Annotated in this window: 49 protein-coding genes (1 of these 49 running past the window's edge); 32 read left to right on the top strand and 17 right to left on the bottom strand. The window is 72.4% G+C overall.

Annotated elements, in window-relative coordinates:
* The first annotated feature begins 71 nt into the window (after positions 1-71).
* From ACFZBB_RS30165 to ACFZBB_RS30180, 4 genes are all read left to right on the top strand, one after another.
* Positions 72-701, top strand: coding sequence for an HAD-IA family hydrolase (locus ACFZBB_RS30165; protein WP_391129226.1), 630 nt, complete (start codon positions 72-74; stop codon positions 699-701).
* A 43-nt stretch (positions 702-744) separates the two neighbouring features.
* Positions 745-1,707, top strand: coding sequence for a TIGR03557 family F420-dependent LLM class oxidoreductase (locus ACFZBB_RS30170; RefSeq protein WP_391128935.1), 963 nt, complete (start codon positions 745-747; stop codon positions 1,705-1,707).
* A 354-nt stretch (positions 1,708-2,061) separates the two neighbouring features.
* On the top strand, positions 2,062-2,661 hold the full coding sequence (locus ACFZBB_RS30175) for an NAD(P)H-dependent oxidoreductase (protein WP_391129229.1): 600 nt from the start codon (positions 2,062-2,064) through the stop codon (positions 2,659-2,661).
* 49 nt (positions 2,662-2,710) lie between these two features.
* Positions 2,711-2,998, top strand: a complete 288-nt coding sequence (locus ACFZBB_RS30180) for an alcohol dehydrogenase catalytic domain-containing protein (protein ID WP_391128938.1) — start codon at positions 2,711-2,713, stop codon at positions 2,996-2,998.
* A gap of 567 nt (positions 2,999-3,565) precedes the next feature.
* Here ACFZBB_RS30180 and ACFZBB_RS30185 read toward each other — a convergent pair.
* Entirely contained in the window at positions 3,566-4,156 is a 591-nt protein-coding gene (locus ACFZBB_RS30185) for an anti-sigma factor antagonist (protein WP_391128941.1), read from the bottom strand.
* Between the two features lie 124 nt (positions 4,157-4,280).
* On the opposite strand from ACFZBB_RS30185, the gene ACFZBB_RS30190 reads away from it, so the two are divergent.
* Positions 4,281-4,631 (top strand): MarR family transcriptional regulator, encoded by a 351-nt coding sequence (locus ACFZBB_RS30190; RefSeq protein ID WP_391128944.1) that lies wholly within the window; start codon positions 4,281-4,283, stop codon positions 4,629-4,631.
* A gap of 152 nt (positions 4,632-4,783) precedes the next feature.
* Here the strand turns inward: ACFZBB_RS30190 and ACFZBB_RS30195 are convergent, their stop codons facing one another.
* The 8 genes from ACFZBB_RS30195 to ACFZBB_RS30230 all read right to left on the bottom strand — a co-directional run bounded on the left by ACFZBB_RS30195 (position 4,784) and on the right by ACFZBB_RS30230 (position 16,865).
* Complete coding sequence (locus ACFZBB_RS30195; RefSeq protein ID WP_391128947.1) at positions 4,784-5,107, bottom strand: DUF6221 family protein; 324 nt, start codon at positions 5,105-5,107, stop codon at positions 4,784-4,786.
* 439 nt (positions 5,108-5,546) lie between these two features.
* Entirely contained in the window at positions 5,547-7,013 is a 1,467-nt protein-coding gene (locus ACFZBB_RS30200) for an aminotransferase class I/II-fold pyridoxal phosphate-dependent enzyme (RefSeq protein ID WP_391128950.1), read from the bottom strand.
* Positions 7,014-7,327: 314 nt separating this feature from the next.
* On the bottom strand, positions 7,328-8,344 hold the full coding sequence (locus ACFZBB_RS30205; RefSeq protein WP_391128953.1) for an SDR family oxidoreductase: 1,017 nt from the start codon (positions 8,342-8,344) through the stop codon (positions 7,328-7,330).
* 53 nt (positions 8,345-8,397) lie between these two features.
* Positions 8,398-9,561 (bottom strand): enolase C-terminal domain-like protein, encoded by a 1,164-nt coding sequence (locus ACFZBB_RS30210; RefSeq protein WP_391128956.1) that lies wholly within the window; start codon positions 9,559-9,561, stop codon positions 8,398-8,400.
* Complete coding sequence (locus tag ACFZBB_RS30215) at positions 9,561-11,378, bottom strand: thiamine pyrophosphate-requiring protein (protein ID WP_391128959.1); 1,818 nt, start codon at positions 11,376-11,378, stop codon at positions 9,561-9,563. Before ACFZBB_RS30215 ends, ACFZBB_RS30210 begins: the two co-directional genes overlap by 1 nt.
* 45 nt (positions 11,379-11,423) lie before the next feature.
* The gene (locus tag ACFZBB_RS30220; protein WP_391128962.1) at positions 11,424-14,516 is read right to left on the bottom strand and encodes an FAD-linked oxidase C-terminal domain-containing protein; all 3,093 of its coding nucleotides are present in this window, start codon (positions 14,514-14,516) and stop codon (positions 11,424-11,426) included.
* Between the two features lie 108 nt (positions 14,517-14,624).
* A complete protein-coding gene (locus ACFZBB_RS30225; RefSeq protein WP_391128965.1) occupies positions 14,625-15,503 on the bottom strand; it encodes a SigB/SigF/SigG family RNA polymerase sigma factor in 879 nt (292 codons plus the stop codon).
* Between the two features lie 423 nt (positions 15,504-15,926).
* Positions 15,927-16,865 (bottom strand): SIP domain-containing protein, encoded by a 939-nt coding sequence (locus ACFZBB_RS30230; RefSeq protein ID WP_391128968.1) that lies wholly within the window; start codon positions 16,863-16,865, stop codon positions 15,927-15,929.
* A gap of 388 nt (positions 16,866-17,253) precedes the next feature.
* Between ACFZBB_RS30230 and ACFZBB_RS30235 the strand changes: the two genes are divergently transcribed.
* From ACFZBB_RS30235 to ACFZBB_RS30250, 4 genes are all read left to right on the top strand, one after another.
* A complete protein-coding gene (locus tag ACFZBB_RS30235; protein ID WP_391128971.1) occupies positions 17,254-18,915 on the top strand; it encodes a cellulase family glycosylhydrolase in 1,662 nt (553 codons plus the stop codon).
* Positions 18,916-19,193: 278 nt separating this feature from the next.
* Positions 19,194-20,900: an MFS transporter gene (locus ACFZBB_RS30240; protein WP_391128974.1), complete on the top strand. Its 1,707-nt coding sequence runs from the start codon at positions 19,194-19,196 to the stop codon at positions 20,898-20,900.
* Between the two features lie 196 nt (positions 20,901-21,096).
* Positions 21,097-22,143 (top strand): LuxR C-terminal-related transcriptional regulator, encoded by a 1,047-nt coding sequence (locus tag ACFZBB_RS30245; protein WP_391128977.1) that lies wholly within the window; start codon positions 21,097-21,099, stop codon positions 22,141-22,143.
* Between the two features lie 168 nt (positions 22,144-22,311).
* Positions 22,312-26,493 (top strand): carboxypeptidase regulatory-like domain-containing protein, encoded by a 4,182-nt coding sequence (locus tag ACFZBB_RS30250; RefSeq protein ID WP_391128979.1) that lies wholly within the window; start codon positions 22,312-22,314, stop codon positions 26,491-26,493.
* Between the two features lie 75 nt (positions 26,494-26,568).
* Here the strand turns inward: ACFZBB_RS30250 and ACFZBB_RS30255 are convergent, their stop codons facing one another.
* From ACFZBB_RS30255 to ACFZBB_RS30265, 3 genes are all read right to left on the bottom strand, one after another.
* Complete coding sequence (locus ACFZBB_RS30255) at positions 26,569-27,228, bottom strand: alpha-ketoglutarate-dependent dioxygenase AlkB (protein WP_391128983.1); 660 nt, start codon at positions 27,226-27,228, stop codon at positions 26,569-26,571.
* The gene (locus ACFZBB_RS30260) at positions 27,225-27,926 is read right to left on the bottom strand and encodes a GntR family transcriptional regulator (RefSeq protein WP_391128986.1); all 702 of its coding nucleotides are present in this window, start codon (positions 27,924-27,926) and stop codon (positions 27,225-27,227) included. Before ACFZBB_RS30260 ends, ACFZBB_RS30255 begins: the two co-directional genes overlap by 4 nt.
* Positions 27,927-28,119: 193 nt before the next feature.
* Positions 28,120-28,905 (bottom strand): polysaccharide deacetylase family protein, encoded by a 786-nt coding sequence (locus ACFZBB_RS30265; RefSeq protein ID WP_391128989.1) that lies wholly within the window; start codon positions 28,903-28,905, stop codon positions 28,120-28,122.
* A gap of 429 nt (positions 28,906-29,334) precedes the next feature.
* Between ACFZBB_RS30265 and ACFZBB_RS30270 the strand changes: the two genes are divergently transcribed.
* Genes ACFZBB_RS30270 through ACFZBB_RS30295 form a run of 6 tightly spaced genes read left to right on the top strand, consistent with a single transcriptional unit; the run spans position 29,335 to position 34,866 of the window.
* Positions 29,335-30,951, top strand: a complete 1,617-nt coding sequence (locus tag ACFZBB_RS30270) for an ATP-binding protein (RefSeq protein WP_391128992.1) — start codon at positions 29,335-29,337, stop codon at positions 30,949-30,951.
* Positions 30,948-31,370, top strand: coding sequence for a roadblock/LC7 domain-containing protein (locus ACFZBB_RS30275; RefSeq protein WP_355332904.1), 423 nt, complete (start codon positions 30,948-30,950; stop codon positions 31,368-31,370). The genes ACFZBB_RS30270 and ACFZBB_RS30275 overlap by 4 nt, the downstream gene beginning before the upstream one ends.
* Positions 31,367-31,732 (top strand): DUF742 domain-containing protein, encoded by a 366-nt coding sequence (locus ACFZBB_RS30280; protein WP_391128995.1) that lies wholly within the window; start codon positions 31,367-31,369, stop codon positions 31,730-31,732. Before ACFZBB_RS30275 ends, ACFZBB_RS30280 begins: the two co-directional genes overlap by 4 nt.
* Positions 31,707-32,333 (top strand): ATP/GTP-binding protein, encoded by a 627-nt coding sequence (locus tag ACFZBB_RS30285; protein ID WP_391128998.1) that lies wholly within the window; start codon positions 31,707-31,709, stop codon positions 32,331-32,333. The genes ACFZBB_RS30280 and ACFZBB_RS30285 overlap by 26 nt, the downstream gene beginning before the upstream one ends.
* Positions 32,333-33,634: a cytochrome P450 gene (locus ACFZBB_RS30290; protein WP_391129001.1), complete on the top strand. Its 1,302-nt coding sequence runs from the start codon at positions 32,333-32,335 to the stop codon at positions 33,632-33,634. Before ACFZBB_RS30285 ends, ACFZBB_RS30290 begins: the two co-directional genes overlap by 1 nt.
* On the top strand, positions 33,631-34,866 hold the full coding sequence (locus tag ACFZBB_RS30295) for a cytochrome P450 (RefSeq protein WP_391129004.1): 1,236 nt from the start codon (positions 33,631-33,633) through the stop codon (positions 34,864-34,866). The genes ACFZBB_RS30290 and ACFZBB_RS30295 overlap by 4 nt, the downstream gene beginning before the upstream one ends.
* Before the next feature lie 102 nt (positions 34,867-34,968).
* Here the strand turns inward: ACFZBB_RS30295 and ACFZBB_RS30300 are convergent, their stop codons facing one another.
* Positions 34,969-35,907, bottom strand: coding sequence for a 5'-3' exonuclease H3TH domain-containing protein (locus ACFZBB_RS30300; RefSeq protein WP_391129007.1), 939 nt, complete (start codon positions 35,905-35,907; stop codon positions 34,969-34,971).
* A 48-nt stretch (positions 35,908-35,955) separates the two neighbouring features.
* Here ACFZBB_RS30300 and ACFZBB_RS30305 point away from each other — a divergent pair, with 48 nt between their 5' ends.
* Positions 35,956-36,705 (top strand): helical backbone metal receptor, encoded by a 750-nt coding sequence (locus ACFZBB_RS30305; RefSeq protein WP_391129010.1) that lies wholly within the window; start codon positions 35,956-35,958, stop codon positions 36,703-36,705.
* A gap of 15 nt (positions 36,706-36,720) precedes the next feature.
* Here ACFZBB_RS30305 and ACFZBB_RS30310 read toward each other — a convergent pair whose 3' ends face one another.
* Positions 36,721-37,842 carry a TDT family transporter gene (locus tag ACFZBB_RS30310; protein WP_391129012.1) on the bottom strand — a complete coding sequence of 374 codons (1,122 nt, stop codon included), beginning with the start codon at positions 37,840-37,842 and terminating at the stop codon, positions 36,721-36,723.
* A 70-nt stretch (positions 37,843-37,912) separates the two neighbouring features.
* Between ACFZBB_RS30310 and ACFZBB_RS30315 the strand changes: the two genes are divergently transcribed.
* Both ACFZBB_RS30315 and ACFZBB_RS30320 read left to right on the top strand, forming a co-directional pair.
* Positions 37,913-38,863, top strand: a complete 951-nt coding sequence (locus tag ACFZBB_RS30315; RefSeq protein WP_391129015.1) for a LysR substrate-binding domain-containing protein — start codon at positions 37,913-37,915, stop codon at positions 38,861-38,863.
* 143 nt (positions 38,864-39,006) lie between these two features.
* The gene (locus tag ACFZBB_RS30320; protein WP_391129018.1) at positions 39,007-39,996 is read left to right on the top strand and encodes a DUF2510 domain-containing protein; all 990 of its coding nucleotides are present in this window, start codon (positions 39,007-39,009) and stop codon (positions 39,994-39,996) included.
* 78 nt (positions 39,997-40,074) lie between these two features.
* Here ACFZBB_RS30320 and ACFZBB_RS30325 read toward each other — a convergent pair whose 3' ends face one another.
* Entirely contained in the window at positions 40,075-41,277 is a 1,203-nt protein-coding gene (locus ACFZBB_RS30325; protein WP_391129021.1) for an alanine racemase, read from the bottom strand.
* A 498-nt stretch (positions 41,278-41,775) separates the two neighbouring features.
* On the opposite strand from ACFZBB_RS30325, the gene ACFZBB_RS30330 reads away from it, so the two are divergent.
* From ACFZBB_RS30330 to ACFZBB_RS30345, 4 genes are all read left to right on the top strand, one after another.
* Entirely contained in the window at positions 41,776-42,543 is a 768-nt protein-coding gene (locus tag ACFZBB_RS30330) for a hypothetical protein (protein WP_391129024.1), read from the top strand.
* Complete coding sequence (gene mycP / locus ACFZBB_RS30335; protein WP_391129027.1) at positions 42,540-43,775, top strand: type VII secretion-associated serine protease mycosin; 1,236 nt, start codon at positions 42,540-42,542, stop codon at positions 43,773-43,775. Before ACFZBB_RS30330 ends, mycP begins: the two co-directional genes overlap by 4 nt.
* 9 nt (positions 43,776-43,784) lie before the next feature.
* On the top strand, positions 43,785-44,519 hold the full coding sequence (locus ACFZBB_RS30340) for an SseB family protein (protein ID WP_391129030.1): 735 nt from the start codon (positions 43,785-43,787) through the stop codon (positions 44,517-44,519).
* A 194-nt stretch (positions 44,520-44,713) separates the two neighbouring features.
* Positions 44,714-45,472 (top strand): MIP family channel protein, encoded by a 759-nt coding sequence (locus ACFZBB_RS30345; protein ID WP_355332870.1) that lies wholly within the window; start codon positions 44,714-44,716, stop codon positions 45,470-45,472.
* A 64-nt stretch (positions 45,473-45,536) separates the two neighbouring features.
* Here ACFZBB_RS30345 and ACFZBB_RS30350 read toward each other — a convergent pair whose 3' ends face one another.
* Positions 45,537-45,890, bottom strand: a complete 354-nt coding sequence (locus ACFZBB_RS30350; RefSeq protein WP_188281368.1) for a DUF1844 domain-containing protein — start codon at positions 45,888-45,890, stop codon at positions 45,537-45,539.
* Between the two features lie 360 nt (positions 45,891-46,250).
* Here ACFZBB_RS30350 and infC point away from each other — a divergent pair, with 360 nt between their 5' ends.
* The 9 genes from infC to ACFZBB_RS30395 all read left to right on the top strand — a co-directional run bounded on the left by infC (position 46,251) and on the right by ACFZBB_RS30395 (position 55,860).
* Positions 46,251-46,928 carry a translation initiation factor IF-3 gene (infC, locus tag ACFZBB_RS30355; protein ID WP_391129232.1) on the top strand — a complete coding sequence of 226 codons (678 nt, stop codon included), beginning with the start codon at positions 46,251-46,253 and terminating at the stop codon, positions 46,926-46,928.
* A gap of 110 nt (positions 46,929-47,038) precedes the next feature.
* Positions 47,039-47,233: a 50S ribosomal protein L35 gene (gene rpmI, locus ACFZBB_RS30360; protein ID WP_327291998.1), complete on the top strand. Its 195-nt coding sequence runs from the start codon at positions 47,039-47,041 to the stop codon at positions 47,231-47,233.
* 98 nt (positions 47,234-47,331) lie between these two features.
* A complete protein-coding gene (gene rplT / locus ACFZBB_RS30365) occupies positions 47,332-47,715 on the top strand; it encodes a 50S ribosomal protein L20 (protein WP_018564305.1) in 384 nt (127 codons plus the stop codon).
* A 106-nt stretch (positions 47,716-47,821) separates the two neighbouring features.
* Entirely contained in the window at positions 47,822-48,679 is an 858-nt protein-coding gene (locus ACFZBB_RS30370; RefSeq protein ID WP_391129033.1) for a TrmH family RNA methyltransferase, read from the top strand.
* Between the two features lie 53 nt (positions 48,680-48,732).
* Positions 48,733-49,944, top strand: coding sequence for an ATP-binding protein (locus ACFZBB_RS30375; RefSeq protein ID WP_391129036.1), 1,212 nt, complete (start codon positions 48,733-48,735; stop codon positions 49,942-49,944).
* Positions 49,945-50,130: 186 nt separating this feature from the next.
* Positions 50,131-51,261, top strand: coding sequence for a phenylalanine--tRNA ligase subunit alpha (pheS, locus tag ACFZBB_RS30380; protein ID WP_391129039.1), 1,131 nt, complete (start codon positions 50,131-50,133; stop codon positions 51,259-51,261).
* Positions 51,261-53,786 carry a phenylalanine--tRNA ligase subunit beta gene (pheT, locus tag ACFZBB_RS30385; protein WP_391129042.1) on the top strand — a complete coding sequence of 842 codons (2,526 nt, stop codon included), beginning with the start codon at positions 51,261-51,263 and terminating at the stop codon, positions 53,784-53,786. Before pheS ends, pheT begins: the two co-directional genes overlap by 1 nt.
* 301 nt (positions 53,787-54,087) lie before the next feature.
* Positions 54,088-55,203 carry a SpoIIE family protein phosphatase gene (locus ACFZBB_RS30390; protein ID WP_391129044.1) on the top strand — a complete coding sequence of 372 codons (1,116 nt, stop codon included), beginning with the start codon at positions 54,088-54,090 and terminating at the stop codon, positions 55,201-55,203.
* A gap of 60 nt (positions 55,204-55,263) precedes the next feature.
* Positions 55,264-55,860, top strand: coding sequence for a hypothetical protein (locus ACFZBB_RS30395; RefSeq protein ID WP_391129048.1), 597 nt, complete (start codon positions 55,264-55,266; stop codon positions 55,858-55,860).
* Positions 55,861-56,534: 674 nt separating this feature from the next.
* Here the strand turns inward: ACFZBB_RS30395 and ACFZBB_RS30400 are convergent.
* Entirely contained in the window at positions 56,535-57,173 is a 639-nt protein-coding gene (locus tag ACFZBB_RS30400; protein ID WP_391129051.1) for a TetR/AcrR family transcriptional regulator C-terminal ligand-binding domain-containing protein, read from the bottom strand.
* A gap of 116 nt (positions 57,174-57,289) precedes the next feature.
* On the opposite strand from ACFZBB_RS30400, the gene ACFZBB_RS30405 reads away from it, so the two are divergent.
* Positions 57,290-57,671, top strand: the 5' portion of a protein-coding gene (locus ACFZBB_RS30405; protein ID WP_391129054.1) for an ABC transporter permease. 581 nt of this gene lie beyond the right edge of the window; 382 of the gene's 963 nt are visible here — the first part of the coding sequence; it begins with the start codon at positions 57,290-57,292; the stop codon falls past the right edge of the window.

Genomic DNA, 57,671 nt, shown 5'->3' on the forward strand with positions numbered 1-57,671 from the left:
ATTCAAAGGCCGCCGGCAGCGCGGGGCGGCACGCCGGCGGAGCGGTGCTGTTCGACGTCGACGGCACCCTGATGGACACCGTCTATCTGCACACCGTCGCCTGGTGGGAGGCCCTGAGCCAGCAGGGCCACCGGGTCGGCACGGCCCGGATCCACCGGCTGATCGGGATGGGCAGTGACCATCTGCTGGACGCGCTGCTCGGCGAGGACCGCGACCGCGGCCAGGACGACACGATCAGCGCCGCTCACGACACCCTCTACGCCCAGTACTGGTCCCGCCTGGTGCCGCTTCCCGGGGCTTCTGACCTGCTCAGGGCCTGCGCGGCGCGCGGCTGGCAGGTCGTGCTCGCCTCGTCCGCGAAGGGCGAGGAGGCCGACGTGATGCTCCGCGCCCTCGACGCCGAGGAAGCGATCACCGCCGTGACCACCTCCGACGACGTCTCCTCCAGCAAACCCGCCCCCGACCTCGTACGGCAGGCGCTGGAGAAGGCGGGCGTCCCGGCCCGGCGCGCGGTCTTCGTCGGCGACGCCGCCTGGGACGCGCAAGCCGCCCGCACCGCGGGCGTACGCTGCCTCGGCGTGCTCACCGGCGGCTGGACGCGCCAGGAACTGAGCGAAGTCGGAGCCGAAAGCGTCTACGAATCCGTCGCGGACCTGCTCACCCACCTGGACGACAGCGCCCTCGCCACACCACCCCGATGACGGGCGACCGGGACACGGTTTCAGAATCAGAGAGGAACAGCTCATGACCCGCTACGGCTACTTTCTGTCCTCCGAGGAATTCAGCCCGCCCGAACTGCTGGATCAGGCCCGAATGGCCGAAGAGGCCGGCTTTGAGGCGCTCGCCGTCTCGGACCACTTCCACCCGTGGAACGACGAGCAGGGCGAAAGTTCCTTCGTGTGGTCGGTGATCGGCGCCCTCTCACAGGTCACGGCGCTGCCGGTCACCACGCTGGTGACCTGCCCGACGATCCGGATGCATCCGGCGATCAACGCTCAGGCCGCGGCTACCGCGGCCGTACTGACCCGCGGTGGATTCCGCCTGGGGCTGGGCAGCGGAGAAGCGTTGAACGAGCACGTCCTCGGCGACGCGTGGCCCGCCGCGGACGAACGCCTCGACATGCTGGAAGAGGCGGTGGAGGTGATCAGGAAGCTGTTCACCGGCAAGCGGATCACTCACCGTGGCCCGCATTACACGGTGGAGAACGCCCGCCTGTACACGCTCCCCGCCGAGCCCGCGCCACTGTACATCTCCGGTTTCGGGCCTAAGGCCGCCCAGCGGGCGGGGCGCATCGGCGATGGCTTCGTGACGATGCAGCCCGACGCCGAACTGGTGGATGCGTTCCGCCGGGCCGGCGGCGGTGACAAGCCGGTCATCGGCGGCTTCAAAGTGTGCTGGGACACCGACCGACAGCGTGCTGTCAAGACGGTCCACCGGCTCTGGCCGAACGAGCAGCTCCCCGGCGAACTGGCCCAGATCCTGCCGACCCCCGAGCACTTCGAACAGGCGAGCAGCCTGGTCACCGAGGACATGGTGGCGCAGGCGACCGTCTGCGGCGACGACGCCGACGAGCACGTGAAGGCCGTCGCCGCCTACGCACAGGCCGGTTTCGACGAGGTGTACGTGAACCAGATCGGCCCCGACCAGGCGCAGTTCTTCGACTTCTACCGCACCGAGGTCCTGCCCCGGCTCACCGGCGATGAATAGGGTCCCGCCCGGCAGCAGCGCCGAGCGGGGGCGCACCGGCGGACACGATCCGTCCGATGAGAGCAGCCGAAACGGGTACTCGGTTCCTATGACCGCTCATACTCCCCCGCGCCTGACACCTGACCTTCCTCCCGTCGTGGAGGTCCCCGACCTGCCCGGTGCGCATGCGACACCAGGCGAGACATCGCGTCCGGACGGCGACGGTCCCGGGCGGACGCGGCCCCGGCCGGACGCGCCGGCCCGTGCGGGAGCTCGTGACGAGCCGACCGAGCCCACCGACTGAGCCCTACGCGGTGCCACGAGGATGTGTCAATTCCGTCACGCGGGTACACGTATAGCATGGAATCATCGCATATGCGGGCTGTTGCCCTTGTTTGTACGCTCAATCCCTCGCCGGCCGCGTCCAGCTCCCAGCTCCTCGCCGAGCAGACGCTGGAAGCGTTCGGGGAGCACGGTGTCACCGGTGAGGTGATCCGGGTCGCGGACCACGATGTGCGGCCGGGCGTCGCGGTCGACGCGGGGGAGGGCGACGCGTGGCCGTCCATCCGGGAGAAGATCCTGGCGGCGGACATTCTGGTGCTGTCGACGCCGATCTGGCTGGGCCACCCGTCGAGCGTCGCGCAGCGGGTCATGGAACGGCTGGACGGCGAGCTGTCGGAGAGCGACGACGAGGGCAGGCTGCTGACCTACGGCAAGGTCGCGGCGGTGTGCGTGGTCGGGAACGAGGACGGCGCCCACAAGGTGAGCGCCGACCTCTTCCAAGGGCTCAACGACGTTGGTTTCTCCCTCGCGGCGGGTGCTGTCACCTACTGGGTGGGGGAGGCCATGCAGGGCACCGACTACCAGGATCTCGACACGACGCCCGACTCGGTTGCTTCCACGACCAAGACCTTGGCCGCCAATACCGCCCACCTGGCGCGCCAACTGCGCGCCGCCCCCTACCCGGCGAGCTGACCCGTACGGGTCAGCCCCTCCCGAAACCGCTCCCGAGAGGAACGGCGAGATGAAGGCGCTGGTCTACAACGGCCCTTACGAGGGCCGCACGACCGTCGAGCGGGGCAAGATCCTCGGTCACGAGAACATGGGCATCGTCGAGGACAGCGGGCCCGCAGTGACCCGGATCAAGCCCGGCGACCGGGTGTCGGTGCCGTTCAACATCGCCTGCGGAAGCTGTCGCAACGACCCCTCCGGCCAGGAGCACCCCGAACCCGTCCTGGACCACCTGGTCAAGGCCGTCCGCACCACTGGCGGCATCGGCGTGGTCGGCGTCTACATCTCGGGCATCGTCTGAACGTCACACAAGGCGTCATGCAGGGCGAACAAGGCGGCGACATCAGCCTCCACTGAGAACAGGCCGAGCAGAACCTGGATCCGCTCGTCGCTCCCGGTGGCCACTGCGGCCACGATTTCCTTGATCAACCCAGTGCAGGACTCGGTTGGCGAGAGTCCACTCAACTCGGTTGTCATACTGGCCCAACGAGCAAGTGCCCCAAAGGTCAGCCTGCGGCAGTCGTCAGCCGCATCTGCGTCCCCGCCCGCAGGGAAGGCGGTCAGTCCAGGTGGCCACGTGGTCGTCTTGGGCGCCCCGCTCGTCGTGCCGAGCGCGGGAACTCCGCCGGTGCGCCGGTAGCGGGTCACCGGCGCGGAGCGGCCAGGAGGAGAACGCTGTTGAGCCAGGTCGTGTAGTTCCAGCGGACACCTGCGGGCGGGAATCTTCGCGTCAGCGCGAGGTCTGCGGCGTAGGCCTCCGCTTGACCCGGTCTTCGCTGCCGAGCCGCGGCGGCGCACCGTAGGTGTTCGTCGACCAGAGCCTTTTGTGAGCCAAGGCGGCTATGGAAGGGAAGTGGCGCTGGACGTGTCAGGGCTTGTGGTGACACCACTGGGACGACAAGGGCCGGACCGCGAGTCCGCTTCGTCCGAGCCGAAGGCCTCGCCGCCGCCCTCGGTCATGCGAACGCCGGCCGCTGCGGGCGGCTCGTACACGAAGCGGCCTTTCGCGGGCGGAACGGATCGCTTCCGGCGGGCGGTCCAGATCCGGGGGCGGCGGCCCGTCGTTCTCGGCGTAGTCGAAGAGCCGGTCGGTCCCGGTCAGGCCCAGCACCCGCCGGACGGCCGGGCTGACGGCGGTCAGCCGGAGTGCCGCTCCGGTGCGCTCGGCCACGCGCCGGGCCCGGAGCAGCGCGTTGAGCCCGCCGCAGTCGAAGAAGGCGACGCCGCTCAGCTCCAGGCTCAGGCTGTCGCTCTCGCGCAGCAGATGGTCGATGAGGACGCGTGCGAAGGTGTCCGCGCCGGTGAAGTCGATCTCGCCGCTGACCGTGATGACCGTGTGGCCGGCGCGCTGGCTCACCCGTACGGCCAGGGCGTCGGCCGGATCGGTGATCACCCGGGGGGTGTACACCGCCGCGCCGACGTCGTCGTGTGCGGAGAGTCCGCGATCCAATTCGGACATGTCGAGGGCCCTCGCCTTCCCGATCCGGTGGCCACACCAAGTTTGTGCGCGGCCAGTAGAAGCGTCAAGTAAAACGTGAATCTATGTTCGTGGTTTGCAAGACGCGAATCGTAGCTCCTACGATATGCGGATGGACGATTCTGAGCCGCGCACCGCCACCGGATGGACGTTCCTGACCAATCACGCACGTGTCCTGGCCGTCATCGCCCGCGACCCCGGGAGTCGGGTGCGGGACATAGCCGCGCGCTGTCTGCTCACCGAGCGCGCGGTCCAGAAGATCATCGCCGACCTGGAGAGCGAGGGGTACCTCACGCACACCCGGGTCGGACGCTCCAACCTCTACGAGATCCCGGCCGGCACCGCACTGCGCCACCCCGCCGACGTGGGCCCCACCGTCGCCGACCTGCTGGCGATCCTCACCGTCCACCGGAACACCTCAGGGCCCGGATCCGAGCCCGAGTCCGCGAAGGACTGACCTGTTCAATGCCGAGGTGGTAAGCGCACGGTCCAACCGACGGCTCCTCAGGTCGGCCTGGTTCGCGCCCGTGTCCCTCTGGCGGCTTGCGGGGACGCGGCCTTCGACGAGACGTGGGGGCCGTCAACTGTGCGGAGGCGCTGGCCTGTGGATCAGGGGTGCCAGTCGTCCCGCCAGTCGGGATGCAGTTCGAACGGCGACGCAAGCGCCTCCATCGTCTGGAAGGCGAGGACCGACGCCGGAGGCCAACACGGCCTCTCGTCCCGTTCGCGCCGGATCCGCTGCTCGTGGTGGCGGAGTGTCTGCCGCTGGGTGGCGATTCCGTCGATGATCCGGGCGGGGCCGGGGCAGCCGCAGGTGCCGAGCGTCGTCTCGTAAGGGACCGGGCAATGGAGTTGGTGGAAGAGGGCGGCGCTGCCTTCCTCCTCGTCCCACCGGTCGTGGAGGAACGATGCCAGGTCGGTGAGGGTGCCCATGAATCAGCGCGCCGCGCGTTCGGTTGGTGCCCACGTCTGGGCGAAGCCATGGGAGTCGGTGCTCGTTTCGGCGGCGGGTCGCTCAAAGGTGACGCCGTCGGCGACCGGGACGCACGTCACCGCGTAGCACATCATCGAGGCATCCGTGCCCCGCCGGGGGGGGTAGCAGGCGGGCCTTGCTCCCCATCGAATCGCCGATCAGACAGAACACGCCCCTTGCGAGTCCATTCGCAGATGGCGAGCGTGTTGGTGGTGGCCGCCTCGCCGTTGGGTCACCCGTCGTAGAGGAATGTCCGCAGCGACTTCTTGCGGGGGAAGTCCACCGCTGTGGTGCGTCGCTCGGAACGGCCGCCACCGGAGGTTCCGACGCGGCCGGTCGGGCCGTACCCGTCGTGCTGGCAGGTGTCCGCGCGGTGTTCTGCTGCGCGGGGCGGTCCGCTCAGTCCTCTACTGCGACGCGGATGGTCCTGAGGCTGTTGTCCGCCGCGTCGGGGATGACCATCCCGGCAGCCACGCCGGTGCGAAGGTAGTCGACCACCGCGCGGTTGAGGCGTTCGCCGGGAAGCGCGGCGGGAATGCCGGGCGGATACGGGGTGAGCATCTCCGCGACGATCCGGCCGGCGGCCCGCTCGCTCGGGATTGTCTCAACGGGCCCGAAGAAGGCGTCGCGCGGCAGTACGACCAGATCCAGCAGAAGTTGGGCGGGGGAGGGGATCTCGATGGCCGGTGCCGGTGCGAGTTGTTCGGCACGGCCGGCGAGGTCGCGCAGAGCCTCCAGCAGGCGGTTGACGGTCCCGTCGTCATCGGCGTAGGTCAGCTGTGCACTGATCCGGCGGTGGTCGCAGACGTGCAGATTGATGCGGTGGTGCTCGCGGAGCCAGTCCCCGGCCCGGTAGCCCGTCACTCCCAGCCCGGCCAGATCGACGAAGACCTGGAGCGGGTCCATGTCGTACGCGCGGCCTGGCCCGCAGAAGTCCTCGCGGCCGTGTACGTGCAGGCCGTCGATGCCCTCGATGGCGTCCCGGAGGTGTTCGGCGCGCCGGAGCGCACCGTCGAGCAATTCCTTGCCCTGTTCGACCATCTGCCGTCGCCAGCCGTCGAGGCCGGCGTAGAGCAGGACCGACGGGCTGGTGGTCCCCAGCAGGTCCGCCCTCCCCGCGAGGGTCTCCGGGCTGATGCGCGGGCCCTGGAGGTGGAAGACCGAGCCCTGCTCGAAGCCGGAACCCATCTTGTGCACCGACGTCACGCACAAGTCCGCGCCGGCGTCCATCGCCCATTTCGGCAGGCCGGGGTGGAAGGGCAGGTGCGCGCCCCACGCCTCGTCGACGATCACCGGCCGGTCCCGCTCATGGCCGATCCGTACGATCTCCGCGAGATCGGCTGTCGTGCCGTAAGGAGTCGGGCTGGTCACCAGTACGCCGCGGGCGTCAGGGTGTTCCTCGAAAGCCGCCTCGAAGCTCTCGGGCGACGGCGGATGCGCCAGGTGCCGGTCGGGGTCCCACTGGGGCTGCACCCACACCGGCCGGATACCCGCGAGGATCAGCCCGGATACCACCGACTTGTGCGCGTCGCGGCTCACCAGCAGCTTCTCATGGGGACCCGCGACCGACAGCATCGCGGCCTTCACCGACAACGAGCTGCCGCAGGTGGAGAAAAAGGTGTGGTCGGCGTGGACCGCGTCGGCCATCAACGTCTCGGCCTGTTCCAGGATGCCCTGGGAGGACGTACGGTCGTCCAGCCCGGCGGTCGCCAGCACGTCGCAACGGAAGACGTCCTCCCCCAGGACGGCTGTGACGCGCGGGTCCGCCCCTCGTCCCTGCTTGTGCCCCGGCGGAGTGAACGGCAACTGGCCCGGGGCGTGATACGCCGCCAGCGCGTCCAGTACAGGTGCCTTCGAGTGGTCCATGCTCCGCTGCCTGCCCCGGGCGCGCGGTGGGAAACCCGCGTTGAGCCGACCGGACTAGGGTCCTGTTGTGTGGATCTCCGCGGCGTCCCGGTGCCCGGCACGCACATCTGCCGCGTAGTCGTCGGTCGACGACGCTCCGCGTCGCCTCCCTCCTCCGCCTTGCATCCGCACGCACCGGACACCGCCCCTTCCCCACCCAGATCCACACAACAGGACCTAGCCTCCGCCGCGAGGCAGGCCGCCGCTCACCTGGGCGCCTGGCCGTAGCCCCCTGGGGGCAGCGCACGGCGGCGCTCGCTTCGCGCCCAGAGGGCTCAGTGCCGTCGTGTCCGTGCCACGCCCCACGCCAGTGCCGCCCCGGCGAGGAGAGCGCCGGCCGGCCAGGTGACGCCGGGGTGCTCGGCCAGCGCGGCCTGCGGTGAGCGCTTGTGCGCCCGGTCGTCGAAGGCCCCGTGGGCGCCGAAGTCGTGGCCGTCGGGGCCTTCGCCGTCGAGTGGCTGCCACAGATTGTCCGGACGGTTCTGCGGGGTGCGCTCGTCCGTCTGCTGCGCGTCGTATCCGGTGCGGGCCAGATACCGGTCGAGCAATCCGGCCGCCACCCGGTTGCCGAGCAGGGTCGCGACCGTCGAGGCTCCCACGTAGTACTGCTTGCGGCCCGGATGGTCCGCGGCGTGAAGGACGGCGCGGGCGGCGACTTCCGGCTGGTAGATGGGCGGCACGGGCTGGGGGTGCCGGGGCAGCCGGGACAGGACCCACGAGAACTGCGGAGTGTTGACCGCCGGCATCTGCACCAGCGTGATCCGCACCTTGCTCCCGTTGTGCATCAGCTCCGTCCGCACCGAGGAGGTGAATCCGTTGACCGCGTGCTTGGCGCCGCAGTAGGCGGACTGGAGCGGGATGGACCGCTCGCCGAGCGCGGAGCCGACCTGCACGATCGTGCCTCTGTCCCGGGTGAGCATCCGGGACAGCGCCTCGCGCGTACCGTTGACGTATCCGAGGTACGTCACGTCGGTGACCCGCTGGAATTCGTCCGGACGGATCTCGGTGAACGGCGCGAAGACCGAGGCGAACGCGACGTTGACCCACACGTCGATGGGTCCGAAGCGCTCCTCGACGGCGTCGGCCGCCGCCCGTAGGGCCTTGTGGTCCGCGACATCCGCCTCGGCGACCAGTGCCCCGCCGCCGCGCGCCCGCACCTCACGGGCCGCGGCTTCCAGCCCGGTGCGCCCGCGGGCGATCAGACCGATACGGTCGCCCCTCGCGGCGAAGGCGCGGGCAACCGCCCTGCCGATCCCGCCGCTCGCTCCCGTGATGACCACTGTTGAGGGCATCGTCCTGCCCACCTTTCCTGCCGTGTCGTTTCCGCCGCTCGCACCAGGCGGACTCATCGCCTTCGGTACCGCTCGGCGTCGGGACGCAGTGCCATCCCGTGGCCGGGCGCCCCGTCGGCCCCGGGCCGGACCGTGCCTCCTGCCGGGTCAAGGGCGCCGGTGAAAAGCAGATTCTCGATCCGTACGTGGTCGTGGAACCACTCCAGATGGCGGAGATTGGGCACCGCGGCGGCCACATGCGCATGCAGGTGGGGAGCGCAGTGGCCGGAGATCTCCAGGCCGTCCGCCTCGGCGAGGGCAGCCGCCCGCAGCCAGACGGTGACGCCGCCGCAGCGGGTGACGTCCGCCTGGAGGCAGTCCACGCTCTCGGCGCCCAGCAGGTGGCGGAAGTACGGCAGCGTGTAGCCGTACTCGCCTGCCGCGACGTCGGGGCCGACCGTCGCCCTGATCTGTGCGAGGCCCGCCGGGTCGTCGGAGGAGACCGGCTCCTCGAACCAGGTGACGCCCTGCGCGTCCAGGTGCCGGGCGACCCGTACCGCCTGCTTGCGCCCGTAACCGCCGTTGGCGTCCACGTAGAGCGCGACCGCTGCGCCGACGCTGCGCCGGGCGGCGCTGATCCGCTTCAGGTCGCGGGCCTCCCGCGCGCCCCACGACTCGCCGATCTTGATCTTCACGCGGGGAATGCCGGATTCCTCTGTCCAGGAGCGCAGTTGACGGTCCTGCCGCCGGTCGTCGTACGTCGTGAAGCCGCCACTGCCGTAGACCGGCACGTCGTCGCGGGCCGCGCCCAGGAGGCGGACCAAGGGCAGGCCGAGCAGGCGGGCCTTGAGATCCCACAGGGCGATGTCCACCGCGGAGATCGCGTGGGCGGTCACGCCCGGCCGGCCGGCGTTGCGCACCGCCCGGCTCATCGCCTCGTTGGCGGCCGGTACGTCCCACGCCGAACGGCCGGTGACGACGGCGGCCAGGTGGGAGCGGACCGCCTCGGCGACGGCAGGGGAGCCGTACGTCCAGCCGAGGCCCGTCGCGCCCGCCGCGGTGACCTGGACCGTCACCAGCGTGGTGGTGTCCCAGGTGAGGGTGCCGTCCGCCTCGGGTGATTCGGTGGGCACGGTATAGCAGGCCGTCTCGACGGCCGACACGGCGGGCGCGCCCGCATGGACGGCGCCGCCCGCCTCCTTTCGGGTGTCATCTTCCGTCGGCGTACCCGCGGTCATCAGCCTTCCGCCTCCTGCGGGTCGCCGCGGTGCCGCTTGCCCGGCAGCATCTCCTGCACCTTTGCCTTGAGGCCCTGTTTGACCATGGCCGCGCGGTCGGTGTCGCCGTGCAGGACCGACGAGGCCGCGGCCTCGATCTGGTCGAGCGTGGCGTGCGGCGGGATCGGCGGTACGGCCGGATCGGTGCGGAAGTCGATGACGTAGGGCCGGTCGGCGGAAAGGGCCTGCTGCCAGGCGCCCAACACCTCGCCGGGCTTCTCGACACGTACGCCGTGAAGCCCGACGGACTGGGCGAATTCGGCGTACCGCACATCGGGGAGGGACTGTGACGGCAGGAACTGCGGCGCGCCCTCCATGGCGCGCATCTCCCATGTGACCTGGTTGAGGTCCTGGTTGTTGAGCACCGCGACGATCAGCCGCGGGTCCTGCCACTGCTGCCAGTACTTGGCGGCGGTGATCAGTTCGGCCATGCCGTTCATCTGCATGGCGCCGTCACCGACCAGGGCGAGCGCGGGCCGGTCCGGGTGGGCGAACTTGGCGCCGATCGCGTACGGTACGCCGGGGCCCATGGTGGCGAGCGTGCCGGACAGCGAGCCGCGCATCGAGCCGCGCATCCGCAGGTGTCGGGCGTACCAGTTGGCGGACGAGCCGGAGTCGGCGGACAGCATCACGTTCTCCGGCAGCAGCGCGTCGAGCGCGTGCACCACGTACTCCGGATTGACCGGGTCCGCGTCGACTGCGGCGCGCCGTTCCATCACCTCCCACCAGCGGGCGGTGTTCTTCTCGACCGTCTCGCGCCACGCGCCGCGCTTCTTCTGCTGGAGCTGCGGCAGCAGTCGCTTCAGGGTGCCCGCGGCGTCGCCGACCAGGTTGACCTCGAAGGGGTAGCGCAGCCCGATCATGAACGGGTCGTTGTCGATCTGCACCGCCCGCGCCTGGCCGAATTCCGGCAGGAACTGCGTGTACGGGAAACTCGATCCGATCACCAACAGGGTGTCGCAGTCGCGCATCAGCTCGTACGACGGACGCGTCCCCAGCAAGCCGATCGAGCCGGTGACATAGGGCAGTTCGTCGGAGAGCACGTCCTTTCCGAGCAAAGCCTTGGCCACCCCGGCGCCCAGCAGGTCGGCGAGCTGTTCCACCTCGTTGCGGGCGCCACGCGCACCCTGCCCGACCAGGACCGCGACCTTCTCGCCCGCATTGAGGATCTCGGCGGCCCGGCGGACGTCGTCGTCGCCGGGGATGGGTGCGTAATCGGCGAGTCCGAGGCTTGAGGGGACCATCTTGAAGGCGTGCGTCGGCGCGGAGTAGTCAAGTTCCTGCACGTCGGCCGGGATGATCACGGCGGTGACCGTGCGCTTGGCGTAGGCGGTGCGGATCGCGCGGTCGAGGACGTTGGGCAGTTGCTCCGGGACGGTGACCATTTCGCAGTAGTCGGCGGCCACGTCCTTGTACAGGCTCAGCAGGTCGACTTCCTGCTGGTAACTGCCGCCCATGGCGCTGCGGTTGGTCTGGCCGACGATCGCGACGACCGGCACGTGATCGAGTTTGGCGTCGTAGAGGCCGTTGAGCAGGTGGATCGCGCCGGGTCCCGAAGTCGCCGCGCAGACCCCGACCTTCCCCGAGAACTTCGCGTAGCCGACCGCTTCGAAGGCGGCCATCTCCTCGTGCCTGGCCTGGATGAATTCCGGCTTGTTGCCGGCTCGTCCCCAGGCGGCGAGCAGCCCGTTGATGCCGTCGCCGGCGTAGGCGAAGACATGGTCGACGCCCCACTCGCGCAGGCGCTGGAGTACATGGTCGGAGACTTTGACGGACACGGGATTTCCTTTCTGTACGGCAATCGCCTTGGGGTGGCCGCGGATTCAGGTCTGCCGCCGGCGGACCAGGACGTACGCTCCGGCGCTCGCGAGCACGGCCCCGGCCGCCGCGGTGACCAGGCGGCTCGCCGTACGGGACGGGGCGGTGTCTCTCGCGACGGCCTTCTCCGGCCGGTCGGCCGGCACGGGGCCGTTCAGTCCGAGTGCGAGGGCTTCCGCGAGGTGCAGCGCCGTTCTGCCCGTGCCGCCCTGTTCGATCTGGGTGCGGCAGCTGAACCCGTCGGCGATCACCAGGGCGTCGGGAGCGGCGTCCCGGACGGCGGGGAGCACGCCCGACTCGCCGATTCGCATGGACAGTTCGTGGTGGCCCGCCTCGAAGCCGAAGTTGCCCGCGAGACCGCAGCAGCCCTCGTCCAGAACGTCCGCGTCGATCCCGGCCCGCCGCATCACCTCGCGGTCGGCGTCGAATTTCGTCACCGCGTGCTGGTGGCAGTGGGTCTGCACGGTCGCCGCGCGGGTCAGCGTGGGCGGCAGCCAGCCCTCCGGTGCGCGCTGGACCAGAAGCTCGGAAAAGGTCAGGAACTGAGACGCGAGCCGCTTGATGTCCTCGTCGTCCGGAAGGAGTTCGGGCGCGTCGGCCCGGAATACCGCGGTGCAGGACGGCTCCAGGCCGACGATCGGCGTGCCCGCCTCGATCCAGGGCCGCAGTACCCCGACCGTGCGTCGCAGCACCCGTTCGGCGATGCCCAGTTGGCCGGTGGAGATCCAGGTCAGCCCGCAGCACACCGCTTCGGTGGGCACGGCGACCCGGAAGCCGGCGTCCTCCAGCACCGCGACGGCCGAGCGCGCCACCGAGGGATGGAAGTACACGCTGAACGTGTCCGGCCACAGCACGACCGTGCGCGGGTCAGCCGGATCGGCCTCGGGCCGGCCCGCGTCGTGCGAACGCCACCAGCGGACAAAGGACTCCGGGGCGAACAGCGGCGCCTCCCGTTCGACGGCCACCCCGGCGAGCCGCTTCCCGACCCGCCCCAGACCGGGCGCCCGCAGTGCCGCGTTGACCAGGCCGGGCGCCGCACGGGACAGCCGGGCCCACAGCGGCAGCCAGCCCAGCGCGTAGTGCGCGGCGGGACGGAGCCGCCCCCGGTAGTGGTGGGACAGGAACTCGGCCTTGTACGTGGCCATGTCGACGCCTGTCGGGCAGTCGGACTTGCATCCCTTGCACGCCAGGCACAAGTCGAGCGCGTCCCGGACCTCGGTGGAGCGCCAGCCGTCGGTGACCGGTGAGTCGTCGTGGCCGCCGATCATCTCGAACAGCAGCCGGGCGCGGCCGCGGGTGGAGTGCTCCTCCTCGCCGGTCGCCCGGTACGACGGGCACATCACGCCGCCTTCGTGGCCGCGGCAGTTGCCGATGCCGACACAGCGCAGCACGGCCTGGTTGAAGGAGCGGCTGTCGTCCGGGTATCCGAACCGGGCGTCGCTGTCATCGCGCGGACGCCACAGCGGACCCAGGCGCAACTGCCCGTCCACCGGCTGCGGGCGAACCACCTTGCCGGGGTTCATCCGGTCATCCGGGTCGAACAGCGCCTTGAGCTCGCCGAAGGCGCCGACGAGCCGCTCGCCGAACATTATCGGCAGCAACTCCCCGCGGGCCTGCCCGTCGCCGTGCTCACCCGACAGCGAGCCGCCGTACGACACGACGAGATCGGCGGCCCGGTGCAGAAAGGCCCGGAAAGCGGCGACGCCGTCGGCGTCGCGCAGACCGAAGGGGATACGGGTGTGCACACACCCCTGCCCGAAGTGGCCGTAGAGCGACGGGTGGTCGTAACCGAACTCGGCGAAGAGGTCCTTCAGTTCGCGCAGGTAATCACCGAGGCGGTCGGGAGGCACAGCCGAGTCCTCCCAGCCTTCCCACGTCTCCCGGTCGTCCGGAGGCCGGGCGGTGACGCCGAGTCCCGCCTCGCGGGCCCGCAACATCCGCCGCTCGCGCTGCGGGTCGTCGGACAGCGCCACGGTCGGGTCGTCCTCGTCCCTGCCGAGCGCGCGCAGCAGGTCGTGCGCCTGCCGGTCCACTGCCTGCCGTCCGTCGCCGGTGAACTGAACCAGCAGCCAGCTGTCGCCGTCGGGGAAGGACCGCAGCGACTCCAGATGGCTTCCCTCCTCGCGCATGAGCTGCGCCATCCGGTCGTCGATCGCCTCCAACTGGCTGGGCGTGCTGTGCTCAAGCAACCGGGGGACGTCGTCGGCGGCGGCACAGATGTCGCGATAGCCGAGGACGAGAATCGCCTCGGCGGCCGGAACGGGCACGAGATCGAGTTCGGCGTGCAGGACGGTGACGAGGGTGCCTTCGCTGCCGGTCAGGGCGCGGGCGACATGGAAGCCGTTCTCCGGCAGCAGGTCGTCCAGGTTGTAGCCCGACACGCGGCGCGGGATCTTCGGGTAACCGCGGCGGATGTCGGCCAGGTAGCCGTCGGCCAGCGCCCGCATACCCGCGTACAGCTCGGCGCGGCGCCCGCCGTCCGCCACGATCGCGTCGTACTCCTCCGGCGAGGTGCGGCCGGTCCACATACGGGTGCCGTCGTAGGTCAGTACCTCCAGGCGGCGCACGCTGTCCACGGTCTTCCCGTATGCCTGGGCGGAGGCGCCGCACGAGTTGTTGCCGATCATTCCGCCGAGCGTGCAGTGGCTGTGCGTGGATGGCTTGGGCCCGAACATCAGGCCGTACGGGGCGAGTTGCCGGTTCAGCTCGTCCAACACGATGCCCGGCTCCACGACGCAGGTGCGGGCCTCGGGATCGACCGAGAGCAACGCGTCGCAGTACTTCGTCCAGTCGATGACCACCGCGGTGTTGGTGCACTGCCCGCCCAGACTCGTGCCGCCGCCCCGGGACAGGACCGGGGCGCCGAACCGGGCGCAGATCCGTACGGCCTCGGCCCCGGCGGAGACCGAGCGCGGCACGACCACGCCGATCGGCACCTGCCGGTAGTTCGAGCCGTCCGTGACGTACGCTCCCCGGCTGCCGGCATCGAAGCGCACCTCCGCGTCGGCCTCCTCGCGCAGCGCCGCCTCCAGCGCGGCGACGTCCAGGGACGGAACGCGCGCCGAGTGGGCGGGCCGGGGTTCCTCGGTGGCGGTCATACGTGTCCTCCCGTGACTCGGCTGCCGCAACGCCGGTGGCCCGCCCGAACATCTGCCTCTGGTCGCCGGCCGGGAGATCGGCGGAACGGACGGATTACCCGGTGCGCCTTACCGCTCGGCGAGCATTCCGGAGCGGAGCTCGCTCAAGGTCCTGGCCAGCAGCCGGGAGATGTGCATCTGTGAGAGACCGAGCTCGGCGCCGATGTCGGCCTGGGTCATGTCCTGGCCGAAGCGCATCCGCAGGATGCTGCGCTCCCGGTCGTCCAGCTTCGCCAGCAGCGGGGCGAGCGTATGCAGGTCCTCGAACAATTCCATGGCGGGATCGGGGGAGCCGACGCTCTCCGCCCTGGGGTGTCCCTGCTCCTCGCCGTCGTCACCGGCGGGCAGGTCGATGGAGCCGGCGGTGTAGCCGTTGGCGGCGACCAGGCCCTCGACGACCTCGTCCTCGGTGATCTCCAGGTAGGCGGCCAGCTCGGCGAGGGTCGGCGGGGCGTCCAGGACGGCGGTCAGGTGGTCGCGGGCCTTGGCCAGCTCGACCCGCAGCTCCTGGAGGCGGCGGGGTACGTGGACGGCCCAGGAGGTGTCGCGGAAGAACCGCTTCATCTCGCCGACGATGTAGGGGATGGCGAAGGTGGTGAACTCCGTCTCGCGCGACAGGTCGAACCGGTCTATCGCCTTGATCAGGCCGATCGTGCCGACCTGGACGATGTCCTCCCACTCCTGCGGGCCGCGGCTGCGGAACCGCCGGGCGGAGAAGCGGACGAGGGACATGTTCATCTCGATCAGCGTGCCGCGCGCGCGGCTGTACTCCTCGGTGCCCTCCTCCAGCGACTGGAGGCGGTCGAAGTACAGCTTCGACAGCTCGCGGGCGTCCTTCGGCGAGACCTTCGCCGGGTCCGCGACCAGCGGCAGCCCGCCCACAGCCAGGCGGCGACCGGCCTGCGCGCCGCCGGAGAGCGTTCCCGTAACGCCTGTAGCTACCGTCATGACATCACCCCACGTCATCGACTGCGTCAGCGCGTCGCCTACCCCTCCTCCCCCCTGTCACACCAGCATCTCCCCGAATCTCCTGTCCCGCAGTTCATGCCTGCGCGGCCGTCCTAGCGGGGTCGGCCGTCGGCACATCGAGAACCGGGCGGGGGAGAGGCGAGTGATCGGTTTGCGCGTGCCGCTTACGCGCGAGCCCGAGCGGCAGCAACGGCCCGAGTGGCAGAGGCGGCTCCCGGCGGCAGCGGTTCGCCCCGCGCGGCGGACGGCCCGCCGCCCCGTCACCCACTCGGGCCGAACGGGCGGCGGGCCGCTGCCGCGCATGTCCACGGCCGGGGGGCGCTCAGTCCCCGACCCAGACCGCGGCCGGGCGGGCAGCGGGTCGGCCCCGCTCCCCGCCCGCCGCCGCCCCCCGCCGCCCGCTCAGCGACCGGCGCCGCTTTCCTGCTCGCGCTCCACCTGCTCGTTCCACTCCCGCTTGGACGCCTGCCAGCCGTCCTCGTCGGCGCCGCGGCGCCAGTAGCCGGAGATCGACAGGCGCTCGCGGGGGATCGAGTGGTCGAGGCGGAGGTGGCGGCGGAGGTCCTTGACGAAACCGGCCTCGCCGTGGACGAAGACCTGGACGTCACCCGGCGGGAACTCCAGACCGGTGACGGCCTCGACCAGCGCCTCGCCGACCGGCCGGGCACCGCGGTGCAGCCAGACGATCTCGGCGTCGCCCGAGGTGGCCAGCTTCTGCTCCTCCGCCGGGCCCTCGACCTCCACGAAGACCTTCGCCCGTGCCCCCGGCGGCAGTTGTTCGACCGCTGCGGCGATGGCGGGCAGCGCGCTCTCGTCGCCCGCGAGCAGGTGCCAGTCGGCGGCGGGGTCGGGCGCGTAGGCACCGCCGGGGCCCATGAAGTAGATGCCGTCGCCCGGCCGGACACCGGCCGCCCAGGGCCCGGCCAGCCCTTCGTCGCCGTGGTGGACGAAGTCGACCGTCATCTCGGGCGCGACCGGGTCCCAGGCGCGGACGGTGTACGTACGGGTGGTCGGCCACTGCTCGCGCGGCAGGTCGCGCCGGACGGCCTCCATGTCCAGCGGCTCGGGGTACGTGACCCCGGGAGGCGCGAAGACCAGCTTGACGTAGTGGTCGGTGTAGTCGCCCACGGGGAGCCCGGCGAGCCCGTCGCCGCCGAGCACCACCCGGATCATGTGCGGGGTGACGCGCTCGGAACGGATCACGCGGGCGTGGTTGAGCCGCGGGGCCCGGCGCGCGGGGCGCTCGGCGGCGGCCGGCGCCGCCCGCTCCTCGGCCCCCGGGTCCCGCGTCGCCGCGCCCGTCTGCTGGTCCGTCGCCCGTCCCACCGGTCGGTCTGCCATGGGCGTGCTCCGCTCTCTCGGTGCTGTGCCGTACTGCGTGGGTCGCGCTGCGCCCGGACTGTTCCCCCAGGCTTAGTTAGGTAAGCCTAACTGATTGCGGGCCAGGTGTCGGCGACCCCGCTCGTATGACTCCCTGACCCCGCTCCGACGCCTCTTCAGCGCCGCCCCCGGTCCCGCCGCCCTCCCGCTTCACTACTTGAAGCCTGTGTTTCCTCTTGACGCCGCTCGCGTGTCCTCGCTTCCATACGGTTACGAATGGGAGCGCTCCCACCAGGCTTCCGCCGCCCACCCCCACCACGAACTGAAGCGTTCCGTCCCCCCACCGAGAGGAATCGCCACCGTGGTCCCCTTTACGGGCTCGCTGAGCCCCTTGAGAAAACCGAACAGGTTGCGGGTCTTTCTGGCCGCCGCCGTCGCGGCGGCGCTGCTCGCGCTGCTCTCCCTCGCCGGACAGACGCACGCCACGGCCGCGGGCGCGCCCGCGGCTCCGGCGGCGGCCGAGGCCGCCACCGGCTACTGGCACACCAGCGGACGCCAGATCCTGGACTCCACGGGCAAGTCGGTCCGCATCGCGGGCGTCAACTGGTTCGGCTTCGAGACCAGCAACTACGTGGCCCACGGCATCTGGTCGCGCGACTACAAGAGCATGATCGACCAGATGAAGCAGCTCGGCTACAACACGATCCGGCTGCCGTACAGCGACGACATCTTCAAGGGCACCATGCCCTCCAGCATCAACTACTCCGGCGGCATGAACGCCGATCTCCAGGGCCTCAACTCGCTCGGCGTGATGGACAAGATCGTCAACTACGCCGGTTCCATAGGGCTGCGGGTCATCCTGGACCGGCACCGTCCGGACTCCGGCGGCCAGTCCGCCCTCTGGTACACCGCCGCCGTCCCCGAGTCGACCTGGATCACCAACCTCAAGGCGATGGCGACCCGTTACCTGAACAACCCGGCGGTCGTCGGCATCGACCTGCACAACGAGCCGCACGACCCGGCCTGCTGGGGCTGCGGCGACACCACGATCGACTGGCGTCTGGCGGCCGAGCGCGGTGGCAACGCCGTCCTCGGCGTCAATCCCAATCTGCTGATCTTCGTGGAGGGCGTCCAGACCTTCAACGGGACGTCCGGCTGGTGGGGCGGCAACCTGATGGGCGCGGGGCAGTACCCGGTCGAGCTGAACGTGGCGAACCGGGTGGTCTACTCGGCGCACGACTACGCGACCAGCGTCGCCCAGCAGCCGTGGTTCAGCGACCCGAGCTTCCCGGCGAACATGTCGGCGATCTGGGACAAGTACTGGGGCTATCTGTTCAAGCAGAACATCGCCCCGGTCTGGGTCGGCGAGTTCGGCACCACCCTCCAGTCGACCGTCGACCAGACCTGGCTGCGTACGCTGGTGGACTACCTGCGGCCGACCAGCACCTACGGCGGCGACAGCTTCAGTTGGACCTTCTGGTCGTGGAATCCCAACTCCGGTGACACCGGCGGCATCCTCAACGACGACTGGACGACGGTGAACACCGTCAAGGACGGCTACCTGGCCAGCATCAAGGCGCCCGGCTTCGGCGACTCGGGCGGCGGCACGGCCGGCGGCACCACCAACGGCGGTACGTCGACCGGTACGTCGAGCGGCACGTCCTCCGGCACCTCGTCCGGTACGTCGTCGGGCACCTCCTCCGGTACGACGACCGGCACGTCGACTGGTACGACCTCCGGCTCCACCGGCGGTCCGACCGGCGGCAGTTCCGGCTGCACGGCCACCTGGCACACCGACAACCAGTGGAGCGGCGGCTTCACCGCCACCGTGACCGTGGCCAACTCCGGTACGGCCGCGACCAAGAGCTGGAAGGTCACCTGGACGTGGCCGGGCGGGCAGCAGGAGACCAGTGGCTGGAACGCGGACATCCACCAGACCGGAGCCGCGGTGACCGCGGGCAGCCTCGCCTACAACGGCGCGCTCGCCCCGGCGGCCACGACCACCTTCGGCCTCCAGGGCACGTCCAGCGGCACCCTCGGCGCACCCGCGCTGACCTGCACCGCCACCTGACGCACCAGTGATGTGCCGGCGCTCCCCGCGGGGCGCCACCGACCGGCGGGTCCCGTCCAGGGGCCCGCCGGTTCCCGTTGCGCGCGGGGCCGGAGCGGCCCGCGCCGGCCGCGACGCGACGCGGAATTGACCCCGTGCAGACCCCTAGGCATACCGACCAGTCGGTACTAGCCTCTGGCCACACCTTCGGGGCCGGCCGCACCGCCCCCCGAGGGGTCGCAGCAGTGCCGTCCCCGTGCCACTCCACCCGGTCTCCAAGCATCTCCAGGAGGAGCCGTATGTCCGCCACCCCGACGCCGCTCGACGCCGACAGACCCGGGCCCGACGCCCGGTCCGCAGGCGCCCGTACCGCGCTCAGTCGGCTCTACCGCCGTGACCTGGCCGAATATCCGGCCACCGGGCGTCGTATGGCGTATCTGGCGATCGTGGTGATCACCACGGTCGTGCTGTACTACATGCTCTACATCCAGTACGCGGTCGCCACGTCGATCATCACGCACTTCGACATGACCTACCGCTACTTCGTGTGGGTCTCGGTGATCGGCAACGCGGTGGGCGCGTTCGCCTCGCTGGTGGCCGGGCTCGCCGACCGCTGGGGGCGGGCGAATCTGGTGGTCTACGGGCTGCTCGTCGCGTCGCTGCTGGTCTTCCTCGGACTGCCGAACGCGGGCGGCAAGACCACGTATCTGGTGCTGTTCGCGCTGGTCAGCTTTATCGAGGGCATCGTGCTCGTGGCCACGCCCGCGCTGATCCGCGACTTCTCGCCGCAGGTCGGACGGGCCACCGCGATGGGCGCCTGGACGATGGGGCCGGTGATCGGCAGCCTCGTCGTCACCACCGTCACCAGCAACACCCTGGACACGTCGAGCTGGCAGGACGAGCTGCGCTACTCCGGCATCTGCGGTCTGGTGGTCTTCGTGATCGCGATCTTCGCGCTGCGCGAGCTGTCCCCCGGACTGCGCGACCAGATCATGGTGACGCTGCGGGACCGGGCGCTGGTCGAGGCGCGCGCCAAGGGCATCGACCCGCAGGCCGCAAGGCGCGGCGAGTGGCGGCAGATGCTCCGGCTCGACGTGGCGGGCTCCGCGCTGGCGATCTCGCTCTTCCTGCTGCTGTACTTCGCGGCCGTCGGCAACTTCGTCGTGTACTTCGCGACCACCTACGGCTACACCGAGCAGCGGGCCAACGCGGTCGCGAACTGGTACTGGGCGGCGAACGCCATCGCCCTGGTGGTGATCGGCGTGATCTCCGACCGGCTCAAGGTGCGCAAGCCGTTCATGATCGTGGGCGCGGTCGGTTCCATCGTGGTGACCGCGATCTTCGCCTCCCTCGCCACCCACCCCACCACCGGCTACTACACCTTCGCGTGGCTGTTCATCGGGATCGGCGTCTTCAGCGGCATCGCCTACGGGCCGTGGATGGCGAGCTTCACCGAGACCGTCGAGAAGCACAATCCGGCGGCTACCGCGACGGGCCTGGCGGTGTGGGGCTGGACGATCAGGATCGTGGTCGCGGTCTCGGCCGCCTTCATCCCGGTGCTGGTCACCTCCGTCACCCCGCTGGTCGACCACGGCACCGAGGTCACCGTCGCGCAGCAGCAGGCGGCGCCCGCGCTCGCCGTCGTCAACGCCCATCCGCAACTCTTCGCGGAACTGGGCAAGTACCCGCCGGGCAAGGCGCCCGCGGCCCTCACCCAGCAGGCGGTCCAGGAGGTCGGCCCCGCCGACCTCGCCGTGGTCCAGAAGGCGCAGCCGCAGTTGGCGGTGCTCACCAAGTACGGCGCCAAGGTGCAGAAGGCCGCGCACGACGGTCCCGGCCAGTGGCGTACCTGGTGGTGGATCTGTGTCGGCGGCCAAGTCCTCTTCCTGCCGTTCGTGTTCGTGATGGCCGGGCGCTGGAGTCCCAAGCGGGCCAAGCAGGACGCCGATGAGCACCAGGCGGCGGTGGACCGCGAAATGGCGGCGCTCGCGGCGGAACCCGCCTGAGACAACACGGCACACCCGCGAAATCGCCCGCCGTGCTCAAGGAATGACACAGCGTCAGTCATGCGAGGGTAACGGCCCGGTCATGGGCCCGTCAGGTGCCTCGGCGCCCGACGGGCCCATGAATGATGTGCGACGGCCATGGCGCGCCTGTGTGAATCGCCGGTCTCGGCGGTCCGGGAGGGCTACAGTCCCGATCATGAGCGAACGTCCGTTTGAGGCTCTGGGGTTGAGTGCCGACGCGGACCGGGCCTACCCGTTGCTGGTGGCCACGCGGGGAGTGGCCGATGCGGAACTGGCTCGGCAGATGGGGGTGTCGAGGGCGCGGGCGGAGGAAGCCTGCGGGGAGTTGGCCGGGCGCGGCCTGGCGAAGCTCGGGCGCGACGGGCGCTGGTATCCGGTGCCGCCGCAGAGCACGCTGCTGCCGCTGGTGTCCCGCGCCCAGGAGCAGTTGCGGCGCGGCCGGGAACTGCTCGACCGGCTGGGCGTGGAGTACCAGCGGGTGCACGAGGGCCACCGGGCGGAGGAGATCGTCCGGGTGGTCGAGGGCCAGGCCGCCATCGGCCGCTGGGCGGAACAGCTCCACGCCTCGGCCGTCTCGGAGTTGATGGCCTTCGTCCGTACCGACAAGGACACCGCGGACGACGCCGTCCCCGACCCGCTGGCCTGCGGCTCGGCCGCAGTGTCGGGGATACGCCGCCGGGTGGTCTTCGAGCGGGCCGGCCTGGAGTCGATGGGCCTGGACCCGCTGGCCGCGCTCGACCCGCCGGGCACCCGGCAGCAGGCGTTCGTACGGGTCACCGACCGGCTGCCGGTGCGGCTGTGCGTCGCCGACCACTCGCTGGCGCTGCTGCCGCTGCCCGCCGACGCGCGGCCACCGGACCCGGTGATGCTGGTGATCCGGCCGAGCGGACTGCTCGACGCGCTGGTCACGCTCTTCGAGTCGGTGTGGGCGGACGCGGTGCCGCTCGGCCGCCCCGACGCCGGACCCTCGCCGGCCCGCGCCGACGCGGGACCGGCCCGCAGCGCCGTCCAACTGCGCATCCTGGCCATGCTGGTGAGCGGCAGCACGGACGCGGCGATGGCCCGCGCCCTGGGCGTCGCGGTGCGGACCGTGCAGCGGCACATCGCGGCGATGCAGCGGGACGCCGGAGTCGACAACCGTATACGGCTGGTCTGGCACGCGGCCCGGCACGGCTGGCTGGACGACGGATACGGACGCGGTGAGGTTGTGCCGTCTGGTTGACGTGAACGCGACGTGGAGTTCCGGTGTGGGTGATGTCAGGTATCCGACAATCACTTCGGGTTCCAGTGGTGCGTGTGAGGCACAGGTATACGCCAGCGGTTCGATCGGACCGCAACCGGCCACGACCTCGTCATGGCACGGTCCCCTCCGGCATCACGGAGTCCCGCCTTGCGCATATTTCCCAGACGGAGCGGAGGTCGGCGCGCCGCTACCGCGGTAGCCGCCCTCGCGTCGGCCACCATCGCCCTGCTCGGCCTTCAACTGCCCGCCGCGGCAACGGCGTCCGCCGCACCCTCCTCCCGGCCCGACGTCGTACGGCAGTGCGGCGACGCCCAGCCGGGTCAATTCCGCTGCTTCGCGCTGCGCCGCACCGACGTGGCCGCGCACAAGGGCATCCAGCCGCTCGCCGCCACCCCGGCCGGCTTCGGTGCCACTGACCTCCAGGACGCGTACAACCTGCCCGCCGACGGCGGCGCCGGCCAGACCATCGCCATCGTCGACGCCTACGACGACCCCACCGCCGAGGCGGACCTGGCGATCTACCGGGCGCAGTACGGCCTGCCCGAGTGCACCACCGCCAACGGCTGCTTCAAGAAGGTCAGCCAGCGCGGCGGCACCGACTACCCGTCACCCGACCCCGACTGGGCGGGCGAGATCTCGCTCGACGTCGACATGGTCTCGGCAGCCGCCCCCAACGCCCACATCCTGCTCGTCGAGGCCGACTCGGCGAACTTCGCGGACCTGGGCGCCGCGGTGGACGAGGCGGTCGCGCTCGGCGCGAAGTACGTCTCCAACTCCTACGGGACCGGCTACAGCAGCACGCCGGGCAGCGGCGAGGACCCGTCCGAGACCACGGACATGGACCCGTACTACAACCACCCGGGTGTCGCGGTGGTCGCCTCCTCCGGCGACGACGGCTTCGGCGTCAGCTACCCGGCGGCCTCGCAGTACGTGACCTCCGTCGGCGGCACCGCGCTCGCCAAGGACACCGGCACCAGCCGCGGTTGGACCGAGTCCGTGTGGAACAACACCTACGGCGGCCCCGGTTCGGGATGCTCGCTCTACGAGCCCAAGCCGGCCTTCCAGACCAACGGCTTCTGTGACAAGCGGTCCGTCGCCGACGTCTCCGCGGTCGCCGACCCGGTCACCGGCGTCTCCGTCTACCAGGGCTACGGCGGCAACGGCTGGGCGGTCTACGGCGGAACCAGCGCCTCCTCGCCCCTGATCGCGGGCGTGTACGCGTCGGCCGGCACCCCGGCCGCGGGCACGTACCCGAACTCCTACCCGTACGCGCAGGCCGGCGCCCTCAACGACGTCACCGTGGGCAACAACGGCACCTGCTCGCCCACCCAGCAGTGCACCGCGGGCCCCGGCTACGACGGCCCGACCGGCCTCGGCACCCCGAACGGCCTGGCGGCCTTCCGCAGCGGCCCGCACGGCGTGCTCACCGGCAAGGTCACCGACCACGCCACCGGGGCGGCCATCGCGGGCGCCAAGGTGACCGCGGGCGACTACAGCGCCACCTCCGACGCGACCGGCGGCTACAAGCTGGACGTCCCGCCGGGCAGTTACGACCTGACCGCCGCCGCCTACGGCTACGCGAGCAAGACCGCGTCCGCCGTCGAACTGGCCGACGGCGCCACCGTCACCACCTCCTTCGCCCTGGACGCGGTGGCCAAGCAGACCGTCGCGGGCAAGGTCACCGACGGCTCGGGCCACGGCTGGCCGCTGTACGCGAAGATCACCGTCGACGGTGTCCCCGGCGCGCCGGTCTACACCGACCCCGTCACCGGTGACTACTCGCTGACGCTCCCTCAGGGCAGTGCGTACACCCTGCACGTCAGCGCCAACTACCCCGGCTACAAGACGGTCGACAAGAGCCTCCAGATCGGCACCGCCGACCAGACGCTCAACGTCCCCGTGCCCGTCGACCCGTCGTCCGACCAGGCGCCCGGCTACGCGGTGCACCTGACCGGCAGCAGCGAGGCGTTCACCTCCACCACCGGCCCCCCGGCGGGCTGGTCGGTGACCAACGCGGACAGCACCAACGGCGGTTGGGTCTTCAACGACCCGGGCGCCCGCGGCAACAGGACCGGCGGCAGCGGCGGTTTCGCCAACATCGACAGTGACAACATCGGCCAGGGTCTCAGCCAGGACAGCTCGCTGCTGTCCCCGTCCTACGACCTCACCGACGTCGCCGCCCCGGTGCTCGGCTTCGACACCGACTACAAGGCGTTCAGCAACTCCACCGCCGACGTGGACGTCTCGACCGACGGCGGCACCACCTGGACCACCGTCTGGCACAAGACGACCACCTCGGTGGCCGGTCCCACGCACGTCGAACTCCCGCTGGCCGACTACGCGGGCAAGAGCGACGTACGGCTGCGCTTCCACTACAAGGGCAACTGGGCCTACTGGTGGCAGCTCGACAACGTTTTCGTCGGCAAGCGGACCTATGACCCGGTCAGCGGCGGCCTGATCGTCGGCAACGTGACCGACAGCAACACCAAGGCGGGCGTCAACGGCGCCACCGTCACCAGCACCGACGCGCCCGACGACCACACCACCACCAACGCCACGCCCGACGACCCGAACCTGGGCGACGGCTTCTTCTGGACGTTCTCGCACCTCACCGGCAAGCACCCGATCACGGCCACCGCGTCGAAGTACACCTCGGCGACCGCGACCGTGAACATCCCCAGGGACGGCGTCGGTTCACACAACCTCGCCCTCAAGGCGGGCCAGATCAAGGTCACCCCGGCGAGCATCAGCAAGACCGTCGCCTGGGGCAAGAGCGCGAGCCAGGTCGTGACGGTGAAGAACACCGGTAACGCCCCGGCCACCGTCAACCTCGGCGAGACGCCGGGCGGAGTCGTCCTCCAGAAGGCCGGCGGCGCCCCGCTCAACCTCGTCAAGGGCCACTACTCGCCGCTGTCGCTCACCACGCACGGCGCGAGCGCCAAGAAGGGCGCGCTGTCGCCCGGCGGCAAGGCCACCACCGACGCCGCCGCCCACGCGCAGGGCGCGGCGGGCGACGCCTGGCAGACCATCCCCGACCTGCCCGTACCCACCGGTGACAACGCGGTGGCCGTGCACAACGGGACTGTCTACTCGGCGTTCGGCTTCACCGGCGTGGCCGACACCAGCGACCTGTACGCGTACAGCGCGGACAGCGGCGCCTGGACCAAGCTCGCCTCCGCCGCCGACACCCGTGAGGCCCCGGTCCACGGCGTGATCGGCGACAAGTTCTACGCGGCCGGCGGCTGGGGCGCCAGCGGCAACCCGGACGCCAAGCTGGAAATCTACGACATCGCCTCCAACACCTGGAGCACCGGCGCCAATTCGCCCAAGCCGTACGCGGGCGCGGGCAGCGCGGTGCTCAACGGCAAGCTGTACTCGGTCGGCGGCTGCACCGCCACCGCGTGCGGCACCGCCGACGTCACCTCCTACGACCCGGCGACCAACACGTGGGCCAGCGCCGCCGCCTACCCGGAGCCCATCTCCTGGGAGTCCTGCGGCGCGATCACCGGCAAGCTCTACTGCTCCGGTGGCACCACGGACGCGGGCAGCACCACTCACGCGTATGTCTACGACCCCGCCGCCGACTCCTGGTCGCCGATCGCGGACCAGCCGACCGACGCGTGGGGCGCCACGTACACCTCGGCCAACGGCGTGCTGCTGGTCAAGGGCGGTGCCATCAACGCGGGCGCCGCGCTGACCAACCAGACGTGGGCCTACCAGCCCACCGACAACACCTGGACGGCGCTGCCCAACGCCAACGCCTCGCTCTACCGCGGCAGCGGCGGCGCCGGCTTCTACTCGGTCGGCGGCCTGGCGGGCCAGACCCCGGCCAAGAACGCGGAAGTGCTCCCCGGCTACGACCAGCCCGACGTCACCGACGTCACCTGGCTGTCGGAGAGCGCCACGTCCGTCACCGTCGCACCCGGCGCCAGCGCCACGCTGACCGTCACCCTGGACGCGTCCGTCCCCGAGATCACCCAGCCGGGGACGTACTCGGCCTCGATCGGCCTGGCCAGTGACACGCCGTACAGCATCTCCCCGATCCCCGTGTCGCTGACCGTCAAGCCGCCCGCCACCTGGGGCAAGATCACCGGCACCGTCAGCGGCGGCGGATCACCGCTGGCCGGGGCCACCGTCCAGATCAACACCTGGGCGACGCACTACACGCTGAAGACCGCCCCCGACGGCACGTACGCCCTGTGGCTGGACGTCCGCAACAACCCGCTCCAGCTCATCGTGGCCAAGGACGGCTGGCAGCCGACCGTGGCCACTGTGAAGATCACGAAGGGAGCGACCGTCACCAGCAACTTCACCCTGCTGAAGGACTGATCGGGACTCCTTCGCAGCAGCGCGCCCCCGTCGCCGGTTCCCACCGGCGGCGGGGGCGCCGCCGTGCGAGGGGCCTCAGTCGGTGAGGCCGGTGACGCGCAGCGTCAGATTGAGGCGTCCGCCGCTCAGCCCGACGGCCGGATCGCCGGTGCCCGGCAGGACTTTGGGTACCCCGTGGAAGGCGTAGCGGGACGGCCCGCCGAAGACGAAGAGGTCACCGGAGGCCAACTCCACGTCGGTGTACGGCTTTCCGCGCGTCTCGGTGTTGCCGAAGCGGAAGACGCAGGTGTCGCCGATGCTCAACGACACCACCGGGGCACCGGACTTCTCGTCCTTGTCCTGATGCATGCCCATCGTGGCGCCCTCGCCGTAGAAGTTCACCAGCACCGTGTCCGGCGCGTACGCCGCCCCCGCGGCCCCGTCCTCGTACGCGTCCGCCACCGCGCGGCGGCCCAACTCGCCCAGCCGCTCGGGGAAGGCGGCGACCCGGGCGCCGTTCACGTCGTGCGCGATCCGCGAGTACGCGTACGGGCTCCAGTGCCAGCCCAGACACATCGTGTGCCCCGACATGACGCCACCGCGCGGCAGCCGGGTGCGCCGCATCGGCACCGGGCCGCGCGCCCACGCGCGGCACGCCGCCACCAACTCGGCCTGTTCCTCGGGGGAGAGCCAGCCGGGCACGTGGACGGCGCCGGGCGCGGGCCGCGAGCGCGGCCGGGGGATGAGCGCGTTCACGCCGCACGCCTCGCCCGCGCCTCGCGCAACAGGCGGGCGATGCCGTCGAGTTCGGCCGAGACCAGGCGCTCGGCCGCGTCCGCGTCGCCGTCGAGCACCGCCGCGACCAGCGCCTCGTGACCGCCAGGACCCGCGGTCCCCAGGGCCAACAGGGCCTCGCGCAGCGCGGGCGCGAACTCGGCGAACAGATCGGTGAGTACGGGATTTCCGGCCGCGGCCACCAGCGCCGCGTGCAGCGCGAGGTCGGCGTCCACGCGGGCCGCCGGATCGGCGGCGGCCTCCGGCCGGGCGGCGCGTGCGGTGGCCGTGAGCGCCGAGGTCAGCGCTGCGTCGAGCGCCGTCGCGTCCTCGTCGGTACGGCGCCGCGCCGCCAGCCGTACGGCCCGCGTCTCCAGCAGTGCGCGCACCTCGTGGACGTCCGTCGCCGCCGCCCTGCCGAGCTTGGCCGACCACTCCTCGACCGGTTCGGTGGCGATGACGAACACCCCGGCGCCCTGCCGGGTCCGCAGCTGCCCGGCACCGGCCAGGGCGCGTACCGCCTCGCGGACCGTGGACCGGCCGACACCGAGCGACGCGGCGAGCGCCGTCTCGCCCGGCAGCCTGGCGCCCACCGGCCAGCGACCCTCGGCGATCTGCTCCCGCAGGCGCTGCGCGGCCTGCTCGACGAGCGGACTGGGGCGTAGTGATCCGACGGTCATCGGCGTCTCACCTCGCAGATCTCAGGTTCTCTGAGGAGTCGTCCCAAGATCAGTTTACTCGGGGCCACCGGGACGGCGACCCGAGCGGGGCGGCGGCCGAAAGCGGGGCCCGATGCACGGGTACGGTGCACGGGCCGGGTGCAGGGGCCGGGTGCGCGGGCGGGGTGCACGGGCCGGGTGCGCGGGCGGGGCCTCAGGGCTTGTAGATCTTCCCCGGCTCCGGCTTCGCGGGGGCCATCAGCTCCGGCACGGTCACCAAGGTGTAGCCCTCGGCGCGCAGCGAGTCGATGATCCCCGGCACCGCGGGCACCGTCCCCTTGTAGAGGTCGTGCAGCAGGATGATCCCGTCCCGGTGCGCGTCCTTGAGGATGCGCTTGTGGATCAGCGTGGAGTCGGTGGTCGCGTAGTCGCTCGCCGTGTCGTTCCACAGCACCAGCGCCAGGCCCAACTCCTTGGAGATCTTGGCGACTTCCTTGTTGGTACGGCCCTGCGGCGGGCGCATCAGCGTCGGCCGCTTGCCGGTCAGCTTCTCGACCGCCGTATTGAGCCGGTCCAACTCGGTGCGGATCTCGGCCGGTTTGAGGTCGGTCAGCCTGCGATGGGTCCAGGTGTGGTTGCCCAGCACATTCCCGTTCCGCCCCATCTGCGCGACCAGGTCCGGGTACTTGTCCACGTGGTTGTGGCCCAGCAGGAAGAAGGTGACCCGCACCTTCTTCTCGTCGAGGACCTTCAGCAGCGCGGGGGTGTGCTCGCTGGGACCGGCGTCGAAGGTCAGCGCGATGCACTTGGCCTTGCGGCAGTCGACGGCTCCGGCGGGCAGCGCCGCGTCGGCCCCGGCCTTCTTCGCCGCCGCGTTCCGCGCGCTGCGCGGGGACTGCGTGTCGTAGGTGGTGCACCCGCTCAGCGCCGTCGCCAGCGCCACCGCCGCCACCGCGGCTCCGGCGCACCGGCGGCGTATGGCTGAGGGCGTTCCTGGCATGGCGGGTCCTCCGGGTCTGTGCGTGGGCGCGCCGCGCGGTGGCTCGGAACGGCACCGCGCGGCTGCGTACGGCTGCTCGGCACGGGGCTTCGCCCGGCCCGCCGCGCGGGCTCGCCGGGCGAAATCCGTGCGAAGTCTGTTTGTCCGCTCTGTGTCTGCTGAGCGGACGGAAACTCACCCTACACACCCGCTATGTACGGCATGTATAGCGGGGTGTTTCGGCCACGCCGCAGGTGGGACAGGGGTGCCCCGGTGCATGAATGTCCGTCGTGTCGACACTTCGGGCAGAACCGGTCGCCCTCGGGCCATATCGAAAAGGATCTTCGCGCAAAACAGCGCGCGACCGATCGGTTCCAGTGTGTACTGGGCACGGCCCGCCCCCGGGCGGCCCGCCGTCCCGCCGTTCCCTGATCCTCCGAGGCCGATTCGATGATCGAGATACCGGACCTGGCCGTCGCCGGCCTGGCCGCCGGGACCGTGTCCGCCTTAGTGCTCGGCGGCGGCCTGCTGCGCTCCTTACGGCACAGGACTCGGCAGCGCGCGGAGATCGCCGGACTGCGGTCCCGGCTCGACGAGGCGCGGCAGGAGACCGAGCGGGTCACCACGGCCGTCGCCGCCGAGATCGCCCACCTGGCCGCCGCGCGCATCCCCGCCGAGGCCACTCGCGCCGCCCACCCGCACGTCCGGGTGCCGGGACCGCTGTACCCCGGAACCCTCGGCGGCCGGGCCACGGCGGACGGCGAATCCCCGGACGGCCGACCGCCGCACGCCGGACCCCCGCACCCCGAACCCCCGGCCGCTGAACGCCCGGACCCCGAACCCCCGCCCGCCGACATCGAATCCGCCCTGGGGGACGTCCTCACCGCCGTCCTCGCCGCGACCGCCCAGGAGCGCAAGCGGGTCGACGCCGCCGCCCGCGCGGGCATGCGCGGTGCCACCCGCGACATCCAGGCCGGGCTCTACCGCCTCCAGGACGTCTTGCGCGGACTCCAACAGCGCTACGACGAGCCCGAGTTGGCCCAGACGCTGTTCGCCCTCGACCACGAGAACGAGCAGTCGCTGCGCCGCGCCCAGGTGACGGCCGTGGTGTGCGGGGCCTGGGTGGGCCTGGCCCGCGAGGAGTCGCACCTGGTCGAGGCGGTGACCGGCGGCCAGTCCCGGCTCGTCGGCTACCACCGCGTCCGGGTCAACAACCACCTCGAACCCGGTACGGCGCTGGTCTCGCACGCCGTCGAGCCCGTCGCCATCATCGTGGCCGAGCTTTTGGACAACGCGCTGCGGCACTCCGCGCCCGACACCGCCGTGGTGGTCAACCTCGAAGCCGTCCACCACGGTGTCTCCGTCACCGTGGACGACTCCGGCGTCGGCATGGCCGCCGACGAGCGGGCGTACGCGCAGAAGATGGTCGCGGGCACCGACCCGATCCTGCTCTCCGACCTCGGCGACCCGCCGCGCATGGGCCTGGCCGCGATCGGCCAGCTCACCCGGCGCTTCGACCTGTCCGTCGACCTCTCCTCGCCCTCGCCCTACGGCGGCGTCCGGGCCGTCCTGCTGGTCAGGAAGCACCTGCTCAGCCATATCGACCCGGTCGAGCAGCCGCCCGCCGCCAGCACGCCGCGCTCCACCCGCCCGGCCGTCGCGGACGACGGCGCGCCCGACACGGCCCACGCCCGCGCCGGGTCCCCGGCGGACACCGAGCCCGGAGCCGTATCCGTAGCCGTACGCGAGACGGCGGCCGGGCGCCAGTGGGCGGCCGAACCAGACGCCGGACCCGAACCAGACGCCGGAATGGAAACGGGACCCGGACGCGAAACCGGACCCGGGGCCGACAACGGTGCGGGGGCCGACGACACCGCCGCGGAGGTGCTGCCGCAACGGCGACGCAAGGCCCGCGCCGCCCGCGGGAGGGCGGCGGAGAACGGGACCGCCGCGCCCGCGGCACCCGCCCGCACACCGGAGGAGGCCGCCGCGGCCCTCGGCGCCCTCCAAGCCGGAACCGCTGCGGCCAGAAACGCCGTCGACACCGAAGGGAACGACCCGCGATGACCAGCCGCGACACCGGCGACACCGCGTGGGTGCTGGATCCGATCCTGGAGATCCCGCATGTCACCGCCGCCGTCCTGCTCACCAGGGACGGTCTCGTCTCCGGGTACTCGGAGGCGCTGTCCCAGGCCACCGCCGAGCGCACCGCAGCGATCACCAGCACCGTCCAGGGCGCCTGCCGTACGGCCGCCGCCGCCTTCGCGGACCGGACCGACGCGCGGATCCGGCAGGTGGTGATCGAGTCCGACCACGGCTACATCCTGGTCGCGCCCACCGAACACGGCACGTGCGTGGCCGCGTTCGGCGGTCCCGAGGTCCGTCTCGACCTGCTCGCCCACCGGGTCCACTCGCAGGTGGCCAGGCTCGGCGAGAAGGCCATGACCGCCGCGCCCCGCGCGGGCGATGGCGGCACCGCGGAATGACCGGCCGCCGGACCGGCCGCCCGCTGGTCCCCGCCTATCTCTCCACCGGCGGGGTGGCGCGGCCGAGCCGGGACAGCCTGGAGCGGCTGTCGGTGCTGACCAGCACCGACGCCGACGGCACGATTCCCGCCGAACTCCCCGCCGCCCAGCACGCGTTGCTGGAACTGCTGGACGGCGGATCCCTCACCGTGGTGGAGACGGCGGCCCTGCTGGGGCTGCCCGTCTCCGCCGTCCGGGTACTCGCGGCAGAGCTGACCGACCGGGGGCTGGTCAGCGTCCGTCCGCCCGTACCCGTAGCCGACCTACCGGAACCCGACCTGCTGAAGAGAGTGGCCGATGGCCTCCGCGCCCTCAAGCACTGACCCCCACCGAGGCGATGTGCATCTGCCGGACAGCGCCCGCGAGTTGGTGAAGATCCTGGTGGCGGGTCCGTTCGGGGTGGGCAAGACCACGCTGATCGACTCGGTCTCCGAGATCCGCCCGCTGCACACCGAGGAACACCTCAGCGAGGCGTCCGCCGCCGTCGACGACCTCGACGGCGTCCGTGACAAGACCACCACCACCGTCGCCATCGACTTCGGCCGGATCAGCATGGCGGGCGGCGTCGTCCTGTACCTGTTCGGGACCCCAGGGCAGGAACGGTTCCGCTCGCTGTGGGCCGACATCGCGTACGGGGCGCTGGGCGCGCTGGTGCTGGTCGACACCCGCAGGATCAACGACTCCTTCGACGTACTCGGCCTGGTGGAGGAGACCGGCCTGCCGTACGCCGTCGCGCTCAACACCTTCCCCGACACGCGGATGTACAGCGAGGCGCAGTTGCGGCAGGCGCTCGATCTGGAGCCCGGCACGCCGATGGTGGCGTGCGACGCGCGCGACACCAACTCCTCCGTCGACGCGCTGCTCGCGCTGGTGCAGCACCTGATCGACCGCAAGGACGCCGACCCAACGCCCGGAGCCCTCTGATGAATACCCCTCCCGCAGCGCCCTCTCCCGCGCCCGCCGCGCCGTCTTCCTCCCCATCGTCTTCCTCCGCGCCCGCCACCCCCGCCGACACCTTCGCCCGGTCGGCGCCGGTCCGGCTCTGGGAGGACGGCTTCGCCGCCGACCCGCACCGCTACTACGCGGCGCTCAAGGCGCAGGGCCCGCTCGGCTGGGCCGAACTCGCGCCGGGCGTACCGGCGTACGTCGTCACCGACCGGCGCGCCGCGCTCGACCTGCTGCGTGACGCGGAGACCTGGTCGCACGACCCGCGCCCGTGGGAGTCCACGGTCGCCGAGGACGCGCCGATCCTCGGCATGATGCGCTGGCGGCCCAACACCCTGTTCTCCGACGGCGACGCGCACGTCCGCTACCGCCGCGCCTTCGCCGACGCGGTCGACCTGGTGGAACCCGCCGATCTGCGCGAGCGGGTGCACCGCGCGGTGGACATCCTGATCGGCCGCTTCGGACCGGTCGGCCACGCCGACCTGGTCGCGGACTTCGCCCGCCCGCTGATGTCGCTGATCTTCAACAACCTCTTCGGGCTGCCGGACAGCGAGAGCGGCCGACTGGAGGTCGCGCTCGGCAAGATGATGGAGGGCGGCGTCCAAGCGGCCGAGGGCGAGGCCGAGTTCGGGGCATATGTGCTCGGACTGATCGCCGCCAAGAGCGAGACCCGCGGCCCCGACCTGACGAGCTGGCTGCTGGACCACCCGGAGGACCTGACCGCCGAAGAGGTCACCTGGCAGGTCTTCCTCACCCTCGGCGCGGGCCACGAGCCGACCGCGAACCTGGTCTCCAACGCGCTGTCGCGCATCCTCGGCAACCCCGACTTCTACACCACGCTGACCAGCGGCTCCCGCCCGGTCATGGACGCCGTCGTCGAGGTGCTGCGGTACGAGACGCCGCTGTCCAACTACGGCATCCACTTCGCGCGCGAGCCGCTGAGCTTCCACGGCGTGTGGGTGCGGGCGGCCGTGCCCGTCGTCATCTCCTACGGCGCGCTGGGACACTTCGCCGAGCAGGAGTCGGGGGGCGCCCACCACCCGGGCGACGCCTCCCACCTGTCCTGGTCGGCGGGCGAGCACGCCTGCCCGGTCAAGCAGCACACCCTGCTCATCGCCACCGAGGCCATCGAACGCCTCACCCAGTGGCTGCCCGACCTGGAACCGAGCACCGACCGCGACCGCCTCACCTGGCGGCCGGGCCCGTTCCACCGCTCGCTGACGGCGCTGCCCGTCCGCTTCACCCCGCGCACCCCCGACCAGACCGGAGACCGCGCATGACCGCGCACGCCGCCCGTGTGGCCATCGACCCGTTCGGCACCGACATCCCCCTGGAGAGCGCCGAGTTACGGGCTCTCGGCCCGGTGGTGCCGGTCGAACTGCCGGGCGGCATCCCGGCCTGGGCGCCCACCGGCTACGACACGCTCAAGTCGCTCATCCTCGACCCGCGGGTCAGCCGCGACCCGCGGCAGCACTGGGCGCTGTGGTCCGAGGTCGGCGACCACCCCGCCTGGGGCTGGGTCCTCGGCTGGGTCGGCGTGGTCAACATGCTCTCCACGTACGGCTCCGACCACGCCCGGCTGCGCAAGCTCGTCGCACCCAGCTTCACCGCCCGGCGCACCGAGGCGATGCGGGTCCGCGTCGAGACGATCACTCAGGAGCTGCTGACCGCACCGGAGTTGGCGGCGGCCGACGGCCGGCCGGTCGACCTGCGCGCCGCGTACGCGCATCCGCTGCCGATGCGGATCATCTGCGAACTCTTCGGTGTGCCGGACCACTTGACGGAGGCGACGGGCACGCTGATCGCCGCCATCATGGACACCTCCGACCCGACCCCGGAGCACGGGCGGTTCGTCCAGGAGCAGATCGGTGTCGTGCTTCCCGCGCTGATCGGCCACAGGACCGAGCACCCCGGCGACGACATGACCACGGAGCTGATCCGGATGCGCGCCGAGGACGGCGACCGGCTCAGCGACGAGGAGTTGCTCTACACCCTGCTGCTGGTGATCGGCGCCGGGTTCGAGACCACGGTCAACCTCATCGGCAACGCGGTGGTCGCGCTGCTCACACACCCCGGCCAACTCGCCGCCGTACGGGCGGGGGAGATCGGCTGGGACGCGGTCATCGACGAGGTGCTGCGCGTCCACCCGTCGATCGCGGCGCTGCCGCTGCGCTTCGCGGTCAGCGACATCACGGTGGACGGGGTCACCATCCCGGCGGGCGACGCCATCGTCACCACCTACGCCGCCGCCGGCCACGACCCGGCGCACTACGGGCCCACGGCCGCCGAGTTCGACGCGACGCGGGCCGCCGACGACCATCTCGCCTTCGGCATCGGTGTGCACCGCTGCATCGGCGCCCCGCTGGCCCGGATGGAGGCGCGCACCGCCCTCCCGGCCCTCTTCGAGCGCTTCCCCGACCTCCGACTCGCCGTCCCGCAGGACGAGTTGAAGCAGGTGCCCTCCTTCATCGCCTATGGCTGGCAGCGGATCCCGGTCCATCTGCACGGCTGACGCCGCTGCCGTACGGCCGCACGTAAAGGCCCCCAGCACGTAAGGGCCGCGCGTAAAGGCCGCGCGTAAAGACCCGCGCGTAATAACCGCACGTAATGAGGATCAGCGCGCGCCCTTGGCGGCGAGCGTGTCCAGCAGCCGGGTCAGCGAGCCGCCGAGCCCCCAGCGCTCCGCGAGCGACTCCAGCACCTCGGGGTCGGCGGCCTCGCCCGGCAGCGTCGGATCGAAGCCCGGTAGCGGTACATCGGCGGCGACGGCCACGACCTTGGGTGCCACGTCGAGATAGGCGGCGGCCTCCACGATGTTGCGCCGCCTGGCCGGAGTCAGCTTGGACATCGGGTCGGTCGCGGCGGCCCGCACACCGGCCAGGTCCCCGTACTCGGTGACGAGTTGGGCCGCAGTCTTCTCGCCGATGCCCTTCACGCCGGGCAGCCCGTCGCTCGGGTCGCCGCGCAGCGCCGCGAAGTCCGCGTACTGCCCGGCGCGCACCCCGTACCGGTCCTGGATGGCCGCCTCGTCGATGACGTCGCAGTCGCCGACGCCCTTGCGGGGGTAGAGCACGCGCACGCCCCGTGCGTCGTCCACGAGCTGGAACAGGTCGCGGTCCCCGGTGACGATCGCGACCGGCGTACGGGAGGCGGTGGCGAGGGTGCCGATGACGTCGTCCGCCTCGTAACCGGTGACGCCGACCCGGGTGATGCCGATCGCGTCGAGCACCGCCTCGATCACCGGCACCTGAGGGGACAGCGTGTCGGGCACCTCCTCGACACCCTCGGTGTCCTCGACCACGCGGTGCGCTTTGTACGACGGGATCAGGTCCACCCGCCACTGCGGGCGCCAGTCCGCGTCCATGCAGGCGACCAGCGCGGTGGGGGAGTGGTCGGCGACCAGCCTGGCGATGAAGTCCAGCAGGCCGCGCACCGCGTTCACCGGTGTGCCGTCCGGCGCCTTCACCGATTCGGGCACCCCGAAGTAGGCGCGGAAGTACAGGCTCGCGGTGTCGAGCAGGAGCAGTTTGCCGCCGGGCGTGTCGTCAGTCACGGCGTCAGCATCGCACGGGGGTCGGACAGTCCGTCGTACGGTGGGCGGGTGAATCAGGGCCGTTACGCCGTACGCCGGGTGGTCTCGCTGGTGCCGTCGCTGACCGAGGCGGTCGCCGCCACCGCGCCGGAACTGCTGGTCGGCGCCACCGACTGGTGCACCCATCCGGCGGACCTCGACGTGGTGCGGATCGGCGGCACCAAGAACCCCGACGTGCCCGCCGTCGTCGCCCTCGCCCCCGACCTGGTGATCGCCAACGAGGAGGAGAACCGCGCCCCCGACCTGGCCGCGCTGCGGGCCGCGGGAGTGCGCGTCCTGGTCACCGACGTACGGACGCTGCCCCAGGCGTTCGGCGAGCTGCACCGGATGCTGGTCGACGGCTGCGGGGTGCCGCGCCCGCGGTGGCTGGACGAGGCGGAGGCGGCCTGGCGGGGGATTCCGGCGGCGCCCGCGGTCACGGCGACGGCGGTCGTACCGATCTGGCGGCGGCCGTGGATGGTGCTCGGCCGCGACACCTTCGCCGGTGACCTGCTGGCCCGGCTCGGCGTGCGCAACGCCTACGCCGGACACGCCGAGCGCTACCCGGCGGTCCCGGTCGAGGAGCTGCGGACCGTGGGCGCCGACCTCGTCGTCCTCCCCGACGAGCCGTACCGCTTCACCGCCGACGACGGCCCCGAGTCCTTCCCCGGCCTGCCCGCCGCCCTGGTCAGCGGTCGCCATCTCACCTGGTACGGGCCCTCGTTGACCGAAGCGCCCGCGGTCGTGGGGGCCGCGCTGAGGGCGGCGCGCACGTACTGAGGCCGGCCAAGCCGGTCACCCCGTGGGCGCCGCCAGCAGCCGGCCGCTCACCGTCCCCCGCAGCGTGCCCGCGCCCGCCGCCAGCCAGGCCACGACCAGCGCCGCGTACAGCCCGACGGCCAGCCAGCCCAGCGCGTGCAGACCCGTGTGCCGGGCCAGGCTCGCGGCGCCGGTCACGCAGGTGCCGACCGGGAAGGTGAAGGCCCACCAGGTCATCGCGAACGGCATCCCGCGCCGGGCCGCCCGTACCACCAGGGCCGCCGCCACCGCGAGCCACAGCAGCGCGAAGCCCATCACCGGGACGCCGTACAGCACCGCGAAGCCGCGCAGCGCCGTCGCGTACGGGGCGGGGACGGCGCCGGAGGCCACGTCGGCGCCCTGGCCGACCGCCGTCGTGGACTGCCCGAGCGGACCGAGCACCAGGAAGAGCGTCGGGGTCAGGGCGAGCGGCAGCGGCCCGCGGCGCACCAGACGCGACCACACCAGCGGCAGCATCGTCAGCGTCGCCAGCAGGCTCAGCCCGAACATCGCGTAACAGCCCAGCAGCAGCGCCTCCCTGGCCTGTACGGCGTCGGCGGGCAGATGCGGTATCAGCGCGGGCCCGGTGGCCGCCGCGACCATCGGCGCCACCACCGGCAGCAGCCACACGGGCGAGGCGTCGTCGAGGCCGATCCGGTGTCTGGCCACCATCAGATACGGCACGGCCGCCGCGACCAGCAGCGACGACGCCGTCCCGACCGCCCACAGCGCCGCGTCGACCGTGACCGCCGTACGCTCCCCGAGCACCGGCGGCCCGAGCAGCAGCGTGCCCGCGCCGACGGCCAGCAGCGCCATCGGCAGACAGCCGTAGAACGGCGCCACGGCCGGGTCGCGCAGATGGCGCCGCGCCTGGTCGGTGTGCCAGGCCCAGTGCGCGCAGCGGGCCGCGAGGACCGCGACGAGCAGGACCGCGGACAGCGCCCACACCCCGGTGCACACGTCCTGCAGCCAGCGCTGCCCGCCCGGCAGCGCCACCCCGGCGTTCGCCACGATCGCCGTCCCCATGACGGTGGCGTACCAGTTGGGACCGACGTGCCGTACCGCGGGGACACGGGTACGGACCTGGGCGAACGGCTGCGCGGCGTGAACAGTGGCCATGCTCCGACCCTCCCCTCCCGCGGGCCGCCCCGGTAGAGCCCGCGAGGCTATGAGGGCATAACGTGGGCTTATGGCTCAGCCGTCCACCGCACCGCCCCCACCAGGCACTCCGCTCGCCCGCCGGGTGCCCGACCTCGCCGCCATGGAGCTGCTGCTGGCCGTCGCACGGCTCGGCAGCCTCGGGCGGGCCGCGCGGGAGCTGGGCATCAGCCAGCCCGCGGCCAGCGGGCGGCTGCGCGGCCTGGAGCGGCAGCTCGGTGTGGCGCTGGTCCGCCGCTCGCCCGGCGGCTCGCGCCTCACCGACGAGGGGGCGCTGGTCAGCGAGTGGGCGCGCAAGGTGCTGGAGGCCGCCGAGGCGTTCGACGCGGGCGCGCGGGCGCTGCGCGGCAGGCGCGACTCCCGGCTCCGGGTCGCGGCCAGCATGACCGTCGCCGAATACCTGCTGCCCGGCTGGCTGATCGCCCTGCACGGCAGCCACCCGGACACGGCCGTCTCGCTCGCCGCGGGCAACTCCGCGGCCGTCGCCCGGCAGATGCTCGCGGGCACCGCCGACCTCGGCTTCGTCGAGGGCGTGGACGTCCCCGCCGGTCTGGACGCCGTCGTGATCGCGCACGACCTGCTGCTGGTCGTGGTCGCGCCCGCCCACCCCTGGGCCCGCCGCCGCAAGGCGCTGACCGCGGCCGAACTCGCCGCGACCCCGCTCGTCCTGCGCGAGGAGGGCTCCGGCACCCGGCAGGTGCTCGACGCGGGCCTGGCGGGACACGGCGGCCCGGCCGTACCGCTGCTCGAACTCGCCTCGACCACCGCCGTGAAGGCCGCCACCGTCAGCGGCGCGGGGCCCGCGGTGCTCAGCGAACTCGCCGTCGTGGAGGAGCTGGCCGCCCGCCGCCTCGTCCGTGTCCCCGTCGCCGGTCTCGACCTCGGCCGGTCGCTGCGCGCGGTGTGGACGGCGGGCCACCGCCCGGCGGGCCCGGCGCGCGACCTGCTGACGCTGACCCGCGGCAAGAGCGGCAAGCGGTAAGAGCGCCAAAGGGGCAGAGGGGTAGAGGCGGTACGGCGGCACGGGGGACGGGCGGCCGGAAATCGCGGTGACAGAACGGGTGTAACCGGGCTGTGACCGACGCCCTTACGGGATTCTCATGCAGGGGCCATAGGGTGACGGCCGTGACGACGACGACCCCGCCCGGCTGGTATCCAGAACCCGGGCACACAGGCAACGGCCCGGCCATGGAACGCTGGTGGGACGGGAGTACGTGGACGGAGTACACCAGGACGGCGCCCGTCCCGGTGGACGCGGTCCAGCAGCCCTACGCGGGCTACCCCGGAACGCCGGGCTATCCGGGCGACGTCGTGGCCGGCGGCCCCGGCGGCGGTCGCCGTACCGGTGCGGTGGTCATCGCGATCGTGGCCGCGCTCGTCCTGATCGGTGGCGTGGTCGCCGGAATCCTGGTCCTGGGCAAGGACGACAAGAGCGACAAGAACGCCTCGCCGACGCCCAGCGCCTCGGCGCCGCACCGAGGCGAGTCCCAGGCGCCGCGGTCGCCGGGCGGCGGGTCGCCCGACCCCAACTCCCCGGACGGCTCGCAGGGTCCCGACGGCGGCAGCGACGGCAAGGCCGTGGACGGCTACGACGGCATCAGGCTCCCCGTGCTCAACGGCTGGACCGGCACCTCGGGCGCCAACGGCATCGGCGCCAGCGTGGTCACCGGCGGCTACCCGTGCCCCGGCGACGCCACCAAGGACTGCGTGCGCGGCGGCGTCTTCGCCCAGCCCGCCGAGGCGCTCAAGCTCACCGCGACCGGAGCGGAGGCCGCCGCCAAGGCGGACATCGCGCAGAACGCGGCCGACGCGTACAGCACCGACATCTACGGCGCCACGACCTCGCACCAGCAGATCGCGTCGCAGTCGGTCACGGTCGCCGGGCAGAAGGGGTACTTCGTCCGCTGGAAGATCGTCACGAAGTCCGGCACCAGCGGGTACGTGGAGTCCCTCGCCTTCCCCTCGCCCCGCGACCCGAAGAACATCGCGGTCGTCCGCTTCGGCTTCGACATCGGCTCCAACGCCCCGAGCCTGGCCGTCATGGACCAGATCACCCAGGGCATCAAGGCCGACAGCAGCGGCGGCACCGGCAGCACGGGCGGCACCGGCGTCTGACCCGCGGCCCGCGCGAGGCTGTACGCGACAGGGGGCGGCGCCCGGACCCCGGGTGCCGCCCCCTGTCGCCTTCGGCGGCTACAGGAACGTCTTGCCCTCACCGCGGTACGTCGGCACCGTCGCCGTCACCCGGTCGCCCTCGACCAGGTGCAACTCGGCGAAGCGCTCGCACAGTTCACCGGCCTTCGCGTGCCGGAACCACACTTTGTCGCCGATCAGCAGGTCGTCCGCGGGCGACCCCAGCAGCGGGGTCTGCACCTCGCCTGGACCCTCCTGCGGGTCGTAGCGCAGCCCCTCCGGCAGATACGGCACCGGCAGCCGGTCGGGCCCGGCCGCGCCGGAGGCCGGGTAGCCGCCGCCGAGCACGGTCACCACGCCGACACCGGGCCTGCGCACCACCGGCTGCGCGAAGAGCGCGGCCGGACGGCCCCGGAAGGACGTGTAGTTGTCGAACAGCCGCGGCACATAGAGCCCGGAGCCCGCCGCGATCTCGGTCACCGCGTCCTCGGCCGCGGTGGTCTGCACGCTGCCGGTGCCGCCGCCGTTGACGAATTCCAGCTCGGGCGCGACCGCCCGCACCGCGCGGACCGCCTCCGCTCGCCGCGCCGCCAACTCCTTGCGGGCCGCCGACTGCATCAGCCGTATGGCCCGCGACCGGAACGGACGGCCCGCGACCGCGTCGCCGACCCCCGCGACATGCCCCTCGTACGCCATGATCCCGGCCAGCCGGAAGCCGGGCCGCGCGGTGACGGTACGGGCCAGCGCCGCCATCCGCTCCGGGTCGTGCAGCGGCGAGCGCAGCGCGCCGATCCGCAGCCGCCCGCCCAACTTCCGCAGGCTGGTGTCCATTTCGAGACAGACCCGGACGGTCTCGTCGCCGCCGCCGCGGGCCGCGTCGATCAGGTCGAGGTGTGAGACGTCGTCCACCATCACCGTGACGGCGCCGGCCAGCTTGGGATCGGCGGCCAACTCCGCGAAGCCGTCCCGGTCCGCCGACGGATACGCCAGCAGGATGTCGGTGAAGCCCGCGCGCGCCAGCCACAGCGACTCGGCCAGGGTGAACGACATGATGCCCGCGAAGCCGTCGCGGGCCAGCGCCCGCTCCAGCAGCGCCCTGCACCGCACCGACTTGGACGCCACCCGGATCGGCTTGCCGCCCGCGCGGCGCACCAGGTCGTCGGCGTTGGCGTCGAAAGCCTCCAGGTCGACGATCGCCACGGGGGCGTCGAGATGGGCGGTGGCCCGGTCGTACCGGGCGCGGTCGGCAGCGCGATCTGACATGTCATGAAGCTTGCCAGACAGGGGCTACCGGGCGGTAGGGGCGTACGGGGCACGCCCGCCGCCGTGCCACGCGGACGGATGCCGGACGGCCTGCTGGAACACGACGTCCGGTCGACCCCGTAGAGTGACGCGCAAGCCGTGAGGACATGTCACGAGGGGGCGCCGGTGAGCACTGGAGTGGACAACGCAGGAGGCTCCACGTCCCCGTCGTTCCCTCCGCTCCAACCTCGCCGGAAACAGAGCCCGCAGACTCCGCCGACGGTCCCCCCGCACCCCGAGGGACCCCCGCCGTCCGCGGCCGAACCGCCCCCGGCCGTCCCCCCGCCTCCGGCGCGGCCCCCCGCACCGCCGTACACCCCACCGCCCGCCGCCGCGCCGCAGTTCACGGCGTACGGTCCCGGCGGATACGCTCCCGCCGGATACGACCATGGGCCCGCGCAGGCCGTCGCCCCCGCCACCCGCGGGGCTTCGGCCCGGATCTGGGCGGCGCTCTGCCTGGTGCTCGGACTCGGGCTGATCGGCGGGGCGGTCGCCGGGAGCGCGATCAACCACAAGCCGCGGGCGGAGCCGCCGTTGGTGGACGGGAGCGTGAAGGCGTTCGCCGCTGTACGGGAGGTGTGGCGCAGCACGCCGGTCGACTCGCTGTTCCCGCGCACGGTGTCCGCGAAGGGGGTGGGTCCCGGCGGGGCCGACCGCGCGTGGACCAGGATCGGCGTCGCCGCGCCCGGCGGCTGCGCCGCCGCCTTCGACCCGCTGCTCCAGCAGGTACTGGCCCCGGTCGGCTGCGCGCGCCTGCTGCGCGCGACCTACGTGGACAGCACGTCGACCTCGGTCACCACGGTGGGCCTGCTGGTCACCACCGCCGAGTCGGCCACCATGCGCGGGTTCAGCGGACGCTGGGCCTCGCAGCACCTCGGCGACCGCGCGGACCTGATCCCGCGCCCGGTGGCCTTCCCCGGCACGGCCGCCGACTCCTTCGGCGTGAAGCAGCGCGGCAGCTGGGACGTGCAGGTCTCCGCCGACCTGCCCTTCGTCGTCTACGCGGTCACCGGCTTCGCCGACGGCCGCACCCTCACCCCGCAGTCCGCCGACAAGGCCACCAAGGCCGGCGCCACCAGCGTGGCCGCCCAGGCCGGCCTCGGCTACGACGCGACCGGCCTGGCCTCGGCCGTCGACGACCGCCTGCACAGCGCGGTGACCGCACTGCTCAGGCCGTCCAGCAGCCCCGGCGGTCCCGGCGCCACCGGTAGGGAGACGTCCCGATGAGCCGCCCCTCCCGTCCCCCGGCCCGCCGCCTGCTCGGTGCCCTGACCTCGCTCGCCGCGGGCGCCGCGGCCCTCGCCCTGGCCGCCCAGCCCGCCGCGGCCGACGCCGTGCGCAACGCCGACTGGGCGCTGAGCGCCCTGCACGCCGAGAGCGCGTGGCGTACGAGCCAGGGTGCGGGCGTCACGGTCGCGGTGCTCGACACCGGGGTGGACGCGACGCACCCCGACCTCACCGGGCAGGTGTTGACGGGCAAGGACATGGTCGGCTTCGGGGCCGGCCGCGGCGACCGCTCCTGGGCCCGGCACGGCACGGGGATGGCCGCCATCATCGCGGGGCACGGCCACGGTCCCGGCCACGACTCGGGCGTCATGGGCATCGCGCCCAAGGCGAAGATCCTGCCGGTGCGGGTGATCCTGGAGGACAAGGACCCGCAGCGGTCCAAGGCGCGTACGAGCAAGGGCAACGCGCTGCCCGACGGCATCCGGTGGGCGGTCGACCACGGCGCCGACGTCATCAATCTCTCGCTCGGCGACGACAGCGCCACCGCCGCGCCCGTCGCCGCCGAGGACGAGGCGATCCGGTACGCGCTCGGCAAGGGCGTCGTGGTCGTCGCGTCCGCGGGCAACGGCGGCGAGGAGGCCGACCGTTCCTCCTATCCGGCCGCGTACCCCGGAGTGATCGCGGTCGCGGCCGTCGACAGGAACGGGCAGCACGCCGCCTTCTCCACCCGCCGCTGGTACGCGTCCGTCTCCGCGCCCGGCGTCGATGTCGTGATCGCCGACCCGGACCGCACCTACTACGAGGGCTGGGGCACCAGCGCCGCCTCCGCGTACGTCTCCGGCGCCGCCGCCCTCATCAGGTCCGCGGACCCGAAGCTGAGCCCGGCCCAGGTCAAGCGGGTGCTGGAGGACACGACGCGGGACCGGCCCAAGGACGGGCGCAGCGACGAGATGGGCACCGGGCTGATCGACCCCGCCGCCGCGCTGAAGGCCGCAGCGAAGCTGAAGCCCGCGCCCCCCGTACCGGCCGCCGTCGGCTATCCGCGGACGTACTTCAGCCCCGGCCCCGCGCCGCCGGTCCGCGCGCCCGAGCCCGCCCGCTTCCTCGGCGACGGTGTCGCGACCGTCTTCGCCGTGGCCGGAGCCGCCCTGGTCGTGGTCGCCGCGCTGCTGTGGATCCGCCCCCGCCGCGGGGGACGGCCCGCCCACGGTCTGTCGGCGGACGGCGGATAGGGTTCCGGGGTGGCGCTGAAGAACATCCCCGACCCCGGTTTCTCCGACGACGACGGCTCGGCCGACGCGGCACTGGCCGACGCGTTGACCGGCTACGCGCGGGACCCCGGGACGGAGGCGGCCGTGGTCGCCGCGCTGCACGGGGCCAGGCTGCTGGTGCCGGTGGTCGCGGTGCTCGGCGAGGCCGAGACCGGCGAGGACGGGCTGCGCCGCGAGAAGAGCAGCGACATGGCGGTGCCGACGATCCAGGCGCCGGACGGGCGGCGGGCGCTGCCCGCCTTCACCTCCGTGGCGGCGCTGGCCCGCTGGCGGCCGGAGGCGCGGCCGGTCGCCGTACCGCTGTCGCAGGCCCTCCAGGCGCTCGCGCACGAGGGGGCCGACACGCTGCTGATCGACCTCGCGGGGCCGGTCACGTACGAACTGACCGGACCCGCGCTGCGCGCCGCCGCCCTCGGGCCCGGCCGCGCGGACCCGACCGCCGACCCCGCCGTACGGGAGGCGCTGCGGGCCGCGGTGGCCGCCGAGTCCGGTGTCGTACGGGCGCATCTGACGCCGGGGACCGACAGCGACGGCACGCTCGGCCTGGTGCTGGCGCCGGGCGCCGACGTCCAGGAGACCGGGCGCAGGATCGCCGCGGCGCTGGCCGCCGACGAGGTGCTGCGGGCGGGCCTGGTGCGCGGTCTCGACCTGGCGCTGCTGCCGCCGGGCGCCGTACTTCCGGGTGAGCCGCTGTTCGCGCGCTGAGACCCGCGCGCTGAGACCCGTGCGCCGAGACCCGTGCGCTGAACCTCGTGCGTCGAGCCGAGGGCCTTCGGGTGGTTGGCACCGCTCCAGAACGCCGTCCGGACCGGTCCATTTACCCTGAATGACCCGAGATGTGGATTTCGTTGGCAAGGCCGAGAATGGCGTGAGCAGGCTGTGCGTCACAAGGAGGTTCGATGGACAAGCGAACAGTGACCTGTGAATTCCTCGGCACGCTCCTGCTGGTCTTCTTCGCCGTGGGGGCCGCCGTGCTGTCCGGCGAGTACATCGGCACCCTCGGTATCGCGCTGGCCTTCGGCTTCGTCCTGCTCGCGCTGGCCTACACCTTCGGCCCCATATCCGGCTGCCACGTCAACCCGGCCGTCACGCTGGGCATGCTGGTCGCCCGGCGGATCACGGTGCGCACCGCCGTCGAGTACTGGATCGCGCAGTTCCTCGGCGCCATCGCGGGCGCCGCGCTGCTCCTGCTGGTCGCCAAGCAGGTGCCGGGTCTCAAGACGCACGGCGCCTTCGGCACCAACGGCTACGGTTACCGGTCCGCGGTCGGCATCAACACCGCAGGCGCCTTCATCGCCGAGGTGGTGCTGACCTTCCTGTTGGTCTTCGTGGTGCTCGCGGTGACCCACCGGGTCGCGGTGGTCGGCTTCGACGGCCTGCCCATCGGTATGGCGCTCGCCGTCATCCACCTGGTCGGCATCCCGCTGACCGGCACGTCGGTGAACCCGGCGCGGAGCCTGGGTCCCGCGCTCTTCGCGGGCAGCCCGGCGCTCTCGCAGCTCTGGCTGTTCATCGTGGCCCCGCTGATCGGCGGCGCGCTCGCCGCCCTGGTCCACCAGGTCACCCACCCGGCGCTGGTCGCCGCCAAGGCCGCCAGGGCCGCCGCCGTCGACGAGGCGCTGGCCGACAAGGGGGACGGCGCGACCGAGGCGTCATGAGGTCCCGTGGGCCGCGCCGCCCGTCACCGGCCGGGTCGTCCCCGGGCCCCCTCGGCGACAGAGGTCAGACGTAGACGGGCCCGGTGTACTTCTCGCCGGGCCCCTGACCCGGCTCGTCCGGCACCAGCGACGCCTCGCGGAAGGCGAGCTGGAGCGACTTGAGCCCGTCGCGCAGCGGCGCCGCGTGGAAGGAGCTGATCTCGGTGGCACTCGCCGTCACCAGACCGGCCAGCGCCTGGATGAGCTTGCGGGCCTCGTCCAGGTCCTTGTGCTGCGGGCCCTCCTCGGCCAGCCCCAGATTCACCGCGGCGGCGCTCATCAGGTGCACCGCGACCGTGGTGATCACCTCGACGGCGGGCACATCCGCGATGTCGCGGGTGAGACTGTCGAAGTCCGGGGTCTGTTGTTCGTCGCTCATGCCGCACACGATATGCCCCGTCCGGCGGATTACGGGCTTCGGTCAGCCTTTGGTATGGTGGGAGAACGACCGGCCGGGCACCCGTGTGTCCCGGCCATCAAGTGGAGGCTCCGATCTCCCACCTGGTTGGCCTTTCGGCCGACGGGTCCCCGGTCAGACGGTTTCCGGTCAGCATGACACCACCGGGCACCGTCCGATGCGCCCCGCGGAATAACGCGGCGGTGCTCCCCGGTTGTGAGGAGCCCCGCCTGTGTACCGTACGGGGCGTTTTTTGCGCCTTGGGTACGGGGTCGGAAGAACCAGACAGACTCATGCGCGGCTGTCGGCCAGTCAGCCGCGTGGTGCAACCGAGGAGGCCCCATCAGCGCCGAGCCCCGCATCAACGACCGGATTCGCGTTCCCGAGGTTCGACTTGTCGGTCCCAGCGGCGAGCAGGTCGGCATCGTGCCGCTTGCGAAGGCCCTGGAGCTTGCGCAGGAGTACGACCTCGACCTGGTCGAGGTCGCGGCGACCGCCCGTCCGCCCGTGTGCAAGCTCATGGACTACGGGAAGTTCAAGTACGAGTCGGCCATGAAGGCCCGTGAGGCGCGCAAGAACCAGGCGCACACGGTCATCAAGGAGATGAAGCTCCGGCCGAAGATCGACCCGCACGACTACGACACCAAAAAGGGTCACGTCGTCCGGTTCCTCAAGCAGGGTGACAAGGTCAAGATCACGATCATGTTCCGTGGTCGCGAGCAGTCCCGGCCGGAGCTGGGTTACCGGCTGCTGCAGCGGCTCGCGGAGGACGTCCAGGACCTCGGGTTCATCGAGTCGAACCCGAAGCAGGACGGCCGGAACATGATCATGGTCCTCGGTCCGCACAAGAAGAAGACCGAGGCAATGGCCGAGGCCCGCGAGGCGCAGGCCGCCCGCAAGGCCAGCCGCCTGGGTGAGGCCCCGGCCGACGACGCCGACGACGACGTGTCCCACGACGAGGCCGTGTCCCACGACGACGTCGAGGTGCCGGACGAGGCCCAGGCCCAGGCCGACGCCTGAGACGAGACGAACACCCCGGAGCCTCCGGCTCCGGGCCGTAATGCAGGACTGACGCTCTCCGTGCGCCCACCGGCGGACGGGAGGGCCAGCGACGAGGAGACTACGGCGCCATGCCGAAGAACAAGACGCACAGCGGTGCGAGCAAGCGCTTCAAGATCACCGGCTCCGGCAAGGTGCTGCGCGAGCGCGCCGGCAAGCGCCACCTGCTTGAGCACAAGCCGTCCAGCAAGACGCGCGCCCTCACCGGCACCGTCGAGGTCGCCAAGTCGGACGCCAAGAAGATCAAGAAGCTTCTCGGCAAGTGACGGCGGTGCCCTGACGGGGGCACGCCGTTCCGATCCGGGACCTCATTCGCTTTCGGACCGTGTGAGCATCACCGCGGTCCCCTAGAAGGAGTTATCAAGTGGCACGCGTCAAGCGGGCAGTCAACGCCCAGAAGAAGCGCCGGGCAATCCTCGAGCAGGCCAGCGGTTACCGCGGTCAGCGTTCGCGCCTGTACCGCAAGGCCAAGGAGCAGGTCACCCACTCCCTGGTCTACAACTACAACGACCGCAAGAAGCGCAAGGGCGACTTCCGGCAGCTCTGGATCCAGCGGATCAACGCCGCTGCCCGCGCCAACGGCATCACCTACAACCGCTTCATCCAGGGCCTGAAGGCCGCCAACGTCGAGGTGGACCGCAAGATCCTCGCCGAGCTGGCCGTCAACGACGCGAACGCCTTCGCGGCGCTGGTCGAGGTCGCCCAGAAGGCGCTGCCTTCCGACGTGAACGCGCCCAAGGCGGCCTGACGCCGACACGCGCCCTGTTCACGGTACGGTTCCGGGCCCGCGGGTGGTTGTCCCCTGCGGGCCTGTGCCATGCCCGCTTCCCCCGTATCCGGAAGGCGAGTCACCCATGCCAGCCCCCGAGCTGACCTCGTTGCGTTCGACGCGCGTCACCGCCGCGCACCGGCTGGCCAAGCGCAGCTTCCGCGGCAAGGAGCGCCGCTTCCTCGCCGAGGGACCGCAGGCCGTGCGGGAGGCCATCGCGCACCCCGGCACCGAGGGCGGCAGGACCCTGGTCGAGCTGTACGCCACCCCGGAGGCCGCCGAGCGGCACGCCGACATCGTGGCCGCCGCCCGTACCGTCGGCGCGCCCGTACTGACCGCGACCCCCGAGGTGATGGCGGAGATCTCCGACACCGTCACCCCACAGGGCCTGGTCGGTGTGTGCCGCTTCCTCGACTCGCCGTTCGAGGAGATCCTGCGCGCCGGGCCCCGGCTGGTCGCGGTGCTCGCCAACGTTCGCGACCCCGGCAACGCCGGTACGGTGCTGCGCTGCGCCGACGCCGCGGGCGCCGACGCGATGGTGCTCACCGACGCGTCCGTGGACCCGTACAACCCCAAGGCCGTACGCGCCTCCGCGGGCAGCCTGTTCCACCTGCCGGTCGCCGTCGGCGTGCCCGTCGACACCGCCGTGGCAGGACTGCGGGCCGCCGGGGTACGGGTGGTGGCCGCGGACGGCGCGGGCGGGCGGGACCTGGACGCCGAACTGGACGAGGGCACCATGAACGGCCCCACCGCCTGGATCTTCGGCAACGAGGCGTGGGGCCTGCCCGAGGAGACCCGCGCGCTGGCCGACGAGGTCGTCCGCGTCCCGATCCACGGCCGCGCCGAAAGCCTCAACCTCGCGACGGCCGCCGCCGTCTGCCTCTACGCCTCCGCACGGGCGCAGCGCGCGCCCGGAGGGTGCCGCAGCGTCACATCCACCTAGTAGGGTGGCGGCCCGGGGGCCCTGAAAGGGGAGTGGCGGGGATGGATGTGACGGTGCCAGAGGACGAGGCGCGCAGCGCCGTCCTGGGCCGGACCGCGCGCTCCGGGGGACCGCGGACACCGGGACCCGCGGGCCACGAAGCGGAATCGCGGGACACCGCGGCACGCGCCGCCCGCCCGCTCGGCACGGAACCGTTCGGCGTCGACTCCCTGGGCCTGGACCCGGACGACCTCCCCGACGGCCTGGTGGTCGCCGACGAGCGCGGCCGGGTGATCGCCTTCAACGCCGCCGCCGCCCGGATCACCGCCCTGCACCCGCGCGACGTGCTCGGCAGGTCCGTCGAGCGCGCGCTGCCCCTGGAAGACCTCGAAGGCCGCCGCTGGTGGGCGCTCACCGACCCGTACGGCGGCCTGGCCATCAGGGTCGGCCAGCCGGAACGCAATCTGCTGCTGCCCGGCGGACGCGAAGTGCTGGTCGCCGCCCGCTACGTGCGCGAACACCCCACGGGACCGGTGCGCCGTCTGGTGGTCTCGCTGCGCGGCACCGAGGCGCGCCGCCGTACCGAACGCAGCCACGCCGAGCTGATCGCCACCGTCGCGCACGAACTGCGCTCGCCGCTCACCTCGGTCAAGGGCTTCACCGCGACCCTGCTCGCCAAGTGGGAACGCTTCACCGACGACCAGAAGAAGCTCATGCTGGAGACCGTCGACGCCGACGCCAACCGGGTCACCCGGCTGATCGCGGAACTCCTCGACATCTCCCGCATCGACTCCGGCCGCCTGGAAGTGCGCCGCCAGCCGGTGGACATGGCGGCGGCCGTGCAGCGGCACGTGGACGGCCATGTCGCCGCGGGCCAGCGGGCCGACCGCTTCCGGGTACGGGTCACCCAGCCGCTGCCCGCGCTGTGGGCCGACCCCGACAAGGTCGACCAGGTCCTCGGCAATCTGCTGGAAAACGCGGTGCGGCACGGCGAGGGGACTGTCACCATCGACGTAGAGCCCTCGTTCTCCGCGCGGGAGCGGAGCTGCACCGGCACAGTGGTGACCGTGAGCGACGAGGGCCCCGGCATTCCGGAGGAGTCGATGGGCCGCGTCTTCACCCGCTTCTGGCGGGGCAGCAAGCGCGGCGGCACCGGCCTCGGGCTGTACATCGTCAAGGGCATCGTCGAGGCGCACGGCGGCACCATCTCCGTCGGCCGGGCCCCCGGCGGCGGCGCCCAGTTCCGATTTATTCTGCCCGTCGGGGCACCCGCTTTCATGGCCTGACCGGCCGCGCGGGCAGAGCATTCGCCGGGGATGTCGTCCCGGCGGACCCCCGACGGGCGTGATCAGGCGGTCCACGCGGCGCCGGTAGAATCGGGCTTCGGTATGTGTCCGGTCGGGCAGAGCCTCCACTCGGAGACTCCGTCCTGGGAGGCGCCCCCACCACCATCCACTGCGGAACGGGAAAAGATGTCGGCACCGAACAAGTCGTACGACCCTGTGGAGGTCGAGGCGTTGAAGCCGGAGGAGATCGAGCGGATGCGCGACGCGGCGCTGGCCGCCGTCGCCGCCGCCACCGACCTCGACGCGCTCGCGCACGCGAAGACCGCGCACACCGGCGGCGCCTCGCCGCTGGCCCTCGCCAACCGCGAGATCGGCGCGCTGCCGCCGCAGGCCAAGGCGGAGGCGGGCAAGCGCGTCGGCCAGGCGCGCGGCGCGGTCAACAAGGCGCTGGCCGCCCGGCAGGCCGAGCTGGAGGCGGAGCGCGACGCCCGCGTGCTGGTCGAGGAGGCCGTGGACGTCACGCTGCCCTACGACCGGCGCCCGGCCGGCGCGCGGCACCCGCTCACCACGCTCTCCGAGCGCATCGAGGACATCTTCGTGGCCATGGGCTACGAGGTCGCCGAGGGCCCCGAGGTCGAGAGCGAGTGGTTCAACTTCGACGCCCTCAACTTCCCGCCCGACCACCCCGCCCGCGAGACCCAGGACACCTTCTTCGTCGAGGGCCCCGAAGGCCCCGGCGGCAGCGGCGAGTCCGGCGTGGTGCTGCGCACCCACACCTCCCCGGTGCAGATCCGCGCCCTGCTGGAGCGCGAGCTGCCCGTCTACGTGATCGCGCCGGGCCGCGTCTACCGCTCCGACGAGCTGGACGCCACCCACACCCCGGTCTTCGCGCAGGTCGAACTGCTCGCCGTGGACGAGGGCCTGACCATGGCCGACCTCAAGGGCACCCTCGACCACATGGTGGTCTCGCTGTTCGGCGAGGGCATGACGACGCGGCTGCGGCCCAACCACTTCCCGTTCACCGAGCCGTCCGCCGAGATGGACATGCTCTGCTACGTCTGCCGCGGCGACTCGGTCGGCAACCCCGACCGCCCCTGCCGCACCTGCTCCTCCGAGGGCTGGATCGAGCTGGGCGGCTGCGGCGTCGTCAACCCCAGGGTGCTCACCGCCTGCGGCGTCGACCCGGAGAAGTACAGCGGTTTCGCGTTCGGCTTCGGCATCGAGCGGATGCTGATGTTCCGCCACAGCGTCGAGGACATGCGAGACATCGTCGAGGGTGATGTGCGCTTCACCCTTCCGTTCGGGATGGAGATCTGATGCGGGTCCCGCTTTCTTGGCTGCGGGAGTACGTCGAACTGCCCGCCGGTGAGACCGGCCGCGACGTCCAGGCCAAGCTCATTTCCGCCGGTCTCGAAGTCGAGACCGTCGAACAGCTCGGCGCCGGGCTCAAGGGCCCGCTGGTCGTCGGCAAGGTGCTGACCATCGAGGAGCTGGAGGGCTTCAAGAAGCCGATCCGCTTCTGCACGGTCGACGTCGGCGACGCCAACGGAACCGGCGAGCCGCAGGAGATCGTCTGCGGCGCCCGCAATTTCGCGGTCGGCGACAAGGTCGTCGTGGTGCTGCCCGGCGCCGTGCTGCCCGGCGACTTCGCGATCGCCGCGCGCAAGACGTACGGCCATGTCTCGCACGGCATGATCTGCTCCGCGCAGGAGCTGGGCATGGGCGACGACCACGAAGGCATCATCGTGCTGCCGCCCGAGCACGAGGTGGGCACCGACGCCGTCGAACTGCTCGAACTGGTCGACGAGGTACTGGACATCGCCGTCACGCCGGACCGTGGCTACGCGCTGTCGATGCGCGGTGTCGCCCGCGAGGCGGCCATCGCGTACGGCGTCTCGCTGCGCGACCCGGCGCTGATCGACGTGCCCGCGCCCAACGCGTTCGGCTACCCGGTCAAGGTCGCCGACCCGGTCGGCTGCGACCGCTTCACGGCCCGTACGGTCACCGGTCTCGACCCCGAGGCGCGGTCGCCGATCTGGCTCCAGCGCAGGCTCCAGAAGGTCGGCATGCGGCCGATCTCGCTGGCCGTGGACATCACCAACTACGTGATGTTCGAGCTGGGCCAGCCGCTGCACGCCTACGACCGCTCGCGGATCGAAGGGCCGATCGGGGTGCGCCGCGCGCTGCCCGGCGAGAAGCTGACGACGCTGGACGACGTCGAGCGCACGCTGGACCCCGAGGACCTGGTCATCACGGACGACTCCGGGGCGATCGGCCTCGCGGGCGTGATGGGCGGCGCGAACACCGAGATCGCCGCGCCCGCCACCGACCCGGAGACCGGCGTCGTCACCGGCACCACCGAGATCGTCATCGAGGCCGCGCACTTCGCGCCGGTCACCATCGCCCGCACCGCGCGCCGCCACAAGCTCGGCTCCGAGGCGTCCAAGCGGTTCGAGCGCGGCAGCGACCCGCAGGCCACCTCGGCCGCGGCCCAGCGCGCGGTCGACCTGCTGACGGGCCTGGCGGGCGGCACCGCGGACCCCGGCGTCACCGAGGTCATCTCGCCGTCGGCCCCGCGCACCGTCGCGATGGCCGCCGACCACCCGGACCGCGTCGCGGGCACCGAGTACGGCCGCGAGACCGTCGTCCGCCGCCTCCAGGAGATCGGCTGCGACGTCTACGGCAGCGACGAGCTGATCGTCACCGTGCCGAGCTGGCGCCCCGACCTGGCCTTCCCCAACGACCTCGCCGAGGAGGTCATCCGGCTCGAAGGCTACGAGAATCTGCCGTCGACGCTGCCCAAGCCGCCCGCCGGACGCGGGCTGACCGAGTCGCAGCTCCTGCGCCGCCGGGTCGGCCGGGCCCTGGCCGGCGCCGGATACGTGGAGGCGCCGAGCTACCCCTTCGTCAGCGCCGAGGTCTTCGACCAGCTCGGGCTCGACGCGGACGACCCGCGCCGCCGTACGGTGACCGTCGCCAACCCGCTCTCGGACACCGAGCCCGGTCTGCGCACGACGCTGCTGCCCGGTCTGCTGGCCACGCTGCGCCGCAATCTGGGCCGCGGCACGCACGACCTGGCGCTCTTCGAGACCGGTCTGGTCTTCCTGCCGACCGGCGCGGAGAAGACGCCGCCGCGTCTCGCGGTCGACCGCCGTCCGACGGACGCGGAGATCGCGCGGCTCCAGGAGGCGCTGCCGGACCAGCCCCGCCGGGTCGCCGTCGTGCTCTGCGGCGCCCGCGACCGTACCGGCTGGTGGGGCGCCGGACACCCGGCGACCTGGGCCGACGCGGTCGAGGCGGCCCGTACCGTGGCCCGCGAGGCCGGGGTCGAGCTGAGCGTCCGCCAGGACCAGCACGCCCCCTACCACCCGGGCCGCTGCGCCGCGCTGTACGCGGTGGTCGACGGTCAGGAGACGCTGGTGGGCAACGCGGGGGAGCTGCACCCGCGGGTCACCAAGGCGCTCGGCCTGCCCGAGCGGACCTGCGCGATGGAACTGGACATGGACCAGGTCGAGCGCGCGGGCGGCGGCCGGCCCACCGGGCCGCGGGTGTCCACCTTCCCGGTGGCGACCCAGGACGTGGCGCTCGTCGTCGACTCCTCGGTCCCGGCCGCCGACGTCGAGCGCGCACTGCGCGACGGCGCCGGTGAACTCCTCGAATCGCTCCGGCTGTTCGACATCTTCACCGGCGAGCAGATCGGCGAGGGCCGCAAGTCCCTCGCCTACGCGCTGCGCTTCCGGGCCCCCGACCGCACGCTGACGGCCGAGGAGACCACGGCGGCGCGTGACGCGGCGGTGGCCAGCGCCCACGCCCTCACCGGGGCGGTGCTGCGCGGCGCCTGACGATGTGCAGGACCCGAGAAGGGGGCCGTCCCGGACGCACGGGGGCGGCCCCCCTTCGTCTTTCGGGGAGCGCTTGGGGGTTTCGTCGCTCATTCGAGTGATTACCCCGTTCGGCGGGCCACTTGTGCGCGGGGAATGGCCAGAATCGGTCGGGATGCGGGAGCCGGGCATGCGGGCCGCGGCTCCGACGCTGCCGCGACCGCGGCTTCTGGGGGGAGCCGGGCGGATGATCCGAAACCGGGCAGTCCGTGCGCTGCGAAGGGCGCCGTGGGCGCTGGTACCCGCCGTGTGGGTGGCGGTGATGGGTGTGCTCACCTGGCAGTTGTCCGAAGGCGCCGACGTGCTGCCCGCCCTCGCCGTGACTCCCGCGGTGGCCGGCGCGGCGGGCGCCCGGCGGCGCTGGGTGTTCGGCAGCGGGCTGCTGGCGCTCGGCGTGCTGGGCGCGGAACTGGCCGACGACTGCTTCGACGGCTTCGGCCCGGTGCTCGGCGCCGCGGCCACCGTGGTCGCGGTGATAGCCGCGGCGATGTGGACCGCCCGCCGCCGCTCGCTGCTCTGCGACGAGCTGGACCGTACGCGGGAGATCGCCGTCGCCGCCCAGCAGGTGCTGCTGCGGCCGTTGCCGCGCAGAGCGGGCGGCTGGACGGTGGCGGGGGAGTACGTGTCGGCCAGCCGGGGCGCCCACGTCGGCGGGGACTTCTACGAGGTACTGGCCACGCCGTTCGGGGTGCGCGCGCTCATCGGGGACGCGCGCGGCCACGGCCTGCCCGCGATCGGCATGGTCGCCGCGCTGCTCGGCAGCTTCCGCGAGGCCGGCTATCAGGAACCCGAACTGGCGGGCGTGCTGCGGCGGTTGGACGGGGCGCTGCGACGCCATCTGCGGGAGCGGACCCGCGGTGAGCACCCGGCGGCGGCCGGTGTCCCGCCACAGGATCCGGTCGCCGAGGAATTCGCCACCCTCCAACTCGTCGAGCTCGCCGACGACGGCGCCTACCGGATCGTCAACTGCGGCCACCCGCAGCCGTATCTGCTCGACGCCGCGCCCGGTCCGCTGCCGATCGGCGAGCCCCTGCCGCCGCTGGGCCTGTTCGACCCGGCGCGGACGGCCGCCCCGGCCGCAACCGGCCATGTGCCGCCCGGTGACGGGTTGTTGCTCTGCACCGACGGCATGCAGGACGCGCGGGACGCCGAGGGCGTCTTCTTCCCGCTGGCCGACGCCCTGGCCGACGCGGCCGACGTACGCCCCGGCACCCCGCTGTCCGGCCGCGCCGTCGCCGCGGACCTGCGCGCCGCCGTCCTGCGGCACGCCGACGACCGCCCCGCCGACGACGTGGCCCTGTTGGTGCTCGTACGGGACGGCGTACGGCCGGCGGCCCGGCCGCGTACGGCGGCGCTCTCCGGAGTGCCGCGCCGCTGAACGCCCCCTTCCTTGGTAGATATGGGCGGATTGCTCGCCTCTACGAAGGAAGGAGACGGCGTGGTGACAGTGACCGGGCACAGCGCCCCCGCACACGGCGTCGCGCCCGCCGCCGTATCGGCCGCGGAACTCCTGGCCGTCATCGGCCCTGCCGGTCCCGAACGCACCGCGATGCTGGTCGCGCTCGGGCGCGGGCTGCGGCCCGGCGGGCGCAGGACCGGCGTGGCGCGGGTGTACGGCGCCGGGGCCCCCGACCCGTACGACCGCGTCGGTGAACTCCTCGACCTGGCGGCCGTCCACGCGGGCGTGCGCGTCGGTGCCCGGCGCATCCACGAAGCCCTGGCCGCCGCCGGGCTCACCCTGGCCGACCACCCCGACCCGGAGCGGCCGGGCGTCGTCCCCCGCCGCGCCCGCTACGAACACCTGGGGATCTGCGACCAGCTTCTCCTGGCCGTCGCTCTGGCCCTCATCCCGGCCCCGGACGTCCTCCTGGTCGACCCTGCCGACCTCGCCGTTCCGGCCGAGGGCCGGATCTGGGCCCACCTCCGCGGTGTCGCCGCCGCGGGCACCCTCGTGATCGCCGCCGCCCCCACGGCGGACGTGGTGGGCGACCACGCCCACCGCACCGTGGTGCTCCCGCACGGGGACGCCGTTTGACCGCCGGTCACCACCGGCACGGGGACGCCCTATGACCGCCGGTCACCACCGGCACGGGGACGCCCTTTGACCGCCGGTCACCACCGGCCCCGGTGGGGCGGTTGCCGCATCCCCCCGACCACCCGCCGGTAATGGCTTCCCCGCGCAGTTCCCCGCGCCCCTTCGGGCGCGCGCCGTAGCCCGGCCGGGTGTTCGCCGACTGCCGGTGCGTTTCGGTTGCTCGCGCAGTTCCTCGCGCCCCTTCGGGCGCGCGCCGTAGCGCGGCTGGGTGTTCGCCGACTGCCGGTGCGTTTCGGTTGCTCGCGCAGTTCCTCGCGCCCCTTCGGGCGCGCGCCGTAGCGCGGCCGGGTGCGCCGGGTGGCGGTGCGTTTCGGTTGGTCGCGCAGTTCCTCGCGCCCCTTCGGGTGCGCGCCGTAGCGCGGCCGGGTGTTCGCCGACTGCCGGTGCGTTTCGGTTGGTCGCGCAGTTCCTCGCGCCCCTTCGGGCGCGTGGGCGCTCGGCTGGGTGCGCCGGGTTTTTAGGGGCGCGGGGAACTGCGCGGCCAGCCACGGCGGTGGTGCGCTGTGCAGACCGGCCCCAGCGGGGCAGACCCTGTGGGGGTGCGGGCCGGAGGCCCGGTGATTACGTGGAAGCCGGGAGGGCGGCGACGGGGTGGGGGCGGGCGGACGTACGCGCTACGCGGAAGCCCGCAGTGCGGCGACGACGGCTGAGGTGAGGGCGTCGAGCTGCGCTCGGGAGTAGGCGGCGCGCATGACGGCCAGGCGCCAGTAGAGCGGGCCGGCGATGAGGTCGAGGGCGAGCTCGGGATCGGCGCTGGGGGACAGCTCGCCGCGCGCGGCGGCCTGGCGTATGACGGCGACGGTGATACCGCCCTGGGCGTCACGCAGCGCGGTGCGCAGCGTGTCGGCCAGCTCGGGGCTGCGAGCGGCCTCGGCCAGCAGATCGGGGAGGATCTGCGCCGCGACCGGATGCCGCAGGGCCCGCGCGCTCACGTCGAGCAGGGCGCGGACGTCCCCGTACAGCGTGCCGGTGTCGGGCACGGGAAGGCCCTGCGCGGCGAAGTCGGACACCATGTCGAGGACCAGCGGCAGCTTCGAGCGCCACCGGCGGTAGACGGCGGCCTTGCCGACCCCCGCGCGCCGGGCGATGCCCTCCATCGACATGCGCCCGTATCCGACGGCGGCCAGCTCGGCGAAGACGGCCGCCCGGATCGCCTCGGTGACGTCCTCGCGCAACACGGCGGCGCCCGCCGGGGCGCGGCGCGGACCGCCGGTCGTCGTGGACGGAGAAGCGGCCTCGGCGGAGTCGGTCATGCGAGCGATCCTAACCCGACGTGACGACGGAACGGTTGCGTTCCATCCCGCGACTGCTCTACCGTCGATCGTGACGACGATACGGTCCCGTTCCGTCGTTGCGTAGGTGTCTCCCCATGCCCGTCACCCGAAGGCAGCCGCCCATGCCCGTCGCCTCTCCCGCCGTGATCACCGCCCCGCGCGCACCCGCGCGGCCGGCCCCGCCGGGCCCCGCGGACCTCGCTCCCGCCGCGCTCGCCGCCGCCCACGGCCTGACCGTCAGCGGCGCCCGCCCCGGAATCGTGGAGTACACCCGGCGGCTCTGGGCCCGCCGCCACTTCGTCGCCACCTTCGCCGCCGCCCGGCAGGCCGCCCTCTACAGCGACGCGCGCCTCGGCCAGCTCTGGCAGGTGCTCACCCCGCTGCTCAACGCGGCCGTCTACTTCCTGATCTTCGGACTGCTGCTCGGCGCGGGCCGCGGCGTCACGGACTACATCCCGTTCCTGTGCACCGGGGTCT

The sequence above is a fragment of the Streptomyces sp. NPDC008139 genome, assembly GCF_042957025.1.
Lineage (GTDB): Bacteria > Actinomycetota > Actinomycetes > Streptomycetales > Streptomycetaceae > Actinacidiphila.

Bases quoted from the DNA above. Each gene is read 5' to 3' on its own strand.
- ACFZBB_RS30230 (WP_391128968.1), bottom strand. From the start codon at position 16,865: ATGGCAGACCGACCGGTGGGACGGGCGACGGACCAGCAGACGGGCGCG.
- ACFZBB_RS30265 (WP_391128989.1), bottom strand. From the start codon at position 28,905: ATGCCAGGAACGCCCTCAGCCATACGCCGCCGGTGCGCCGGAGCCGCG.
- ACFZBB_RS30180 (WP_391128938.1), top strand. From the start codon at position 2,711: ATGAAGGCGCTGGTCTACAACGGCCCTTACGAGGGCCGCACGACCGTC.
- ACFZBB_RS30345 (WP_355332870.1), top strand. From the start codon at position 44,714: ATGGACAAGCGAACAGTGACCTGTGAATTCCTCGGCACGCTCCTGCTG.
- ACFZBB_RS30310 (WP_391129012.1), bottom strand. From the start codon at position 37,842: ATGGCCACTGTTCACGCCGCGCAGCCGTTCGCCCAGGTCCGTACCCGT.
- ACFZBB_RS30325 (WP_391129021.1), bottom strand. From the start codon at position 41,277: ATGTCAGATCGCGCTGCCGACCGCGCCCGGTACGACCGGGCCACCGCC.
- mycP (WP_391129027.1), top strand. From the start codon at position 42,540: ATGAGCCGCCCCTCCCGTCCCCCGGCCCGCCGCCTGCTCGGTGCCCTG.
- ACFZBB_RS30165 (WP_391129226.1), top strand. From the start codon at position 72: ATGGACACCGTCTATCTGCACACCGTCGCCTGGTGGGAGGCCCTGAGC.
- ACFZBB_RS30220 (WP_391128962.1), bottom strand. From the start codon at position 14,516: ATGACCGCCACCGAGGAACCCCGGCCCGCCCACTCGGCGCGCGTTCCG.
- ACFZBB_RS30370 (WP_391129033.1), top strand. From the start codon at position 47,822: ATGCCAGCCCCCGAGCTGACCTCGTTGCGTTCGACGCGCGTCACCGCC.
- ACFZBB_RS30205 (WP_391128953.1), bottom strand. From the start codon at position 8,344: ATGCCCTCAACAGTGGTCATCACGGGAGCGAGCGGCGGGATCGGCAGG.
- ACFZBB_RS30270 (WP_391128992.1), top strand. From the start codon at position 29,335: ATGATCGAGATACCGGACCTGGCCGTCGCCGGCCTGGCCGCCGGGACC.
- ACFZBB_RS30200 (WP_391128950.1), bottom strand. From the start codon at position 7,013: ATGGACCACTCGAAGGCACCTGTACTGGACGCGCTGGCGGCGTATCAC.
- ACFZBB_RS30195 (WP_391128947.1), bottom strand. From the start codon at position 5,107: ATGGGCACCCTCACCGACCTGGCATCGTTCCTCCACGACCGGTGGGAC.
- ACFZBB_RS30290 (WP_391129001.1), top strand. From the start codon at position 32,333: ATGAATACCCCTCCCGCAGCGCCCTCTCCCGCGCCCGCCGCGCCGTCT.
- ACFZBB_RS30275 (WP_355332904.1), top strand. From the start codon at position 30,948: ATGACCAGCCGCGACACCGGCGACACCGCGTGGGTGCTGGATCCGATC.
- ACFZBB_RS30400 (WP_391129051.1), bottom strand. From the start codon at position 57,173: ATGACCGACTCCGCCGAGGCCGCTTCTCCGTCCACGACGACCGGCGGT.
- ACFZBB_RS30240 (WP_391128974.1), top strand. From the start codon at position 19,194: ATGTCCGCCACCCCGACGCCGCTCGACGCCGACAGACCCGGGCCCGAC.
- pheS (WP_391129039.1), top strand. From the start codon at position 50,131: ATGTCGGCACCGAACAAGTCGTACGACCCTGTGGAGGTCGAGGCGTTG.
- ACFZBB_RS30315 (WP_391129015.1), top strand. From the start codon at position 37,913: ATGGCTCAGCCGTCCACCGCACCGCCCCCACCAGGCACTCCGCTCGCC.
- ACFZBB_RS30170 (WP_391128935.1), top strand. From the start codon at position 745: ATGACCCGCTACGGCTACTTTCTGTCCTCCGAGGAATTCAGCCCGCCC.
- pheT (WP_391129042.1), top strand. From the start codon at position 51,261: ATGCGGGTCCCGCTTTCTTGGCTGCGGGAGTACGTCGAACTGCCCGCC.
- ACFZBB_RS30295 (WP_391129004.1), top strand. From the start codon at position 33,631: ATGACCGCGCACGCCGCCCGTGTGGCCATCGACCCGTTCGGCACCGAC.
- ACFZBB_RS30245 (WP_391128977.1), top strand. From the start codon at position 21,097: ATGAGCGAACGTCCGTTTGAGGCTCTGGGGTTGAGTGCCGACGCGGAC.
- ACFZBB_RS30390 (WP_391129044.1), top strand. From the start codon at position 54,088: ATGGGTGTGCTCACCTGGCAGTTGTCCGAAGGCGCCGACGTGCTGCCC.
- ACFZBB_RS30260 (WP_391128986.1), bottom strand. From the start codon at position 27,926: ATGACCGTCGGATCACTACGCCCCAGTCCGCTCGTCGAGCAGGCCGCG.
- rpmI (WP_327291998.1), top strand. From the start codon at position 47,039: ATGCCGAAGAACAAGACGCACAGCGGTGCGAGCAAGCGCTTCAAGATC.
- ACFZBB_RS30210 (WP_391128956.1), bottom strand. From the start codon at position 9,561: ATGACCGCGGGTACGCCGACGGAAGATGACACCCGAAAGGAGGCGGGC.
- ACFZBB_RS30350 (WP_188281368.1), bottom strand. From the start codon at position 45,890: ATGAGCGACGAACAACAGACCCCGGACTTCGACAGTCTCACCCGCGAC.
- ACFZBB_RS30280 (WP_391128995.1), top strand. From the start codon at position 31,367: ATGACCGGCCGCCGGACCGGCCGCCCGCTGGTCCCCGCCTATCTCTCC.
- ACFZBB_RS30225 (WP_391128965.1), bottom strand. From the start codon at position 15,503: ATGACGGTAGCTACAGGCGTTACGGGAACGCTCTCCGGCGGCGCGCAG.
- ACFZBB_RS30175 (WP_391129229.1), top strand. From the start codon at position 2,062: ATGCGGGCTGTTGCCCTTGTTTGTACGCTCAATCCCTCGCCGGCCGCG.
- ACFZBB_RS30190 (WP_391128944.1), top strand. From the start codon at position 4,281: ATGCGGATGGACGATTCTGAGCCGCGCACCGCCACCGGATGGACGTTC.
- ACFZBB_RS30285 (WP_391128998.1), top strand. From the start codon at position 31,707: ATGGCCTCCGCGCCCTCAAGCACTGACCCCCACCGAGGCGATGTGCAT.
- ACFZBB_RS30185 (WP_391128941.1), bottom strand. From the start codon at position 4,156: ATGTCCGAATTGGATCGCGGACTCTCCGCACACGACGACGTCGGCGCG.